Annotated in this window: 50 protein-coding genes and 2 pseudogenes (1 of these 52 only partly in view); 37 read left to right on the top strand and 15 right to left on the bottom strand. The window is 56.8% G+C overall.

Going from position 1 to position 57,671, the window contains the following annotated elements:
- Both AK2_RS08270 and AK2_RS08275 read right to left on the bottom strand, forming a co-directional pair.
- Positions 1 to 636, bottom strand: partial view of a hypothetical protein gene (locus AK2_RS08270; RefSeq protein ID WP_174521150.1) — the 5' portion only. 303 nt of this gene lie to the left of the window's left edge; only the first 636 of its 939 coding nucleotides appear in the window; its start codon is at positions 634 to 636; the stop codon falls past the left edge of the window.
- 31 nt (positions 637 to 667) lie between these two features.
- Positions 668 to 1,336, bottom strand: coding sequence for a FadR/GntR family transcriptional regulator (locus AK2_RS08275; RefSeq protein WP_067933260.1), 669 nt, complete (start codon positions 1,334 to 1,336; stop codon positions 668 to 670).
- A 316-nt stretch (positions 1,337 to 1,652) separates the two neighbouring features.
- On the opposite strand from AK2_RS08275, the gene AK2_RS08280 reads away from it, so the two are divergent.
- From AK2_RS08280 to AK2_RS08315, 10 genes and pseudogenes are all read left to right on the top strand, one after another.
- Positions 1,653 to 2,060 carry an MFS transporter gene (locus tag AK2_RS08280; protein ID WP_067933262.1) on the top strand — a complete coding sequence of 136 codons (408 nt, stop codon included), beginning with the start codon at positions 1,653 to 1,655 and terminating at the stop codon, positions 2,058 to 2,060.
- A 135-nt stretch (positions 2,061 to 2,195) separates the two neighbouring features.
- Entirely contained in the window at positions 2,196 to 4,427 is a 2,232-nt protein-coding gene (locus tag AK2_RS08285; RefSeq protein ID WP_245632829.1) for a dihydroxy-acid dehydratase domain-containing protein, read from the top strand.
- A gap of 167 nt (positions 4,428 to 4,594) precedes the next feature.
- The gene (locus AK2_RS08290; protein WP_067933264.1) at positions 4,595 to 5,917 is read left to right on the top strand and encodes an MFS transporter; all 1,323 of its coding nucleotides are present in this window, start codon (positions 4,595 to 4,597) and stop codon (positions 5,915 to 5,917) included.
- 176 nt (positions 5,918 to 6,093) lie between these two features.
- Positions 6,094 to 6,186: pseudogene (locus tag AK2_RS17770) on the top strand (hypothetical protein); the annotation flags it as partial.
- Positions 6,187 to 6,302: 116 nt separating this feature from the next.
- Positions 6,303 to 6,374: pseudogene (locus AK2_RS17775) on the top strand (hypothetical protein); the annotation flags it as partial.
- A 36-nt stretch (positions 6,375 to 6,410) separates the two neighbouring features.
- Positions 6,411 to 7,058, top strand: a complete 648-nt coding sequence (locus AK2_RS17780; protein ID WP_369406129.1) for a zinc-binding dehydrogenase — start codon at positions 6,411 to 6,413, stop codon at positions 7,056 to 7,058.
- Positions 7,059 to 7,141: 83 nt separating this feature from the next.
- Positions 7,142 to 7,924: an SDR family NAD(P)-dependent oxidoreductase gene (locus AK2_RS08300; RefSeq protein ID WP_067933266.1), complete on the top strand. Its 783-nt coding sequence runs from the start codon at positions 7,142 to 7,144 to the stop codon at positions 7,922 to 7,924.
- 20 nt (positions 7,925 to 7,944) lie between these two features.
- Positions 7,945 to 9,102 carry a UxaA family hydrolase gene (locus tag AK2_RS08305; RefSeq protein ID WP_067933269.1) on the top strand — a complete coding sequence of 386 codons (1,158 nt, stop codon included), beginning with the start codon at positions 7,945 to 7,947 and terminating at the stop codon, positions 9,100 to 9,102.
- 24 nt (positions 9,103 to 9,126) lie between these two features.
- Positions 9,127 to 9,450, top strand: a complete 324-nt coding sequence (locus AK2_RS08310; protein WP_245632830.1) for a UxaA family hydrolase — start codon at positions 9,127 to 9,129, stop codon at positions 9,448 to 9,450.
- Entirely contained in the window at positions 9,447 to 10,385 is a 939-nt protein-coding gene (locus AK2_RS08315) for a UxaA family hydrolase (RefSeq protein ID WP_083520991.1), read from the top strand. The genes AK2_RS08310 and AK2_RS08315 overlap by 4 nt, the downstream gene beginning before the upstream one ends.
- Before the next feature lie 97 nt (positions 10,386 to 10,482).
- Here AK2_RS08315 and AK2_RS08320 read toward each other — a convergent pair whose 3' ends face one another.
- Complete coding sequence (locus AK2_RS08320; RefSeq protein WP_067933273.1) at positions 10,483 to 12,411, bottom strand: XylR N-terminal domain-containing protein; 1,929 nt, start codon at positions 12,409 to 12,411, stop codon at positions 10,483 to 10,485.
- Positions 12,412 to 12,669: 258 nt separating this feature from the next.
- Between AK2_RS08320 and AK2_RS08325 the strand changes: the two genes are divergently transcribed.
- Both AK2_RS08325 and AK2_RS08330 read left to right on the top strand, forming a co-directional pair.
- On the top strand, positions 12,670 to 13,179 hold the full coding sequence (locus AK2_RS08325; protein ID WP_067933275.1) for a 2,4'-dihydroxyacetophenone dioxygenase family protein: 510 nt from the start codon (positions 12,670 to 12,672) through the stop codon (positions 13,177 to 13,179).
- 278 nt (positions 13,180 to 13,457) lie between these two features.
- Complete coding sequence (locus tag AK2_RS08330) at positions 13,458 to 14,519, top strand: 2,3-butanediol dehydrogenase (protein WP_067933277.1); 1,062 nt, start codon at positions 13,458 to 13,460, stop codon at positions 14,517 to 14,519.
- Between the two features lie 130 nt (positions 14,520 to 14,649).
- On the opposite strand, the gene AK2_RS08335 is transcribed toward AK2_RS08330, so the two are convergent.
- On the bottom strand, positions 14,650 to 15,606 hold the full coding sequence (locus AK2_RS08335; RefSeq protein ID WP_067933285.1) for an aldo/keto reductase family protein: 957 nt from the start codon (positions 15,604 to 15,606) through the stop codon (positions 14,650 to 14,652).
- Positions 15,607 to 15,771: 165 nt separating this feature from the next.
- Here AK2_RS08335 and AK2_RS08340 point away from each other — a divergent pair, with 165 nt between their 5' ends.
- Positions 15,772 to 16,104, top strand: coding sequence for a winged helix-turn-helix transcriptional regulator (locus tag AK2_RS08340; protein ID WP_067933287.1), 333 nt, complete (start codon positions 15,772 to 15,774; stop codon positions 16,102 to 16,104).
- A gap of 29 nt (positions 16,105 to 16,133) precedes the next feature.
- On the opposite strand, the gene AK2_RS08345 is transcribed toward AK2_RS08340, so the two are convergent.
- Both AK2_RS08345 and AK2_RS08350 read right to left on the bottom strand, forming a co-directional pair.
- A complete protein-coding gene (locus AK2_RS08345; RefSeq protein WP_067933289.1) occupies positions 16,134 to 17,054 on the bottom strand; it encodes a ketopantoate reductase family protein in 921 nt (306 codons plus the stop codon).
- Between the two features lie 35 nt (positions 17,055 to 17,089).
- Positions 17,090 to 17,857, bottom strand: a complete 768-nt coding sequence (locus tag AK2_RS08350) for a DeoR/GlpR family DNA-binding transcription regulator (protein WP_067933292.1) — start codon at positions 17,855 to 17,857, stop codon at positions 17,090 to 17,092.
- 264 nt (positions 17,858 to 18,121) lie between these two features.
- Here AK2_RS08350 and AK2_RS08355 point away from each other — a divergent pair, with 264 nt between their 5' ends.
- From AK2_RS08355 to AK2_RS08390, 8 genes are all read left to right on the top strand, one after another.
- The gene (locus AK2_RS08355) at positions 18,122 to 19,201 is read left to right on the top strand and encodes an MDR/zinc-dependent alcohol dehydrogenase-like family protein (protein WP_067933293.1); all 1,080 of its coding nucleotides are present in this window, start codon (positions 18,122 to 18,124) and stop codon (positions 19,199 to 19,201) included.
- Between the two features lie 65 nt (positions 19,202 to 19,266).
- A complete protein-coding gene (locus AK2_RS08360; protein WP_067933383.1) occupies positions 19,267 to 20,028 on the top strand; it encodes an SDR family NAD(P)-dependent oxidoreductase in 762 nt (253 codons plus the stop codon).
- A 49-nt stretch (positions 20,029 to 20,077) separates the two neighbouring features.
- Positions 20,078 to 20,575, top strand: a complete 498-nt coding sequence (gene rpiB, locus AK2_RS08365) for a ribose 5-phosphate isomerase B (RefSeq protein WP_067933294.1) — start codon at positions 20,078 to 20,080, stop codon at positions 20,573 to 20,575.
- The gene (locus AK2_RS08370; RefSeq protein WP_245632831.1) at positions 20,535 to 21,530 is read left to right on the top strand and encodes a dihydroxyacetone kinase subunit DhaK; all 996 of its coding nucleotides are present in this window, start codon (positions 20,535 to 20,537) and stop codon (positions 21,528 to 21,530) included. Before rpiB ends, AK2_RS08370 begins: the two co-directional genes overlap by 41 nt.
- Positions 21,531 to 21,550: 20 nt before the next feature.
- Complete coding sequence (gene dhaL / locus AK2_RS08375; protein ID WP_067933295.1) at positions 21,551 to 22,255, top strand: dihydroxyacetone kinase subunit DhaL; 705 nt, start codon at positions 21,551 to 21,553, stop codon at positions 22,253 to 22,255.
- Entirely contained in the window at positions 22,252 to 23,331 is a 1,080-nt protein-coding gene (gene tal, locus AK2_RS08380) for a transaldolase (protein WP_067933296.1), read from the top strand. The genes dhaL and tal overlap by 4 nt, the downstream gene beginning before the upstream one ends.
- 241 nt (positions 23,332 to 23,572) lie before the next feature.
- Positions 23,573 to 24,859, top strand: coding sequence for an MFS transporter (locus AK2_RS08385; RefSeq protein WP_067933297.1), 1,287 nt, complete (start codon positions 23,573 to 23,575; stop codon positions 24,857 to 24,859).
- Between the two features lie 253 nt (positions 24,860 to 25,112).
- Positions 25,113 to 26,669 carry a S53 family peptidase gene (locus tag AK2_RS08390; protein WP_067933299.1) on the top strand — a complete coding sequence of 519 codons (1,557 nt, stop codon included), beginning with the start codon at positions 25,113 to 25,115 and terminating at the stop codon, positions 26,667 to 26,669.
- Positions 26,670 to 26,821: 152 nt separating this feature from the next.
- Here AK2_RS08390 and rarD read toward each other — a convergent pair whose 3' ends face one another.
- Positions 26,822 to 27,763, bottom strand: a complete 942-nt coding sequence (gene rarD, locus AK2_RS08395; RefSeq protein WP_067933300.1) for an EamA family transporter RarD — start codon at positions 27,761 to 27,763, stop codon at positions 26,822 to 26,824.
- Between the two features lie 131 nt (positions 27,764 to 27,894).
- Positions 27,895 to 28,725, bottom strand: coding sequence for an AraC family transcriptional regulator (locus AK2_RS08400; RefSeq protein WP_067933301.1), 831 nt, complete (start codon positions 28,723 to 28,725; stop codon positions 27,895 to 27,897).
- A gap of 138 nt (positions 28,726 to 28,863) precedes the next feature.
- Here AK2_RS08400 and AK2_RS08405 point away from each other — a divergent pair, with 138 nt between their 5' ends.
- The 3 genes from AK2_RS08405 to AK2_RS08415 all read left to right on the top strand — a co-directional run bounded on the left by AK2_RS08405 (position 28,864) and on the right by AK2_RS08415 (position 31,269).
- Entirely contained in the window at positions 28,864 to 29,658 is a 795-nt protein-coding gene (locus tag AK2_RS08405; RefSeq protein WP_067933303.1) for a sugar phosphate isomerase/epimerase family protein, read from the top strand.
- An 18-nt stretch (positions 29,659 to 29,676) separates the two neighbouring features.
- Positions 29,677 to 30,645, top strand: a complete 969-nt coding sequence (locus AK2_RS08410) for a Gfo/Idh/MocA family protein (RefSeq protein ID WP_067933305.1) — start codon at positions 29,677 to 29,679, stop codon at positions 30,643 to 30,645.
- Positions 30,646 to 30,828: 183 nt separating this feature from the next.
- Complete coding sequence (locus AK2_RS08415; protein WP_369406127.1) at positions 30,829 to 31,269, top strand: GlcG/HbpS family heme-binding protein; 441 nt, start codon at positions 30,829 to 30,831, stop codon at positions 31,267 to 31,269.
- Between the two features lie 246 nt (positions 31,270 to 31,515).
- On the opposite strand, the gene AK2_RS16450 is transcribed toward AK2_RS08415, so the two are convergent.
- Both AK2_RS16450 and AK2_RS08425 read right to left on the bottom strand, forming a co-directional pair.
- Positions 31,516 to 32,367: an SGNH/GDSL hydrolase family protein gene (locus AK2_RS16450; protein WP_083520994.1), complete on the bottom strand. Its 852-nt coding sequence runs from the start codon at positions 32,365 to 32,367 to the stop codon at positions 31,516 to 31,518.
- 113 nt (positions 32,368 to 32,480) lie between these two features.
- The gene (locus AK2_RS08425; protein ID WP_067933309.1) at positions 32,481 to 33,665 is read right to left on the bottom strand and encodes an acyltransferase; all 1,185 of its coding nucleotides are present in this window, start codon (positions 33,663 to 33,665) and stop codon (positions 32,481 to 32,483) included.
- A 476-nt stretch (positions 33,666 to 34,141) separates the two neighbouring features.
- On the opposite strand from AK2_RS08425, the gene AK2_RS08430 reads away from it, so the two are divergent.
- The 3 genes from AK2_RS08430 (at position 34,142) to AK2_RS17285 (ending at position 38,787) form a co-directional block, all read left to right on the top strand.
- Positions 34,142 to 35,089, top strand: coding sequence for a D-2-hydroxyacid dehydrogenase (locus tag AK2_RS08430; protein ID WP_067933310.1), 948 nt, complete (start codon positions 34,142 to 34,144; stop codon positions 35,087 to 35,089).
- A 50-nt stretch (positions 35,090 to 35,139) separates the two neighbouring features.
- Positions 35,140 to 36,075: a fumarylacetoacetate hydrolase family protein gene (locus AK2_RS08435; protein WP_067933311.1), complete on the top strand. Its 936-nt coding sequence runs from the start codon at positions 35,140 to 35,142 to the stop codon at positions 36,073 to 36,075.
- A 462-nt stretch (positions 36,076 to 36,537) separates the two neighbouring features.
- Complete coding sequence (locus AK2_RS17285) at positions 36,538 to 38,787, top strand: peptidoglycan-binding protein (RefSeq protein WP_067933316.1); 2,250 nt, start codon at positions 36,538 to 36,540, stop codon at positions 38,785 to 38,787.
- 109 nt (positions 38,788 to 38,896) lie between these two features.
- Here the strand turns inward: AK2_RS17285 and AK2_RS08445 are convergent, their stop codons facing one another.
- Entirely contained in the window at positions 38,897 to 39,646 is a 750-nt protein-coding gene (locus AK2_RS08445) for a YoaK family protein (RefSeq protein WP_067933318.1), read from the bottom strand.
- Positions 39,647 to 39,810: 164 nt separating this feature from the next.
- Entirely contained in the window at positions 39,811 to 41,469 is a 1,659-nt protein-coding gene (locus AK2_RS08450) for a sigma-54 interaction domain-containing protein (protein WP_067933320.1), read from the bottom strand.
- A 335-nt stretch (positions 41,470 to 41,804) separates the two neighbouring features.
- Here AK2_RS08450 and gabT point away from each other — a divergent pair, with 335 nt between their 5' ends.
- The 3 genes from gabT to AK2_RS08465 are packed head-to-tail and all read left to right on the top strand — an operon-like array spanning position 41,805 to position 45,381.
- Complete coding sequence (gene gabT / locus AK2_RS08455; protein ID WP_067933322.1) at positions 41,805 to 43,142, top strand: 4-aminobutyrate--2-oxoglutarate transaminase; 1,338 nt, start codon at positions 41,805 to 41,807, stop codon at positions 43,140 to 43,142.
- 16 nt (positions 43,143 to 43,158) lie between these two features.
- Positions 43,159 to 44,505 carry an APC family permease gene (locus AK2_RS08460; protein WP_067933323.1) on the top strand — a complete coding sequence of 449 codons (1,347 nt, stop codon included), beginning with the start codon at positions 43,159 to 43,161 and terminating at the stop codon, positions 44,503 to 44,505.
- A gap of 27 nt (positions 44,506 to 44,532) precedes the next feature.
- A complete protein-coding gene (locus AK2_RS08465) occupies positions 44,533 to 45,381 on the top strand; it encodes a carbon-nitrogen hydrolase family protein (RefSeq protein WP_067933325.1) in 849 nt (282 codons plus the stop codon).
- Between the two features lie 102 nt (positions 45,382 to 45,483).
- Here the strand turns inward: AK2_RS08465 and AK2_RS08470 are convergent, their stop codons facing one another.
- The 3 genes from AK2_RS08470 to ppdK all read right to left on the bottom strand — a co-directional run bounded on the left by AK2_RS08470 (position 45,484) and on the right by ppdK (position 50,221).
- Positions 45,484 to 46,737, bottom strand: a complete 1,254-nt coding sequence (locus AK2_RS08470) for an MFS transporter (protein WP_067933326.1) — start codon at positions 46,735 to 46,737, stop codon at positions 45,484 to 45,486.
- A gap of 100 nt (positions 46,738 to 46,837) precedes the next feature.
- Positions 46,838 to 47,392 (bottom strand): shikimate kinase, encoded by a 555-nt coding sequence (locus AK2_RS08475; protein ID WP_067933328.1) that lies wholly within the window; start codon positions 47,390 to 47,392, stop codon positions 46,838 to 46,840.
- A 171-nt stretch (positions 47,393 to 47,563) separates the two neighbouring features.
- Entirely contained in the window at positions 47,564 to 50,221 is a 2,658-nt protein-coding gene (gene ppdK / locus AK2_RS08480) for a pyruvate, phosphate dikinase (RefSeq protein ID WP_067933330.1), read from the bottom strand.
- A gap of 529 nt (positions 50,222 to 50,750) precedes the next feature.
- Between ppdK and AK2_RS08485 the strand changes: the two genes are divergently transcribed.
- From AK2_RS08485 to AK2_RS08515, 7 genes are all read left to right on the top strand, one after another.
- A complete protein-coding gene (locus tag AK2_RS08485; RefSeq protein WP_067933333.1) occupies positions 50,751 to 51,149 on the top strand; it encodes a RidA family protein in 399 nt (132 codons plus the stop codon).
- 38 nt (positions 51,150 to 51,187) lie between these two features.
- On the top strand, positions 51,188 to 52,150 hold the full coding sequence (locus AK2_RS08490) for a DODA-type extradiol aromatic ring-opening family dioxygenase (protein WP_067933338.1): 963 nt from the start codon (positions 51,188 to 51,190) through the stop codon (positions 52,148 to 52,150).
- A 49-nt stretch (positions 52,151 to 52,199) separates the two neighbouring features.
- Entirely contained in the window at positions 52,200 to 53,030 is an 831-nt protein-coding gene (locus AK2_RS08495; RefSeq protein WP_067933340.1) for an alpha/beta fold hydrolase, read from the top strand.
- A gap of 59 nt (positions 53,031 to 53,089) precedes the next feature.
- Positions 53,090 to 53,809 carry a PIG-L deacetylase family protein gene (locus tag AK2_RS17290; RefSeq protein WP_067933342.1) on the top strand — a complete coding sequence of 240 codons (720 nt, stop codon included), beginning with the start codon at positions 53,090 to 53,092 and terminating at the stop codon, positions 53,807 to 53,809.
- The gene (locus AK2_RS08505) at positions 53,806 to 54,483 is read left to right on the top strand and encodes a 4-carboxy-4-hydroxy-2-oxoadipate aldolase/oxaloacetate decarboxylase (RefSeq protein ID WP_067933344.1); all 678 of its coding nucleotides are present in this window, start codon (positions 53,806 to 53,808) and stop codon (positions 54,481 to 54,483) included. The genes AK2_RS17290 and AK2_RS08505 overlap by 4 nt, the downstream gene beginning before the upstream one ends.
- Before the next feature lie 417 nt (positions 54,484 to 54,900).
- The gene (locus AK2_RS08510) at positions 54,901 to 56,160 is read left to right on the top strand and encodes an MFS transporter (protein ID WP_067933346.1); all 1,260 of its coding nucleotides are present in this window, start codon (positions 54,901 to 54,903) and stop codon (positions 56,158 to 56,160) included.
- A gap of 139 nt (positions 56,161 to 56,299) precedes the next feature.
- Positions 56,300 to 57,637, top strand: a complete 1,338-nt coding sequence (locus tag AK2_RS08515; protein WP_067933348.1) for an aromatic ring-hydroxylating oxygenase subunit alpha — start codon at positions 56,300 to 56,302, stop codon at positions 57,635 to 57,637.
- Positions 57,638 to 57,671: the final 34 nt, after the last annotated feature.

Genomic DNA, 57,671 nt, shown 5'->3' on the forward strand with positions numbered 1-57,671 from the left:
CACCTGGCGCACCGCCGCCAGCCGGGGCAGGGTCTGATCGGACGCGATGTTGAACGTGCTGGCTCCAAGTTGTTGCAGGATGCGAATAGAGACGGGATTGGACGCCCCTTGCAGGACCGACACCTTGACCACCAGATCGGCGGGGAGCTTGCCGAGGGCTTTAAACTCGTTGACCAGCCAGACGAGCCCCTCATCGGCCACCAACACGCTGCGGATGCCCAAGCTGCAGGCGCGGTGGATGTCTTCCAAGGCGTACACAAGTTGGTCCATGCCCGCGTGGCGCCAGCCGATGTTCTTGCCAGCCTGTGTCAAAGGCTGGGCGGCGACGTCAAAGGGCGCCCGCGGCCCAACAAACAGGCAGACCTCGATTTGGTTTTCATAGCCGAGTTCCGCCATCTCCAGGATTTCCTCATCCTTGAGCAGCAGGATACCTGATCCCTGCGAGATTCGGTGCACCCGGATTCCGTGCCGGTGCACCTCCTCAATGACGGCACGCATCGCTTTCGGCCCTTCGACGCTCGGGATCTCCACGCGGTATTGCGATCCGTCCGGAAACCGCTTCTGCGATGTGGGCAACTCGTACGCGTCGCCCGTGGGGAGATTGAGCGCTTTCAAGCCCTCTTTTGCCCATTCCATGTGCAACACTCCCTTTCCACGTGGTATCGGTCTATCTCATTTCGCTCAATATGTAGGCCATCATGTCGTCGACGTGCGAGGCCATCAGCGATTTCGCTTGTTCCGCGTTCCTTTGGTTGAGAGCGGCGGCAATCATCAGGTGATAGTGTGCGGCTTTCTCAATCATCCCAGGTATCATGTTCGTGAAGCTGCGGCCTTGATGAAATTGGCCTTCAATGCACCGGAACATGCCCAAGAGAATCTCGTTGTGTGCGGCCTGAGCAATCAAGCGATGAAACTGGACATCCGATTCGAGAAAGTCCTGGCGACGTTCAACCAGCTCGGACATGAGTTCCGCTGCCTGGCGGATGCTCTCCATCTCATTCATGAACCCGCGCTGCGCCGCGAGAAACGCCAGTTCGGGCTCAAGCAGTCGTCTGGCTTCGAATAAATCTTTCAGGGATGCGGCGTTCAACCCAGGGTTCAAAGCCTGTGTGGCGGCCAAATCGGTACGGACGAACATGCCGCGTCCTTGTTCAATCGTGATGATGTCGCGGTGTTCCAAGATGCGCAGAACCTCGCGCAGGGTGGATATGCCGACATTCAGTTCTTCCGATAACTTTTGTATCGTCGGCAGGCGGTCTCCGGGGCGCCAGATGCCCCGGCGGATGTATTCTTCGATGGTCGTCAGCGTCGCTTCGAAGACGCCTTGCTTTGTCATCAGCTGTCGTCACTCCTGCCCTGCTCGTGGGGATACTCTTACGGGACAAATCATATGATGAATATGAGCATCTCGTCAACAGAGTTGTTGTTATTAGCTGAATACATCGGGTCTTAGCGTAAATTTAGCTGAGAATCACGCTCATTGATCATATCTATTTTCTCTTGTACAATGGCGAATGTGTCCAGAGTGTTAGTAAAACTGTGTCAAAAAGGGGGTGCACATTCGGGCATACGCACGAAAGGGCATCGGTGGTGCCACGATATTCTGCTCGTACCCGTGAAAACGCTTTACGTCGTGGCGGGAGGGTTGCAGCATGAAAGAACCGAACTCGACAGTGGTGGGCATAGCCGCCGTGAGCGGGAGGCGGGCGCGGACACGCCGGCGGTACGTCATCCTGACGGTGCTGTTTATCAGTACGGCGCTCAACTACCTGGATAGGAGCAACATCTCGGTGGCCGCTCCGTTCATCAAGTCGGACCTGCACCTCAACTCGGTCACACTGGGGCTCATCTTTTCCGCCTTTGGTTGGACCTACGCCCTGTTGCAGATTCCCGGCGGTTGGGTGCTCGATCGCCTGGGCCCGCGCTTTACGTACGGTCTCGCGATGTTTTTCTGGTCGATTTTCACGCTCTTGCAAGCGTTTACGCGCGGATTTGGTCTCTTGTTTGGGCTTCGTCTAGGCTTGGGCATGACCGAGGCGCCTATCGACCCATCATTTTAATGGAGCGCTGTTGTTTGTGGGCGCGGTTGTCATCATCGGTGCTTTGTCCTACTTGTTTTTGGTGGGGAGTGTGAAACGGATTGTGGTCGATGTCGACTAAGGTGTTGATAATCTCTCGGAATCGGGGTGAATCAAGTGACACGGTTGACCATAGACAACCCAGTGAATCCCTACACATGGAACGTTCAGGGCAAGGCCAACGAGCCGATCACGGTGGCCGGGTTGCTGGACAAGGCGCGCATGATTCTGGGCGCTGAGGTGGCGGACATTCCGGTTACCTGGACACTGGACGAGATCTACACGCGGCTGGAGGAAAATGCGCCGCGCATCGCCATCATCGGCGGATCTTGGGACCACCCAGCGCACGTGATGGACCTCTGGACCGTTGCCCGATCCGCACTCTCCCTGTGGACTCATGGTGCGGTTCCGTTCTACGCCGCCATTCCGGTCCTGTGCGATGGCACTGCCCAGAACACGATGGGCATGAGCTACTCCCTGCAGGGCCGTCAGGCCATCGCCGCGATGGTCGTCAATCACCTGGAGGCGCAGTCGTACCACGGGGCGTTCGTGATTCAAAGCTGTGACAAACAGCCCTTTGGCGTGCTGTGCGGATTGGCCCACCTGGACGTGATTCGCCGTCGTCGCGGCGAGGCGCCTGTGATGGCGACGTTTGCCCCGGTGCACGTGCTGAAGGGCGGAACGATTCCGGAGAAGCTGCGGGCGGAACTGGAGGCTGTGGCAGAGCGCGCGGAAACGATGGGCCTGTCCAACATCGCTTACGACTTGCGGGACGCCATGGCGTACATCCTGCAATGTTCTTCCAACACCGCCTTTCAAGGGGTGCTCACCCGGGCGGTGAAAGAGGGGGTCATCACGCACGCGCAGCACAAGCTCTACGAGCAGGTGTTGGCGGTCAACACCTGTGACCCAGCGGGCGGCATCTGCGCCTTTCACGGGACGGGAAACAGCTCCCGCGACGCGATGGCCGGACTAGGGCTGGTGCACCCAGCGGTGGAGCTGTTGACCGTGCCCCCGACCCGGGAGCAAGTAGACGAATGCGTCTCGGCGCTGCTTGCGATCATCAACAAACCGCAGTTCAGCGTGTCCCAGCTCATCCGGGCCAACATCCGCAACGCCATCAAGATTCACAGTGCGGCGGGCGGATCGACCAACTTGATGATGCACATCGTCGCCGCGATGGTCTATGCGGGACAACCGTACAGCCTGTACGACGTGGAGCGGGTGTGTCAGGAGCACCCCATCCCCGACTTGTTCGACTACAGCCTGACGCAGGGGCGGGACATCTACGCCCTGGCGCTACAGTGCGGGGCCGGGTATTCGCGCGGTATGGAGACGCTCATCCACGAGTTGGTGGAACACGGAGTTCCGATGGACCTCGACGCGCCCACCATCACGGGCGCCACCTGGCGCGAACGCCTGCAGGACAAAAGAGGGTTGGCCGCATCCAACGTCCCGGACAATCCCATCATTCTTTCGACGCCGAGGCGGCCGTTCAGCGGCGTGGACGTGCTCCGAAGCAACTTCTTCACGAGCGCGGTCGTCAAGATCAGCGGCATGCCCACCGCGCAACTGGATGAGTTCGACGACAAGCTGGCGGTGGTCGTCTATTTTCAGGATGAGGAGGAGGCCAACCAGCACCTGCTGGACACGCGGCTGGCGGAGCGCTGGCGCGCCGACCGCATGGTCGATCCGGCCGTCCTTCGCCAGCTGTATCGGCACAACGGTGGCTCGGAGCTGCCGACGGACGACTACGACGCCCTGTTTCGCGAGATGATTGAGCGTCGTCTGCTCAAGGTGGCGGTGGTCATCGCCGGGCAGGGGCCGGAAGCGTACGGGATGCCGGAGATGTTCACGCCGATGCAGCACATCAACGCCAACCGCGCGCTGCAGAAACTGTCGGTTCTGCTCAGTGACGGCCGTTACTCGGGGGTCACCTACGGGGCGGCGATTGGTCACGTGACGCCAGAGGCGCTGTCGGACGGAGGCATTCTCTATTTGCAGACAGGGGACGTCGTGCAACTGGCGTTCCGGAAAAAGCGCATCGATTTGCTCGACGACACGGCGCTGCGGCATGGCCGAGTGCGGCCGGCGGCGGATGGCTGGCAAGCCAACCGGACGCAGTTGGCCGAGGCGCGCAAGCGGCGCATGCTGGCGAGGCGCCGGCGCATTGCGGCAGCCAACCGGCTGACGCACTGCACGGACGCGGCGCATGGCGTGGTGCCGCTGGAGGTGTGGGAGGAGGCTGTGGAGAACCAAGCAGAGAGCGGGGGTGAAGCGGGTGAAAATCGCCAGCATCGAATTGTTTCCGGTACCGCCTCGCTGACTGTTTCTCAAACTGACCCGTGAGGACGGGATACCGGGGTGGGGGTGAGCCCATTGTCGAATGGCGCGCGCGGACGGTGGAGGCGGCCGGGCGTGAAAATTTGGCATCGCCGTCCGCAAGCGGCGAATGCGCCTGTAAGCACATGATTTCTTTCTTAGGCTCGTTGCTCAGCCGGTTGGGGGAGGTAGTCATGAGATCAGCACTGACACCGCATGGACCAAGAACGAAGACCCGTTGGTTTATTGCCTTTCTCATGTGGGCGGCTATCGCGATCAACTATATTGACCGGAGCAACTTGTCCGCCGCTGCACCCGTGATTCAGCAACAGCTCCACATTAATTCAGTCGACATGGGGATTGTCATGTCCTCCTTCTTCTGGACCTATGCTTTCTTTCAAATTCCATCAGGATGGTTTGCGGATAGGATGGGCCACCGAATCAGTTTAGCCTTCGCGGTTGGATGGTGGTCCATAATGACAGCCTTAATGGCGGCTGTGCGGGGATTTGGTTCCCTTGTCGGCATCCGGCTGTTGTTGGGTCTAGGCGAAGCGGGGGCATACCCCAGCAACGCAGGCGTGACCGCCAAGTGGTTTCCCGATCACGAACGGGCGAGAGTCTCTGGCCTCTTTGACAGCGGTTCCAAAGTAGGAACGGCAGTGGCCATGCCTATAATTGTCCTATTGATGTCCCGATTCGGCTGGCAAGTCCCGTTTGTCGTCTCTGGGCTGATAGGACTGCTGTGGGTGGCCGTATGGCTCTGGTACTACCGGGATCCCGAAAAACACCGGTACGCCAATCAAGCGGAACGGATGTACATTCGCGCGGGCCAGCTGAAACAAGAAGGGATGAACGACAGGGCTCCGCTCAAGTGGTACGAACTGTTTCGCTACCGGAATATATGGGCGATGTGTGTTGGTTTCTTCACTCTCAACTACGCCATTTACTTTTTCATTACCTGGTTCCCCGATTACTTGGTTCACGACCGCGGCATGAAAATGATGACGATGGGCTTTGTGGCGATGATTCCGCCGCTCGCAGGGCTGGTGGCCGAACTCGTCGCTGGTTGGACGATGGATACGCTGTACAAAAAGGGATTTTCCCTGACGGTCGTCCGAAAAATTCACCTGGTTGGCGGCATGGTTATTGCTACGGCCATTGCTTTGGCGGGACTGGTGCATTCCGCAGCGTGGGCCGTGGTCTTGTTAGCCGTCTCGTATGCTGGCCTGGAATTTGCGGCCTGCGCTATTTGGTCCTTGCCCGGTGATGTGGCACCGGTCAACATGACGTCAACGGTCGGCGGGATTCAAAACTGTGCTTCCAACATTGCAGGAATATTGGGGCCGATAGTGACCGGGGCGATAGTCGCGAGTGCGAAGTCGTTTGTACCCGCGCTCACACTCTCCGGTGCCATGACGCTTTTGGGTGCGCTCACCTACCTGTTTTGGCTCGGGAAAGTGGAACCGATTCGTCCCCATCTCCATATGGAGGCTTTGGAATCCAGCACACAAGCGTGAAACCGGTTACATAAAGGCGCATTGAGATGGGGGAATGTGTCCTTGTCATACATGATGACTCTCACGACATGGTTGTAAGAAGTTGGTTGACGCTGGCCTGCCGGAGAGCTATCTCTTCCGAAACGGATGTGAATTGCATGAAACGCATCGTCTGTTCAGAACCGGGCGTACTGCGAATGGAAGAAACCGACTTTCCCAAGCCGCGTGCAGGAGAAGCCCTGGTCCGCATTCGACGCGTCGGGGTTTGTGGAACGGACATCCATGCCTACAGAGGTCGTCAACCGTTCTTCACTTATCCACGTGTGTTTGGTCATGAGTTGTCCGGGGGAAGGTCAACGGAGACGGTGATTGGGAGCCAGGGGAACCAGTCACTATTCTCCCCTATTTGTACTGCGGCCACTGTGCGGCCTGCCGGGCGGGCAAACCAAATTGCTGCACGCAGCTGAACACGTTTGGGGTGCATGTAGACGGCGGCATGCAGGAGTACATTACGGTGCCCGCCCAGTACCTGGTGAAAGGTGGATCGCTCAGCCTGGATCAACTGGCTGTGGTCGAGTGCCTGGCCATCGGAGCGCACGCGGTACGGCGGGCCCGGGTTCGTTCGGGTGAGCACGTGTTGGTCCTCGGGGCAGGCCCGATTGGGCTTGGGGTCATGACGTTCGCGAAACTCGCTGGAGCCACGGTTACCGTGGTCGACGTCAACCCATCCCGGTTGGCGTTCAGCCAGCGGTGGGCGGCCGTGGATCACTCTGTGAGCCTCGGCCCCGATACAAAGGCCCGCATTTTGGAGCTGACCAACGGGGAAAACCCGACAGCTGTGTTCGACGCCACGGGCAACATGCAATCCATGGCGTCAGCACTGGGCTACGTCGCCCATGGTGGCCGGCTGGTCTACGTGGGGCTCGTCCGGGACAACATCCCCCTGGCCGATCCGGAGTTCCACAAACGAGAGGCGACGCTTCTGGCCTCCCGCAATTCGACACGGGAGGACTTTCGTCAGGTTATGGAAGCTATCGCCGGCGGCCAGATTGAGGTATCCTCCTTCATCACCCACCGGGCCGGATTGGACGAAGTCGTGGACCGGTTTGATGTTTGGACCAAGCCCGAGACCGGCGTCATCAAGGCGATGGTGGAAGTGTGAACGTGAGGCAGTAGGGGCAGCAAATCCGTGGTGACGCGGCATCGGTGCCGCAGACTGAACGTGAGGGCGAAAGGGTGACTGAGATGGCTGGAGAACGATTGCTGGACAAGGTTTGTCTCATCACTGGCGGGGGCAAAGGGATTGGCGCGGCGTCGGCACGAAAATTTGCCGAAGAAGGGGCCATCGTCGAGATTGGGGATGTGGACGAGCAAAGCGGGCGGGAAACCGCGGCGGCCATTGTCGAACAGGGTGGACGTGCCGATTTCACCCGGGTCGATGTGACCGACGAGGACTCGGTGCAGAGCTGGGTGGACGACGTGCTCGGCCGGCACGGGCGCATTGATGTCCTGTTCAACAACGCCGGGGTGAGCGCGGTCGGAGAGTTGCACAACGTATCGCGGGAACTCTGGGATCGGGTGCTGGCCGTCAACGTGACTGGGCCGTACCTAGTTTCGAAAGCGGTGCTGCCTGTCATGATGCGGCAACGGTCCGGGGCCATCATCAACATGTCCTCGTGCATCGCCGAAATCGGACTGGCGCAACGCGCAGCCTACGCGGCGACGAAAGGAGCGATGCTGGCGATGACCAAGTCGATGCAGGTCGACTATGCGCCATACGGTATTCGTGTGAACGCCATCTTGCCGGGTACCATCTACACCCCGTTTGTCGAAGACTATCTCAAGCGTTCCTATACCGATCCGGCCGCCGCTATCGAAAGCCTGAAGCGTCGCCAGCTGGGCGGGGAACTGGGTACACCGGAGGACGTGGCCTACGCCGCCGTCTATCTTGCCTCCGACGAATCGAGGTACGTGCTCGGCAGCGGATTGGTCGTGGACGGCGGTGTAACCGGCGGGAAATCGGCATAACGACCGGGGAGGTGACAGGCATGCAGGTTCTCGGGTACCGACGCCGGGACGGGCGCGTTGGCGTGCGCAACCACGTGCTGGTGCTGCCGGTGTCCTATGAGGTGAACGCGATCGCGGAGCACATCACACGGGCTGTCCCGGAAGCTGTCACGTTTCGCAATCAACACGGTCTGAACCAGTCCGGCGCCGATCTCGTGCAGACGCGGCGCGTCTACGAAGGGTTTGCCACGCACCCGAATGTGTATGCGGTGCTTCTCCTGGCCTGGGGGAATGAACCGCATGATCTCAAAGGGCTTGTCGAACAGGCGCGAAGGGCCGGAAAACAGGCGGAACTGATAGCCTTGGAAACGGTCGGCGGGGTGCGCGGCGCGGTCCGTGAGGGAGTGCGCATCGTCCGCAGATGGACGGAGGAGCGAGCCGCTGTGGAACGGGTTGAGGTCCCACTCTCTTCCATTATCTTGGGGACCGAATGTGGAGGCTCGGACGCCTGTTCCGGCATCTCGGGGAACCCGGCGCTGGGAGTGGTCAGCGACTTGCTCGTGGAACAGGGCGGTACGTCGATTTTGGCCGAGACCACCGAGTTGATTGGCGCTGAGCATTTGCTGGCGGATCGCGCTGCGACGCCGGAAGTCGGTCAGCGCATCCTGCACATCGTCCGCCGGGTGGAGGAGAACGCCATGAAGATGGGGGTGGACATCCGCGGCGCGCAACCGTCGCCGGGCAACATGGACGGAGGCATTACCACGATTGAGGAGAAAAGCCTCGGCTGCATCTACAAAGGCGGGACAACGCCGATTCGCGAAGTCGTCGAATACGCAGAGCGGCCGACGGAGAAAGGGTTGGTCATCATGGACACCCCGGGCCACGATATCGAGCAGATCACCGGCATGGTTGCGGGGGGCGCCCAGATCGTCATTTTCACCACCGGGCGCGGGACCCCGACCGGATCGCCCATCGCGCCGTGCATCAAGGTGGCAACCAACTCGTTTACGTTCCGCAACATGCGCGACAACATCGATTTCAATGCCGGGGACATCATTGACGGAGAGGCCACGGTGGAGGAGACGGGCAGGCGTCTGTTCGCCCTCATGCTGGATGTGCTGAATGGGAAGCAAACCAAGGCGGAGCGGTTGGGGCATCGGGAATTTGGCATCTACCGTGTCGGGCAAAGCCTGTAGGGGAAAGTTTGGAGGTGAACCGGGGTGAGGACAGGGAAGCGGTGGATTGTTCAGAACCGGTTGGACGATGTGGCGACCGCCCTGGTACCTATGCCGGCCGGAGAGCACATTGTGGACGTGGACCTGGGCGTACAGTTGCGGCTCTTGCAGGACATCCCATTTGGGCATAAGTTCTCCGTGCGTGAAATCGCCGCGGGGGAGAAGGTGCACAAGTATGGTCAGGTGATTGGCCGGGCGACCAAGCCGATTCGTGCTGGCGAGCACGTGCATGTGCACAACCTGGAGAGTTTGCGCGGCCGCGGAGATTTGCAGCGCCTCGCGGACGAGGTGCGGGAGGGAAAAGCATGAGAGGAGTCAGGGTGATGCAACGGGACGACGGCAGCATAGCCGTCCGCAATCATTTGTTCATCCTCCCGGCCGTGGTCTGCGCCAATCAGGTGGCGATTGACGTGGCTCGGCGCAATCCACAGTGCAAATATATTGAGCACCAGCACGGGTGTGCACAGATCGGCGCGGACCTTGTGCAGACGCAGCGCATCTTTTCGAACCTGGCGATAAACCCGAACGTGTTTGCCAGTCTGTTTGTCGGACTTGGCTGTGAAGGCATCCGCACGACCGATTTGTTTCAAGCCGCGAAATCGCGGACGATCCGCCCGATAGAGTTGGTAATGATACAGGGCAGCGGCGGCACCCTGTCGGCTCAAGCCAAGGTGGAGGCGTGGGTGCAAGAGCAGGAGGCGGCCATGACCGTCTCGGTGGCCGCGGTAGAGGTCGAGTGGAGCCAACTGACGGTGGGCTTGCTCTATGATGGTTCCAACCAGGAACCGGCGCCCGAACCGGTCCAGTTGTTCGTGCAGTCTTTGTTGGGCCGTGGCCTGCGCATGGTCGTACCCGATGATGGACCGATTGCGGGCGGTTCGAGTGACGTTTTTGCTCACATTGATCACGGGGAGTTGGCCACCGTGCCCATCAGCGTGATGAAGAGCGGATCGCACCTGTTGGAGACGGCCACGGGCCTGGCCGCGGCTGGGGTGCACTTCATCATCCACTTCGCGCGCCAGCCGCACGCCTTCGGCAATCCGCTCGTCCCCCTGATCCGGTTTGCGATGGAGGACGTGGTGCACGAAAAGTTTCAGGACGACTTTGACGGCCTGCTGGGGCACGGGCAGGACGTGGATCGTGCCCTGGAGCGGATGCAGGAGATTGTCGAGGGCAGGCCGTCTGTCGCTGAGGAGCTGGGGTTGGACGACTTTGCGCTGTATCGGATTGGTCCGACGGTGTGAAAGAAAAAGAAAGCAGGCTTGATGTCGGGGTCTGCCCAAATCCGGGGGTGTCTCTTAGCCGACACCCGGGGCACCGGGGGTTGGGCAGACCTTCGGGTCACCATTGTATGTCTCCAAGGAATAGCAGAGCCTGCAAGGCCTGGTATGTGTTGTAGAAGTCGTGCGCCTCGCTGAGTTGAACATGACAGATTTCTTCAATCCTTCGCAGGCGGTATTTGATGGAACCGGCGGACAGGTTCATCTCCCGGGCCGTTGCCAGCACATTCCCCTTGTGTGCGAAAAAGCAGCCCAGGGTCTTGAGGAGTTCAGCCCGGTGGCGTGCGTCATATTGCACCAACTTGCCCAACACGGAGAATGCAAAGTGTCGCAATTCTTCCGTGTCTCCATCCTGGGTGAGCCTGGCCAGGAGGCTCAGATCTTCAAAGGAGACAACGGCGGGCTGCGGTGTCCGTGCGCGGGCCATGGCCAGTGCCCTGCACGCTTCATGGTAGCCGCGTCTGTAATCGGTGACGTGGTGTTGTGGGGAGCTGATGCCGATGCACACCTGGCGCCCAGGACACTGTTCGCTCAGATCCCGAGCCAGGATTTGGCCGAATGTGACGGCGGTCATGGACATCTGTTCAAGTCGGTCAGAAGGCACAAGCAGAATGAGGTTGTCCCGATAAGCGGAGATCAGCGGGGATGCGACGTATTGCTCCACCGCAGGCAGTGCCATTTCAATCATCTGCTGCTGTTGTTCAGAGGATAGCTGTCCGTTGCGTAACCAATCTATCGGCCCATCCTTGGCTTCGTCGACCGGATCGCGGATGTCCATGAGATATATCCGGTGCGGACGGTCGGGGGCATAACCCCATGCTCTTAACCGGTGTGTCCAACTTTCTGGGTTGCCTGAGTGGATAAGGAGTTCATCCATCAATTGCGTCTTCATACGTTGCTCTGTCCTAGCAGCGGCACGTTCATTCATAATCGAGATGGTGCAGATGGTGGCCGCTTGCTTCAAACACAATCGTTCCGTCTCGTCGAAGTCCCCTGTTTCCTTGATCAGCGAGAGATATCCGGCGACTTCGTCGAGTATCACGATGGGGGCCATCAGCCGTTCGTGGGCCCAGCCCACCTCCCGTGGAACGGTCAGACGGATGGTCTGCTTATCGCGGCGAAGACGCATCCATTGTGCGCGGCGGCTCGCATTGCTTTGAAAAAAATCAGACAGTCTGTGTTCTCGATAGGTGCCGTACGACTCCATGAGGCGGAAAGAGGTGTCTTCATAGGCGACGCTGACACTCAGGTGCCGCCCAAGAACCGACATGACACTTTGTATCTGCTGTTGTTGAAGCAATGCCTGAGAAAGTTCCTGATAAATGGCTAGGGCCTGGTGCAGAATTTCTTTCTGGCGTTCCATGCACACGTAGGCTTTGTCCAAATCTATGGCCAGATGCTCTTCACTGTAGTAGGTTAACTCCCTTTCGATATCGTCTCCCCAATCTTCGACAGGCTTGGCAATCCAGTGGCAGTGTGGGTCCCCTTTACCGACGCACTCGATTTCCTTGAATATGACGCGTCTTCCGAGGTGTTCGCTGACGTACCCGCCGGCAAAACTGACAAGCGTGAAACACACAGGCTCATGATGAACCCCGAAATGTTTGATGTGCTGCTCGGCCTCGTACGAGTGATGCCAAAATCCTTCGGAGTAATACGCTTTGGTCTGTGGATTGAAGTGAAGTGTCGATACCTCAACGCGCACGTTTCCCGTCATTTCATGAATCTGTGGACCCGCGTACAACCAGTCTGCATCCTTGCCCATCGGTAGAAAGGATTTAAACGTTCGCGCTGAGTTGGTTCCATGATTCCAACCATGGCGAAGCAAAAACGCCTTGGCTCGGTCCATGCCCAAAGCGGCTATCAGGTCTCTGCGCAGTGCCCCGAGCGAGTCGGCTTCCATGAGAATCACGCGCTTGTCGTTCAGATAAATCTTGCGCGAGTCGGCATCGAACAGCATCAGTTCTTTCACAGGGATGTTCTTCAACATCACGGATACCCTCTATCCATTTTGGTGAAAGAATTCTCCTTTGTTTCATGACTATGATCAACAACTCTTCAAGAACAGGCAATTGTATTTTGATAATTTTAATTATACCCATCAGATGTAATCATGCATATACTTCGGGGTATAGAGGTCTTTGAAGTACCTTGGCATACTTTGATTTACACCTCGTTACAGTCCTCTATGATTCCGCTTTCAAAGACAGGGCATACGGCCTTACATATTCACAAAGGGGGAAGCGAGATGCAACTGGAACTGGAGAACTACGTGCTGGTCGAGAAAAGGCTGGACAAACGGCGTGATCAATTTGCACTCTCGGAGGGTTACATCCATGCTTCGGAGGAAGCGTCGCCCTGGGTTCCTTTCGTCGAGAATGTTTGGATACGACATCTGACCTTCGATGTTCGCAATAATTCGGCAACCAATGTCCTCTGGGTAGCCGCTGGCGGAAAGCTTGGCCGCCATCGGCATCGCGGTCCGGTCAACGGATATACATTGGAGGGAAGTTGGCGCTATCTCGAATATGACTGGGTGGCACATCCTGGGGATTATGTACGTGAGAGTCCTGGACGTTGTCATACGCTGGTCTCCGAAAGTGGCATGAAGACCATCTTTCAACTAAACGGCGCCTTGGAATTCCTGGATGAGAACGACAGGATCATCGAGACGGTCGATGTGTTTTGGTTTATCGATCATTATTTAAGTTACTGCGAAGAACACAATCTCCCAATCAATGAAAGGCTGTTTTTGTAGCCCAGCTTCTGACCCAAAGCATTCTCGTGCTCGCCTCCCCGAGAGGAAAGGGCTCTTGCACCCTATTTTCGCGCGGGGAGGCTCGTTTCTTTGCGACCCATTTCGGATTGGTGGCTCCGCTCGTCATGTCGGCGGTATTCGCCTTAATTGCGGCAGGCGCCGGGCTGTTGCCGCCCGAAACACTCCAGCCCAGCTGATGCGTATCGAACGAGAGCCCAATCCGCAGTCGGGGCAGAGATAACGTGGATGGATTATGTTCTGCCGGGAGGTGAAGCCACGTGAAAGCGGCAATGTGGTTTGGTTTACGCGATGTTCGTATCATGGATACAGATGAGCCTGTGGTCGAAACCGGGAGGGTGAAGATCAAAATTGAGTGGTGTGGCATTTGCGGGAGTGACCTGCACGAGTTTGTGACAGGTCCAATCACCATTCCCGTTCACACTCCACATCCTCTGACAGGTGAAGTGGCGCCTGTCATCCTGGGACATGAGTTTTCCGGCACGGTGGTAGAAGTTGGGGACGGGGTGCAGGATATTCAGGTTGGTAATAGAGTAACTGTCGAGCCGATTCTGTCGTGTGGCAGATGTCCGCAATGCAAAATGGGGCGGTACAACCTATGTTGCAAACGAGGTTTTATTGGAATTACCGGCGGGGGAGGCGGGTTTGCCGAGTACATCACTGTCCGCTCGGATTTGGTCTACAAATTGCCCGCGGGCGTCTCCTTTGAAGAAGGGGCCATCGTCGAACCGACGGCCGTGGCTCTGCACGCCGTTCAGTGCAGTGATCTTCGCCTAGGCTGTTCATGTGCTGTATTTGGTGTGGGACCGATTGGTCTGTTGATCATTCAAGTCGCCCGCGCGGCAGGGGCTCATCCCATCATTGCGATTGACCTGTCGGAAGAGCGTTTAGCGAAGGCTCTCGAAGTCGGGGCTACGCAGGTGGTCAATCCTATGAACCAAAGTGCTGTCGAGGTCATACGTGATGCGACGTCAGGCCAAGGAGTGGACGTGAGTTTCGAGGCGGCCGGTTCGGAAGCCTCATTTCGAGGCGCTCTTGAGTGTTTAAAACCTCACGGGGAGATGGTCATCGTCAGTCTGTGGGAAAAGCACGTGGCTTTTGACCCCAATTCGCTTGTTCTGGATGAGCGGAGGATTGTCTCGTCCGCGGCTTATTGCCGGAATTATCCCGAGGTTCTGGCGCTCATGGAGAGTGGCCATATCAACGCTAAAGCCCTGATTACCAAAAAGATTGCGTTGGAGGATATTGTTGACGAAGGGTTCAATACCTTGCTCGCCGATAAATCGCACGCGAAAATTTTGGTATCGCCAACGGCGAGGTAAAGAAAATATATCCTGAAAGTCGCCGAGTCGGCACTTATAGGTGACGAGACCTACAGGGGACCGAGCCATCGCAGCCGCGGCGTACGGTGCGCCATCAAAGGCGCACCATACGGTGGCGAAACGGGAAAGGTTAGTTGGCCAAAACCGCATCAATTTTTTTTAGGATATCGTCGCTCAGTTTGAGACCGGAGGCCTTGACGTTCTCTGTCACCTGTTCCGGCCGTGAAGCCCCAATCAAAGCTGAGCTCACACCCGGCACACGCAACACCCAAGCGAGGGCTAACTGGGCCAAGGAGCAGCCGGCCTCATTGGCAATGCCGATTAATTGTTCCACCTTGTCCAGGTAGGCGTCAGTGAGGTACTTTTGCATGGAACGGTTGACAGCTTCCGTATTGGCCCGGGAGTCGCTGGGCAATGCACTGCCTTTGCGGTATTTGCCTGTCAACACGCCCTGGGCGAGCGGGGACCAAACGACCTGCCCAATTCCGGCACTGTCACAGACAGGAATCACCGCGTGCTCAATCTTCCGATTGAACATGCTGTACTCCGGTTGGCTGACGACAAACTTGTGCAGCCCCAACTCCTTCTGCAGCTGGACGGCTTCCGCGATGCGCTCCACCGGCCACTCACTGAAGCCGATGTAGAGAACCTTCCCCTGCCGGACCAGATCATCGAGGGCGCGCAGCGTTTCCTCCAGATCTGTCTCCGGATCGAACCGGTGGCAATAAAAGATATCCACATAATCGGTTTCCAGCGCCTTGAGGCTCTGCTCCACCTGGGAGAAAATGTGCTTGCGGCTCAGCCCCCTGTCGTTGACGCCGGAACCTACCGGCCAAAAGGCCTTGGTCGTCAAAATGTAGCTGTCGCGGGCGTAGGGTTTGAGCGCCTGCGCCAACACCTTTTCTGCCGCATGCGGGGTGGCGCCGTACATATTGGCGCAGTCGAAGTGGTTTATTCCCTGCTCATACGCCTCTTTCACACAGGCGATGGCCTTTTCCTGCTCCGTCACGGTGCCGTATGTCAGCCAGCTGCCGAGCGCAATTTCCGAGACCTTGACACCGCTTTTGCCAAGACGGCGGTATTCCATGTTGCAGTCCTCCTGTCCTGTAGGGAATGATGGGGTGATGCAACCAATGAAATTATAACGGTTGTGGTTTCAAAGATGAAGAAATCACCTCCAATTGATATTGTTATCATCCATATATAAACTATAATCATTGATAGTAACTAACTTTGATTTGGAGGATACAGGATGCAGAGTACGAATCCCAGCCCCAGCAACACGGACTCGATCCCCTGTTCCATTGAGAAGGCACTGACGATCATTGGCGGGAAGTGGTCGTTTCTTGTGCTCAAGGAGTTGTATACGGGCACGAAGCGGTTCAGTGAGTTGCAACGGGCGCTGCCCGGTGTGAGTCCCAAGGCTCTGACCGATACCCTGCGTCATCTTGAATCCCAAGGCATTCTGGAACGGCGGGTCTATCCGACCGTGCCTGTAAAGGTGGAATATACTCTAACCGAGAAGGGAAATGACTTCCATGGCGTGCTGTGGGAAATGAAGCGATGGGGAGCTAAGTGGGGATGACCTGCCATCCCCGTGCAGAGACGTCCGAGTTATGCATGCCCATTCTGCAGTACGCGAATCATCTTGAGCAGCATATCGTTTATCGGCGTTGGAACATTGTGCGCGCGTCCCAGCTTGCAAACTGCCCCGGCCAGATACTCGACCTCCGTGGTGCGCCCGGCCTCAATATCTTGCAGCATGGAGGTCTTTCCGTCCGGGGAGAGGGCGTTCAGCACCGGATGAAACCGCTCAATGTCCTCTTCTGTCAGGTTTACACCCACCTTCTTCGACAGCGCCACCACCTCTCGCATCGCGGCGTGCATCACGTCGCGGGCGTCTTTCTGTTGTTGGAACACCCCATACGGCGCCCGCAAAACCGCGGAGGTCTGATTGATCCCGACGTTAATCATGAACTTCCACCACATCGTGCGCTGCATGTCTTCCGGAATCTCGTACGGAATTCCCGCACGTTCGAACAGCGACCGCACGGCTTCGACTTTAGGCGAGATCACCTTGTTTGTCTTCTCTCCAAAACACACCCTGCCGAACGTGCTGTAGGTCACCGACGTGTCTGTCCGCAACGCGTCAATTTCGACACACATGCCGTATAAAACCCGGTGCATCCCAAAAGCCTCACCGAGCATCTCTTCGCTGGAAATGCCGTTCATCAGAGACAGAATGATGGTGTTGGGGCCAATGTGGCCGCGGAGGCTCTCCATGGCGTCCTCGAGGCCGTCGTACTTGACCGCGACCAATACCAAATCGGGCGGATCGACGGGCGTGTCAGGGGTGACATAGTTGAAGTCGTAGCGTGTTCCGTTGACAAAGACACCTTGACGACGATAGCGCTCAATGCGGGAGGCGTCCGCCAGTACTTGCAGGCATTGATTGTCCATGGCATGCAGTTTGGCCGCATACGCAGAGCCAATGGCGCCAAGCCCGATGAGGGATACATGTTCAATGGTGCGCATGTGGGACCACCTCCTTTACATGGTTGAAAGCGACGCTATCGTTTTTCGGCAAGTGCGACCTCCAACGTAGGGATGCTTTCCTGGTATTGGAGCGCCAGATCCGCTTCACTGATAAGAACCTTTGTATGATATAGGCTTCCAAACGAGGCCACCGAATGCTTGCCGATTTTGGACGAATCCAGCAGACAGAATCTATCTTCGCTTCGCTCAAACATAACCCTTTTTAATTCTACCTCTTGAAGGTCAAAATCCATAAGCTCACCTTCAGGCGATGCAGCTCTCGCGGAAAAGAAGAACTTGCTGGCATAAACCTTGTCCAACAATTCTGCACCAAGGGTGCCTTCAAGACTGTTTTGGTTTCTCAGGACACCGCCTATAAGAATGGTTCGGATGTTCTGATTGTCTACCAGCGCCTGTGCTGTATAAATGCCGTTTGTCACGACTGTTAAAACCAATTCAGATTTACGCAGTAGTTTGGCGAGTTCAAGGCACGTGGAACTTGCATCCAGCAAGATGCTGTCATGGTTCTGGATGAACTGCAGGGCTTTCTCGGCAATGGCTTGCTTCTCCTCAATATGCTGCGTGGCCCGGTTTGCAAAGCTTAGGTCGCTGTCCTCATTGGCAATGGCTCCACCACGTGTTCTGAGCAACAAATTTTTTTCTTCTAATCGACGTAGATCCGATCGGATTGTTGCCTCAGAAACCTGAAAGTGTTTCGCGAGTTCGGAAACAGACACACGAGAGTTCGCTCGCAGGGCTCTGAGTATCAGTGAGCGTCGTTCTTCTGTATATAATTCCTTCATGGTCGATTGGTCTCCTACGCAAGTTTTCATATACGCTCTATTGTACCCGATTACACTGCGGTTTGAACCCCAGTTCGAGGTCATACCCATAACACTTTTTCTTTCGTTAGCTATTGACAAAAGAAATGTTTTGAATAAAAATGAAAACAAACGAAAGATAAATGGGTGGATTCGTTGCGGATTTATACGTTTTCAATTGTCGTGATCCAGAAAAAACGAATCCAACCGAAAACATGTGAGAAGGATGAGTTGGGAGGGGAACCAATGCATACGCAACCTCCAGAAAAGATGAAGGCCGTGGTCTGTTATGCACCAGGAGACTATCGGTTGGAAACAGTCAATGTTCCAAGAGCTGGAGACGGTGAAATCGTCATCAGGGTCGAAGCCTGCGGAATTTGTGCTGGCGATGTGAAAGCATGGCAGGGAGCCCCGAGTTTCTGGGGAGGTGATGGTCAGCCGCAGTATATTAAGGCCCCCATGATACCGGGGCACGAATTTGTTGGCGTCATTGTAGAAATGGGTACGGGTGTCAAGGGGGATTTTCAGCTTGGTGACCGGGTCATTTCAGAACAGATTGTGCCATGCTGGAAGTGCCGATTTTGTCAACGTGGAGAGTATTGGATGTGTGAGAAACACGATGTATACGGTTTCCAAAACAATGTGAACGGTGCTATGGCTGAGTATATGAAATTCCCCATCGAGAGCATCAACCACAAAGTGCCGCATGACCTCCCTCTGGAACAGGCAATTCTCATTGAGCCCTATGCCTGTTCAATGCATGCCGTCAATCGGGCGAATATCCAGTTGGGCGATTTCGTGGTGATCTCTGGAGCTGGCACCCTCGGCCTCGGCATGGTTGGAGCGGCAAAAATGCGGGGACCAGGAAAGCTCGTGGTTTTGGATTTGCGGCCCGAGCGGCTGGAGCTCGCCAAGCGGTTTGGTGCGGATGTCGTCATGAATCCAAGAGAAGAAGATGTGGTCAGCCGAATTAAAGAAATGACGGATGGCTACGGGTGCGATGTCTACATCGAAGCCAGTGGAGCCACAGGCAGTGTCGTGCAGGGATTGCAGGCCATTCGGAAGCTTGGCAGGTTTGTTGAGTTCAGTGTGTTCAAAGACGCTGTAAGTGTCGATTGGAGCATCATCAGCGACCGCAAAGAATTGGATGTTCTGGGTTCGCACCTCGGACCATACTGTTATCCACTCGTGATTGATGGTATTGCATCGGGCAAATTGCCAACGGCGGGTGTCGTTACTCATCAACTTCCCCTTGAACGCTTCCAGGAAGGATTCGAACTCATGAAAAGCGGAATAAATTCCTTAAAAGTCATTTTGATTCCTTAAATATAGACCACCTTCTTTGCATATGGGAGGTCATCGAAGTGTCTACCTGCTTTAATTACAAAGAGATGTTCAGTCTGGATGGAAAAACAGCTCTCATCACTGGGGGCGCCAGAGGTCTCGGCAAGGAAATTGCCACCGCCCTGGCGCAAATGGGAAGCCGCATCGTCCTCGCAGACGTCGATGCAAAGCTGGTAGAAGAAGCGGCCAGCGAAATCGCGTCGATGGGCGTGAAAGCTCTCGGTCTTAGAATGGATGTCACGAATGAGTCTGAAGTCCAGCACGCGATTCGCCAGTGTGAGGAGATGTTCGGGGCTCTGGATGTTGTTGTAAACAATGCTGGCATCGTGGACCGTGTAGGTATCGAAGATATGTCTCTGGAGCGCTGGAATCGGTTAATGAGCATTAATCTGACAGGAGTTTTTCTGGTTTCTAAACATTCGGCCCGTTCGATGATCACGCACGGTGTAAGCGGATCAATTATTAACATGGCTTCGATGTCCGGGATGATTGTCAACGTGCCGATGGAACAGGCAGCCTACAATACTTCGAAAGCAGCCGTCATCATGCTGACAAAATCCTGTGCAATGGAGTGGGCGGAATACGGAATTCGTGTGAATGCGATAGCTCCGGGATACATGAAGACGGATATGACCGGACCCGATTTTGAGCCAGGGGGCGTGTATCACCATCTATTGGAACAGATTCCGATGAGACGGCTTGGACTACCTCGCGAACTGGGTGGGCTGGCGGTTTGGTTGGCTTCCGAGGCTTCGTCCTATGTGACCGGTGCGACAATCCCGATCGACGGCGGCTATACGCTGCCTTGAGACAACGTACCTACAAAAATAGATTTACCTTTGTTAGGAGGAAGAGGCTGTGGCTATTGCGATTGGATCGGATGATGCGGGGTTTCACTTAAAGGAAATCTTGAAAAGCCACCTGACTTCCTTGGGATACGAGTTTGTCGACTTTGGCTGCCACTCGGAAGCCCCGGTTGACTATCCTGACGTGGCGTACCGCGTGGCGAAGGCAGTACAGGCTCAACAATTTGAACGAGCCGTGTTGATCTGTGGCACAGGTATTGGTGTTGCCATAACGGCGAACAAAGTACGTGGCGTTCGTGCCGCCATCTGTCATGACACGTATTCAGCAGAGCGCTCACGCAAAAGCAACAATGCCCAGATTCTCACGATGGGTTCGCGCGTCGTAGGGCCAGAATTGGCGAAGGTGATTTTGGAGGCCTGGCTGAACAGTGAGTTTCAAGGTGGAAACTCTACTAGAAAGCTGGATAAGATTTCCGAATATGAAGATGTCGAGTGGGAGGACAACGGGATTGACCAAAAAGCTCATCAATCATCCGGATCGAGTTGTTGAGGATATGCTTGCGGGCTTTCTCCTCGCGCACAGCGATGTGGCACGGCAAAGTGAGTTAGATCCAAGAGCCATCGTGAGGCGAAATCTGCATCCGGACAAGGTGGGAATTGTTATTGGGGGAGGTTCTGGTCACGAGCCAGCTTTCATCGGTTACCTGGGTGACGGGGGTGTAGATGGCGTTGCGGTGGGCAATATCTTCGCATCACCGTCCCCTTACCCAGTTTTGGCGGCTATTAAGGAGACGGATCAAGGTCAAGGCGTCTTGCTAATATATGGAAATTATTCTGGCGATTGCATGAATTTCTCGATGGCTGTTGAATTGGCGGAAATGGAAGGACATCAGCTTCGGGAAATTGTCGTCCATGATGATGTAGCGTCCGCTCCTCGGGGGCACGAAGAAGAACGGCGTGGTATCGCTGGCGAGATCTTGATTTACAAGGTTGCCGGGGTCAAAGCCAAACAGGGCGCGACATTGGATGAGGTTTACCAAACGACAGAAAAAGCGAATCAGTGGATACGTTCGGTGGGTGTTGGTCTACATCCCGGATCGCTTCCACAGACGGGAAAGCCAAACTTTGAACTTGCTGACGATGAGATGGAGTTAGGTATGGGGGTTCATGGAGAGCCGGGTATTCAGAGGACAAAAATGGTATCCGCTCGTGAAGTAGCCCGGCAACTCGTGACGATGATTTGTGACGATTTCGATTACAGTGGGGCTGAGGTAGCGGTCATGCTCAATGGCCTGGGCGCCACGTCTTTACTTGAACTCTACATCGTGTATGCAGATGTCGTGAAGGAACTGCAGAAACGGCGAGTCAGGGTTTACAAATCTTTTCTCGGCGAGTACATCACTTCCCAAGAGATGGCTGGTTGCTCATTGACCGTGTTAAAACTCGATGACGAGCTCAAGCATCTGATTGATGTCCATAGCGACATGGCTTGTGCACACTTCTAGACAATGTGGAGGGCAGCCGGATGGCGAATGTGACAAGTCTCTCGAGTCTATTTCGACGTGTGTCAGAGGAAGTCCAGCGCAACCGCGAGGCGTTATGCCAGCTTGACGGTGCGGTCGGTGACGGCGATCACGGTGTCAGTATGGATATTGGTTGGGCCGCGGTGAGAGATGTGCCCGTCGACGAGACCATGGATTGCGGCACGTATCTCATCAATTGTTCCAAGAGGTTCATCCAGGCAGTCGGCGCATCCATTGGACCGTTGTATGGGACTGCGTTTCTGCGCGCAGGAAAGTATGTCATGGGGAAACACGAGTTGTCTAGCGACGACTGCTTGGAAATGTTTCGACTAGCCGTGGAAGGCATGCAAGAACGCGGCAAGGCGAAAATTGGCGATAAAACCTTGATGGATACGCTTCTTCCCTGTCTCGAGACACTTTCGCAGAGTGTTGCGTCGCGACCATTGCCGGAGTCTTTGACACGGGCTCTGGAGGCCGCGCGTGCTGGCATGGAGTCTACGAAAGACCTTGTTGCCAAGGTTGGACGTTCAAAATTTTTAGGCGAGCGTTCTGCGGGGGTGGTTGATCCCGGTGCAGCCTCGGCGTACTTGGTTCTCAAGGCTATGTACGATTTTATCCTAAAACATATTGAAACTCCTGGTATGTCGTCAAACAAACCGTCTAACGTGAATGAAAACTGTGTCTGTGAAGGAGTGCGGACTTCATGAAGGGATTACATCGCCTTCGGGAGCTCGGGCAAAGCGTTTGGTTGGACAACATTGAAAGAGGAATGATAGCATCTGGACAATTGAAACAGCTTGTGGACTTGGGTGTCTCCGGGGTTACGTCAAATCCAAGCATCTTTGAGCGTGCCATCACACAATCGACAGTGTATAACACAGCCCTATTGGAAGGTGTCCTAGCAGGAAAAGGACGAGACGAACTGTACGATGAGCTCGTTGTCCATGATATTCGGGACGCGGCCGATATTCTTCGCCCTGTATTCGAGCGTACTGAGGGTCAGGACGGGTTCGTCAGCGTCGAGGTGAGTCCGCTGCTGGCTTACGACGAGACGGCCACGGTGGAGGACGCGCTGCGTCTGTGGGATCTAGTCAACCGGCCGAATGTCATGATCAAAGTGCCTGCAACTGATGAAGGGATTCGAGCTACACGAACACTCATTTACCGAGGAATTCCTGTCAACGTCACTTTGATCTTTGGAATCCAGCAGTATCGAAAAGTTATGGATGCGTATGTAACCGCTCTGGCCGATCGCCGGGCAGAAGGTCTTTCAGCCCCTGTGGCTTCCGTGGCCAGCTTCTTCTTGAGCCGATTGGACGACGCAGTGGATAAAGCAGTCAGTCGGCGCAATTTGGACCACTCTTTGTTGGGCAAGGCTGCCTTGGCCAACGCGAAAGTAGCCTATGCGATGTTTCATTCCACCTTTCTTTCGGGTGATCAAGAAGGAATGCAACGGATCCTTTGGGCATCCACTGGACCTAAAAATCCTGCCTATCCCTATCTCATGTATGTCCGTCCTCTCGTTGGAGAAGGAACAGTCAATACCATGCCACCGAGCATTTTGCATCTGTCCATGGAACAAGACTACTATGAACCTTCGACAGTAACCCAGAATCTTTCACAAGCCCACTCTATTCTTGAAGAGTTGCGTGCAATTGGAATTGATACTGAGTGCATCGCTCAGGAACTTCTAACATCAGGTCTAAAAACTTTTGAACAGTCGTACTTGCGCTTGTTGCAACATATTGAGGCGAAGGCGTTGCAACTGTCATGCACCGAGTGATTCCGGATTGAGAAGATGATAGCACCAATGCTGAGAAGCAGTTGATAGTCCCCATCGATGTGGCTCCCGAGACCTGGGGAGCCGCACCGAACCGGGAGAGGATCAAAAAAGCACATAAAATATTCGTTGCGCAGGAATGAAAACGCATACGCCAGTTTTGATTCCATATTACAAGATATACCTATATTATATAAAAATTGGTTTCAAAAGTGGAACATTATTTCGGAAGGAGAGAAATTTAATGCGAACAGTTGGCGAAACCAAACAGGTGTTTGGAATGCCAGTCAGCTTGGCGTGGGGATTTCTTGCCGTCTTTTTATTCATGGTCGGTGACGGAGTAGAGCAGGCATTTCTGTCAAAATATATTGTGCAGCTAGGTTTCTCGGTTGACCAAGCTGCACTGGTGTTTAGTGTATACGGCATTGTGATTGCCGTCGCGTCATGGTTTTCTGGTGTGTTGGTCGAGCTTTGGGGACCTAGGATAACCATGCTGGTGGGGTTTCTGGTCTGGGTCTTGTTTGATGTTGGCTTTCTCGTACTTGGTCTTGAGTCGAGAAATTATCCCATGATGCTTGTGATGTACGGACTTCGCGGATTCGGATTTCCTTTATTTTCGTTCTCGTTCATCGTTTGGATATCCTACGTTTCGGATAAGGGAAGCCTCGGGGCGGCAATGGGGTGGTTCTGGTTTGCATTCGCGGGAGGACTGGGATTCATCGGTGCATACTATCCTAGCTTTACCATTCCCTTTCTGGGGTACATGGGAACTCTATGGAGCGCATTGGCATGGATAGTGGTCGGAGGACTGTTGGCCATCTTCCTCATTGGAGACCGGTCTACCACACAATCAAGAGCAAATCGAGATGGTGAGGCGGGGGGCCATGCTTTGCGCGATTTGTTGGGCGGCATCACGATTCTCGGCAAGAATCCGAAAGTTGCCGTCGGTGGTGTAGTCCGTACTATCAACACATCGGCGCAATATGGGTTCGTCGTCATTCTACCGATTTTCTTCACGAATTCTTTACACTTCACTACTTCCCAGTGGCTGCAGATCTGGGGGGATATGTCCATCACAAACATGATCTTCAACTTCATATGGGGCGCTGTCGGGGACAAACTGGGTTGGCGACGAGTTGTACAATGGTTCGGCTGCATTGGCTGCGCCGCGACCTCCCTTCTATTTTATTACGGTCCTCTGCATGCGGGGCATAATTATGGAATGGCGGTGTTGGTGTCCTGTCTCTTCGGGATTACTTTGGCGGCGTTTGTGCCGTTGTCTGCCATCATGCCTTCTCTAGAGCCAGAAAATAAAGGCTTTGCCATGTCGATACTCAACCTTGGTGCTGGCTTGAGCACGTTCGTGGGTCCGGCAGTAGTCGGTCTGTTAAACAATCGAGTTGGAGTGGCGGGGATTGCATGGGCGTTCGCTATTCTCTATATCGTGAGTGCCATTCTCTCACGCTTCCTTGAAGTGCGTACGGATCATCCGATTGCAAAAGGAGTGGGAAATGCCCAGGAGACTGTTTGATCCCCTCTTCATGAACGAGCACCCCACACACAAACCCCGAGTATTGAGCTTGGGGTTTGTGCCTTCACCCAGCTGCTATGCTCTCTTGCCGTCGATTTCATACCAGATGCACCAATGACAGTGACCCTCATGATACAAACTCGCCGTTACAGCCGGGCGGCAGACCATATGGATATTTATTCCTTTCGGCGCGGGGCGGTTCTACGTACACTAGGGACAAGGGGGGTAGCCTGAAAAGGAGGTTCGGAAAATCATGATGATTCGTAGAGTCCTGTACCCAACCGGTATGGTGGTTCCGAACGGTGGACAAGGCTTTTACCCAGAGGACATCAGGCGGCTGTACAACATTCCGGACAGCTTGGATGGTCAGGGCCAGACCATTGGGATCCTGGAGTTCTCCAACGGCTACAACCTGCGTGACGCCCAGCAGTTTTGGCGCCTGCACGGCATTTCCGCCCCCCAGGTCGCGTTTGTTTCCGCCGATGGCACACCCAACGACGGAGGACGGAGCCCCGATGATGAAGAGGCAACGCTGGACCTGCAATGGGCGGGGGCCATCGCCCCGGGTGCCCGCATCCTTGTGTATGAGGCGGATGCGGGCAACACGTATGACGATTTTGCCAAGGCCATGACGCGCACCTTGCAATACATTCTCAACGACAAGCAGCATCAGCCGTCCGTTCTGTCGATCTCATACGGTGACGGCGAGATTTCCTTCAATGCGGACGACATCCGGCAGTGGGCTGATCTTATCGCGCAATTGGATGCACAAGGGGTCACGGTGTGCATCGCGTCGGGCGATCAGGGCGCGTACGGTCTTCATGACACGAGTGGCCCCAAGACACGCCACGCGGATGCGCCGGCCAGCGTGCCCATGGCAATAGCCGTCGGAGGGACGTCCCTGCAGCCGGACGGATCGGAAAGTGCGTGGACATACAACGGACCCGACAATGGCGGGGCGAGTGGCGGCGGATTCAGTTCCGTGTTCGCGAAGCCGGATTACCAAAGTGGCATCTCCGGCAGTGGTCGCGGGATTCCCGACATTGCCTGCAATGCCGATCCGGCGACCGGCTATCAAATCGTCTTTCAGGGGCAGACGGTGGTGGTGGGCGGGACGTCTGTGTCCTGCCCGGTGTTCGCGGCGGTGTTGGCCTTGGCCAACCAAGCGCGTGAACAGCAGGGGCTGCCGCCGCTGTCCGGATTGGCCGATATCCTTTACGAGGACGCGTCAAAGATCGGGTATCGCGACATCATCGCGGGCAACAACTCGTTCAACGGGGTCGAAGGGTACGACGCTGTTGCCGGGTGGGATGCGTGCACCGGGTTTGGATCGTTTGATGCGGCCAAACTCATCTCGTATTTGGCCAGTGTGCCCGCAAGAGCGCAGGTGCAACCGCCGCAGCCGACTCCGATACCTGTGCGCGGGATGGAGGGTGCGTTATCACCGCACCATCCCCGCGAGTTCATCGTGCGCGTTCAGGCGGTCATACAGCGGGTCGAGCCCGATGTTCAACGGGACGGCGCTTACCACCATCACCTCCTGTTGGACGGCATTCAGGTTCTGAAGGTGTGGAACGGTACGCAGTGGGATGTGGACGATGCCGCGTTTGCGGCGATCCGCTATGGCGATGAACTGGGGCTGTCGGGCCCCATTCCCAATTTGGAACCGGGTCAGACCATTGAGCTGCAAGGCCGGTACATTCCACGGAATGAAGCGTACCCGAGCGCCGGCAATCCGGGTGACGCGGTCATCGACGAGACGCACCACCCGTTTGGCTTTGTCGTGTATCAGGGACAGTTGTATCGCTGACTTGATCCGTTCGTCTCCGTATGGGGAACTAAAGGTCGCCGTGCAGGGATGCCAGCGCGAGTGGAGGATTTTTCCTGCGCTTGCATGGCATCCCTAGCTGCGTACGGTGATCTCCAATGCCGCGAAGACTATGCCGAGCTGTTCAACCGGTCTCAGTGGTGCAGGGTGATCCCCCGATACAACTTTTGTTCCATCCAGGCAAACGGCCGCGTGCGGGCAACCGTGAACAATGCCAGCGAGACCCAGATGAGAATGAACGCCATCAGGTCCTGCTGGTTGAACGGTTCATGGTACAGGAGTGTCCCGAGGATGAGCATGATGGTCGGAGCGATGTACTGCAAGAACCCCACAAGCGACAGAGGGATGCGATTGGCCCCACCCGCGAACAGGAGCAACGGCACCGCCGTTACGGCGCCTGATACCAACAGAAGCCACGTAAGACGCGCGTCGTGGAGCGGTAACGCATGCCCGCCGACGGTGTAAAAACAGGCCAGGAAGATTACGGCCACGGGGGTCATGATGGACGTTTCAATGGCCAGACCGGTCATGGCTCCAAGGTGCACTGTCTTCTTGAACAGGCCGTAGACCCCGAAGGATACGGCGAGCACCAGCGAGACCCACGGAAAGGTTCCCGTGTGCAAGGTCAACAGCAGAACGCCCAAAAAGGCCACCAGCACAGAGACAATTTGCCACATGGACAGCTTCTCTTTGAGAAATATCACGCCCAGCAATACACTGACGAGTGGGTTGATATAATACCCCAGACTGGACTCAATCACATGTCCGTGGTTGACTGCCCAGATGAATGTGTACCAATTCACCGTAATCAGCACAGATGCGCCGACGATGAGCAGCGCCTTCCGCGGCATGGCTATCAATTGCCGCACGTCGGCGGTTAGATTTGTGAGGCTGCGCGTCACCAACAACAGTAGCATCATGAAGACGAAAGACCAGAGAATGCGGTGGGCCAGGATCTCCTCCGGCGTGGCACCCGACAACCATTTCCAATAGATGGGTAGGATTCCCCAAAGCAGGTAGGCGCTTAGCGCCGATGCGGCTCCGATGACCTGATCATTCGGCTTCGTAGTCGTCACGCCTCTCCCTCCTCTGTGTACGGCCGCACCACACGCGACCTGGCGCTCTGTGGAAGATCACACAGACCCCATTATTGTAGAGAGCCGCGCCGGCAGCTTCAAGGGGGCGGATGGGAACGCCTATCCCCCTCTCAGCCCAGGTAGTGTCGCCGGTACTGTTCCGGCGTGAGTCCTTCGTAGCGGCGAAAGGTGGAAATAAAGTGGCTCGCGTCATAGAAGCCGACGCGTCCAGCAATCTGTTGAATGGAGGCGTCTGTGGTGGACAACAGCAACTCTTTCGATTTTACAATTCGCAGCTGCAGCACGTATTGGTACGCACTCACGCCAAACACGTGCTTGAACAGTGTGTTGATGCGCTGCGGACTCATACCCAGCAATTGGGACATCCAAGAGAGTCCAATGTCGGGGTTCGCGTATTCTGTCTCCAACGCAATCAAAACCGGCATCAGTTTCTGATGCCACTTGGAGAACGGGGACTGTCCGCTAGTCCACGCGTACTTGCGCAGGTGAATCAAGAACGCGTAGACCTCCACGCTGCCTGTTAGGCCGGCAAAATCGTAGCCGGGTTGGCAGTTTGTGTCAAAGTGTTCGTGGATGGATGCCAGCGGCGAGTCGGGCTCCCAGCTCAACAGTATGCCGGTTGGCACTCCGATAGTCGAGACTATGGCGTGGGACAACGCGCCGTCGAAGGTGAGAAACCAGGTGCTCCAGTTGGGGGTCACCGCTTGATAACTGTGCGGTGTGCCGGGACCAAGGAGAATCCCTCTGTTTGCGGGCATGCGAACAGTCTTGCCGCAAAGTGTAAATTCTCCAACTCCCTCAATCGTGTGCAGCCAGTGGTAACAGAAGAAGCCGTGTTCGCGAACGACCGATTCTTGATGAGGTCGAATTCCTACCGATTGAATGTGCAGCGGGAGACGTTGCTCCCATTCAGAGGTTACCAGGTGATTTCGATCACCCATTTGTAAACCTCTCCGCCCTTTCATTTTTTCCTATGTCGGACAGTTTATTTTATATTCTAAGTGAATCCGCTTTCATATACAATAGCCGTGACCCACCAGGCAGGTTCTGTGGGTCTTTGCCCATAAGGAGGTGCGCCGATGAGGCTCGCTGCGCAGGAAAACTTAGTTCCCGGCAGCACGTTTCAAGAGAAGGTGGACAATCTGCAATCTTTAGGTTATGACGGCGTGGAACTGCGGGGAGACGGTCTCGCTGGGCGCGTGGGCGAGATCCGCCGGGCGTTGGAGAATTCCGGGGTGTCTGCAACGTGTGTCTGCGGTGGCTACAAATTTGGCCTTTTGTTTCCTGACAAAGCGGAGCGCGCCCAGGCGCGCGACCAGATTCGTACCTTGCTCTCGCTGGCCGCCGAAGTGCGGGCGCAAGGGTTAATTCTTGTACCGATATTCGGACCGCCGCGCCTCCCGGACCTCAGTCCCTGGAGAACCTCCGAACAACTTGAAGAGGAACTCCTGGTAGAACAGTTGGGCGAACTCGCCGAATACGCGGGCACCCAGGGCACCCAGTTGATTCTCGAGCCGCTCAATCGCTATGAGACCCACTTCGTGCGCCGTATAGAGCAGGCTGTTCAACTATGCCAACGCGTGGCTTCACCTCACATGACGGTCTTGGCGGATGTCTTCCACATGAACATCGAAGAAGCTTCCATTCTAGATGCTCTGCGCGGCGCAAAGCCGTGGCTTGGATACGTCCACCTGGCGGATTCCAACCGCCTTTTGCCCGGGATGGGGCACACCGATTTTGCGGCGGTGTTTGCTGCATTGTCCGAGATTGCCTACGGCGGTTGGATGTCGCTTGAATGTGGTGTTCCTGCGGGCGATGGAGAGGCGCTGGGGCAGAGTCTCCGTTTCATGCAATCCCTGCTGCCCAACGAATGAGAGAAAGGAGAGGTTGCCATGACTCTGCGTATCGGTTTTATCGGCGTCGGCGGTATCGCCGAGGTGCATCTGCGCAACATTGCTGCGACGGACGGTGCGCAGGTGGCGGCTATGTATGACGTGAATCCCGGGCGTCTGCAGGAAATGGCCCGCAGGTACGAATGTGCCGCGTACTCCGACATGCAGGAGATGCTGGAGCAGGCGGCCCTCGACGCCGTGTACGTCTGTGTGCCTCCGTTTGCGCATGGGGAGATTGAGTTTTCGGTGTTGGAGCGCGGCTTGCCCATGTTTGTCGAGAAGCCGATCTCGATAGGCGAAGAGCCGGCCCGCAGGATTCTGGAAACTATCGAATCGAGCCGGTCGATTGTGGCCGTCGGGTACCACTGGCGCTATTCCCAGGCTGCACAGCGCGCCAAGGAGCGTCTGGCTGGGCGTATTCCGGCGATGGTGCAGGGGTACTGGCTGGGCGGCATGCCTATGGTTTCATGGTGGCGGCGAATGGACCAGTCGGGCGGACAATTCGTGGAGCAGACCACCCACATTGTCGATCTCGCCCGCTACCTGATGGGAAATGTGCGCGAGGTCTACTCCGTCTTCGCGCAGCGGGGCATGCAGGACATCGTGGAAGGGGTGACGGTTCCGGACGTGGGCTGCATTACCCTCCGCTTTGAAAACGGAGCTGTTGGCACGATATCGAATACCTGTCTGTTGAATCAGGGCTATACGGTGGGCCTCGATATCCTCACCCGGGATGCGATTCTGGAGATTCGCGGGGACGGTCTGACCGAGCGCACGACTGCGCAAACGGTCATCTACCGCAATCAGGAGAATCCCTATCTCAGCGAGGATATCGCATTCCTGGACGCTGTTCGCAGTGGTGACCCCAGTCGACTCTTGTCCACATACAAAGACGCTTTTCTGACGCAGCGGGCGACCGCCGCGTGCAACCGGTCGGCCGCAAGCGGCAGGCCGGTGTTGTTGGATTAAAGCTGCGTCGCGTGCTTGTGAAGGGACTGCCTGTTGATGACAGAGACGCAGGCCACGTATGGCCTTGCTGAATGCAAAAGGGGGAGTTTCCGCAATCATGCGAATCTATAGCGGTGAAAGCGCGTGCTTCGTGTTACGATTGTAGGGAGTCAAAACTGACGAGAACGAGGAGCGGATGGAGCGGTGAAAGCGTACGAGATGAAACCGGTCATCACCCGGGCGGTGGTCATGAAGATGCTGCAGGCAGCGTGTGACGAGGCGGAAGCGATGGGTATCGCGGTCAATGTCGCGGTCATGGACGACGGCGGCAACTTGCGCGGGTTCATCCGCATGGACGGGGCGCCGCTGTTAAGCAGCGAGATTGCCCAGAACAAGGCCTACACCGCCAGCGCTTTTGGTATTCCCACCCAGCAGTGGTACGCGCGCATTGAGAAAAACCCGGCACTCCTGCACGGCATCGTACACACACCGCGGTTGACCATCTTTGCGGGCGGATTGCCCCTGTATGTAGAGGAATATCTAGTGGGTGGAATTGGGGTGTCCGGTGGTACGGGGGAACAGGACGAAGCATGCGCGAAACGCGCGGTCGTTGAGTTTGAACGCCATTTTGCCAATCGGGCTTGAACTCTTCCATTGGTTTCAGCTGGCGGTTCAGCGGCGGTTGCCCACTTCGCAGTCTCCGGATCGCTGCCGTCAACTGGCCTTCATCGGCAATTGTCAAAGTAGGGTTTCGGCGCCGCGGACATCATTTCCCGGGCCTGTGGCGCCTTTGTTTTCCGCATCGGCGGAAGATGTATGGGCGTACATGGGGGTACCAAGAGAGCATGGACGGTCAGATTCGTTCCACCTAAAGGACCCGTGGATCGCCATTCAGGAACGAAACCGAATGGGGCCCAATCCAAATTTCAGAACCAGGTCATTTTCCAGAAGTGTACCGGCGAGTTCATGACCAGCCTGATTGGGGTGCCAGCTGTTTCCATAATACATATGATAGGTTTGATGGTGGGCCTGCATGTAGGCTTCCATTTGATGATACACATCCAGAATCACTACGTTCTTATTGTTGAATGAGTCCGCGACACTGAATAATTTCTTGATAAATACCTCTTGTTTCTCGTGCTCCACTGTGGCAGAAGCCTGCACGACGGGTGGCGTTACGATGAGCACAACGGCATGGACTGCCAAGGCATCCGCGATTTCGTCGCGGATGGCGTCTCCAAATTGGGTGACCGTCGTTTTGTGCTTGCTCGCAATTGAATTCAAAAGTCCCCAGGCTAAAACCACAATCTGAGGACGGTCTTTCTTCAACCACAGTTGAAACTTGCCGCTTTCCTGCATCATGACGGGCGTTTCTCCAACGATTGTATGGTCGACATATTTGTAATTTGTGTCGGTACTCATGCTTCGTGCGGAGAAGGCCCGCCTAACGTATGAGTCAGAATGCGGATCTAACCAACCATGCGCCATGGAGCCACCAAATACATCGACTGTTTCTGTGCTGAGTGTGGTGTTGAGCTTTATTTCCGTCTGCTTCGCTGGGTTAGAATGCTGAACCGCATATTGAGACGGAGCCGCATGCATACGATTGGACCAGTGTATCGCGTAGTCTCGAAATTTCCAACCAGCAACGAACATGACGATGCACAGCGTGATCACCGTGATAGTTTGGATTGCATGACGAACTGGACGCTTGCTCTGCCGAATCCTCTTGTGCGGGCTCATGAATGATTCCTTTCTTGCTGTTCACTGCTGCCTCAAGGTTTGTGATCTCCACGTAGCCCTCATCTACGTAATCCTGGAGTCGAAACAAGTAGGATGGACGCAGTATGCAGATGTCAGGCAGTTGCTGACGTGGATTGAACCATTCGGATGTTCACTTTGCGTCCAACGCAGTACGCGAGACCTGGAACCTTTCCTATTCCATAGGCTACCAGCATAGAAGAAAAGTAAACAAACAGGACCGAGACAGGTATCAAGCTAAAATGCACCCAGCTTGGCACTTGAAGATGCTGGACGGTCGTTTCCATGACGTACAACGGAAACGGTTGAATCAAAAAGATGCCGAAGGACGTATCCGAGGCAGTTTTGATGAAACGACTGAACGGCCGCCAGGCCGGCAATTCACGCCGCTTAGCCCATTGAAACCCGGCATACCCCATGCACGCTATCACGATGAGACTAAATGGAACCATGATGGGCTGCAGTACGGTTTCGGATAAACTGCTTCCCTCCATGAGAACCAATTGATCAACGAAGTAGTGCGCAACCACGATGACAACCGCCACCCCGAGCGTCGTCCACAACATGCGTGCATGCGTATCCATGAACGACATTATCCGGTCGTAATGGCAGGCTACGACGCCACCAGCGATAAACCAGAATTGGTAAGTCAATAAAAATGCCTGTCGATGTATATCCAAGTGAGACAAGATCCCCGGCAAACTGGACGGATCCAGATGTGACAATACAAATTTCGTTAAGTACATCAAACCTAATTCCAATATAAAGCTTGCAATGAAGATGTGTGTATGCCAGCGTTCCAGTTTCCGAAGCCCATACAGCAGAACTGGAAACACGACATACAGCTGCATCGTTACAAGCACATAGTACAGGTAGAACTGATTTCCAACCTCGAGCGAATGCGCCAAGACTCGGATCATTGAACCGAGAGACCAATCATATGTCCCCTGGGTGATACCGCCGAATACGATGTAGATAATGTTCCAGAAGAGGTAGGGGATTGCAATCAAGGAGAATCGTTTACGCCAGAACTTCAATGTGCTAAAGTCACGCCGATAGTAAGTGATAAACAGCACCAGACCTGTGATGAACATGAAGGCCTCGCGAGTGAAATGTAAAGGCGTGATGACGGCCCCCAGTATCAATAGAGGCGTTGCCGCTTGTTGGGGCTCCATTTCAATGAACCGCGCCAATGTATGTACGGAGATCACACTCAACATGATGAACGCACGCATCAGGTCAACTTCATACAGATGCCTCTTTTGTTCCGTGCGCGCCATGATAACCTCCCTGGTGCCAAATTGTGTAGATTGGCTTCTTCGATTTTCCCTGCATCGGGACCGAAATGTTCTCGTAAAGTGTAAACCTTCATGGGGGTCATTCGGAAGGGGTTTTTTGTAATTCCTTTGATCCCCGCACGGTCCGCAACATGCAATTCCGTTTGGCCAAAGCCTCTCATGACATTCTAACTCTACAAGACATCGGTCCATAACGTACGAGGACAATCATTCGACATGGCTGGCCCGATTCCTGTCATTTTGTATCGGAGATTCGCGGCAAATGGTCGTCCACACCGCGTTTGGTTGACATCTGGATTGTCGCATCTCGCTAATCCAACTCGTTAGCCTTTTGCGACTGTCTCTTTCGAATGGCGCTATGGTTTATATTTATAATAGTGGTTAATAGTCGAAGTGCGGACAAGGCGGTCACCGGCTCGAATCGACGCCATTGTACCCAACCCTAGGAGGGATGTGGTGTGTTGTATTTTGCTCATCGGATGCGGGAGGAGGACAACGCCGCCTTGGTCGCCGGGGTCCATGACCGCGTCGTATTCGGCCCCTTGCGGGGGGATGGGGGTTACGTACTAGCCCTGCGAGAGGCGGAGATGCTCGTCTGCCCAGGCGGGGCCATCACGGCGGAACTTATCAACCACTGCGCCCAAGTGCGTTGGATTCACTCCGTTTCGGCGGGGGTGGAGCGGGCTCCGTTTGCCCTTTTGCGCGAGCGCGGCATTCAATTATCGAATTCACGCGGGATCCATGGCAAGCCGATTGCGGAGCAGGCGCTGGGCATGATGATTGCTTTCTCGCGCGGACTGCACGCGAATTGGCGAAACCAGCGTGAGCGGAAATGGGAGCGTGTCTATCCGCTCAGCGAGCTGACGGACAAAACCTTGTGTATCGTCGGCTCTGGCACCATCGGACGCGAGGTGGCGCGCAAGGCGAAGGCGTTTGACCTGCGCGTCATTGGGGTGAAACGCACCCCCGAATCCCTGCCTGATCACGATAGCGTCGTGGGATTCGAGCAATTGGATGCGGCACTGGAGGCAAGCGACTATGTGTTGGTGCTCACGCCCTTGACGGAGGCGACGCGTCACCTGTTTGACAGGGCGCGTTTCGGGCGGATGAAGCCATCGGCGGTGTTTCTCAACTTCGCCCGCGGCGACGTGGTGGACGAGGAGGCGCTTGTCGAAGCCCTGCAGTCCGGCCAGATTGCCGGCGCGGCACTGGATGTGTTTCACGAGGAGCCGCTCCCTCCCGAGAGTCCGCTCTGGGCGATGGACCAGGTCCTCATCTCTCCTCACAACGGAGGCTGGACGCCACATCACGACCGGCGGTTGGTGCCAATCATCCTGGACAACTACCGTGCCTATCGCGAGGGGCGGCCGCTGCCGACCGGGGTGGACCTGGAACGAGGGTATTGATATGTTGCCGCCGTACTACGCACGGCAATGCAGGATAGGGGGCCATCCACATGATCCGTACACTTCGCTATCTCGATCCGTCCGATGGCCGCGTTCACCTGGGCCTGCTGGAGGGGGACGACGTCTACAGCATCACTCGGCAGATTCCCGGGTGGACCTGCCCGGTTGATATGTGGCGTGCGCTCACGGTGTTGGGGGTGAGGCTGGAGTCTGCCGCCAACCGCCTGCAGCACGGCCCTGCGCTGTCGTTTGCCGATTTGGAGCGGTGCGGTCGTCTGCTGCCACCAGTGGCTTGCCCAGAGGTGTGGGCGAGTGGGGTCACCTACGAACGGAGCCGGGACGCCCGCAATGCGGAAACTCAGCTTCAGGACAGTGTCTATGACCGCGTGTATGTCGCTGAACGGCCGGAGTTGTTTTTCAAAGCCACCTATCGGCGCCTAGTCGCACCCACGCAGCCCCTGTCGCTGCGTTCGGACTCACACTGGATGGTGCCGGAGCCCGAGTTGTCGGTGGTGGTGGGCGAGCGCGGCGAGGTTATCGGGTGGACCATTGGCAACGACTTGAGTTCGCGTGACATTGAAGGGGAAAACCCGCTCTACCTGCCGCAGGCCAAGGTGTTCGCCAACAGCTGCGCGCTCGGGCCCGTCCTGCTGTGGAACACAGGCAGGGAGCGGCCCCACGATTGGCGGGTGCGTATGACCATTCACCGCGAGGGGGCCCGTGTGTTCTCGGGGGAGATCGCGGTCAACCAGCTGCACCGGGGCGTCGACGAGTTGATTGCTTATCTGTTGCGTGACAATCCGATTCTCGACGGAACCGTGTTGATGACCGGCACCGGCATCGTTCCGCCGGACGAATTCACCCTGGCGCCCGGTGATGTTGTGGAGATCTCGGTGGACGAAATTGGCACACTGCGCAACCCGGTGCACGGGCCGGCGCGGCCCGCCCACACGGAACCGGGCAGGACCGCACGGCGGATTCGTTGACCTGTCGGGTAGGCGGCCGCGCTGACGCAGCTGTACAACGGCAGCCGCCGAGTGGCTGCCTGCCGTGTTGTCCGGCAGTTTAGCTGCCAGGCGGTGTATGCCTGTCAGGAGGCGGTTTTGGGTTTGGGGTATGGGTAGGATTCCCTGGTTAAATCGCCTCATGTTCTACCAGCCTTCTTGTGCATTCACTTCACTCTCCCTGTAATCACCCGACACAAGGTTATGAATCTGCTTTCTATGCACGCGCAATCCGGCTGCTTGCGCGCTCGGCTTTGGTCGCGACGCCGAAGCGAAAGTAGAAAAATGCCGAAAGTCAAGTGGATGTTGTAGGAAATCGAGGCTTCTTGTCGAAGTCATCTTGTATCCGAGAGGGCAGCTGTTTTCATTGGCACCTGTCGGAACTACTATGATTTCCAGACAGTCACATAGGGTTGTCTGAGTTGCAAGGAGGCGAGCGCACTGTTGAAGAAACGGACCTATGCCGCCGTGTTGGCTCTGGCCGGAATGGGTGCGGTTACAACCACCGGGGTTGTCGGAGAGGCCCCTATGGTGGCGTTTGCGGCGAGTTACCCGACCGTCAGCATAGGCTCCCATGGTTCCACCGTCGTGTACCTGCAAAACCGGCTCAACGCGCTGGGTTACAGCTGTGGCAAGGCGGATGGCATTTTTGGCCCGAAGACGTTGGCTGCCGTGAAGAAATTCCAAAAGGCAAACCACCTGACTGTCGATGGCATAGTAGGACCCAAGACCTGGGCTGCCCTGACGGGGGCAAAATCCTCAAGCGGGACCTCCGGGAAGTCTTCCTCTTCCCAGTCAGCGAGCAAATCGTCCACCGTCACCATCTCCTCAACCCCCACTCTGCGCGAGGGCTCTACTGGGTCCGCTGTCAAAACGCTGCAAACCGCGCTGAATCAATTGGGGTATTCATGCGGCACGGTGGACGGTGTGTTTGGTTCGAAGACGTTGTCGGCTGTTAAAAAGTTCCAGAAAGCCAAGGGGCTCAGTGTGGACGGAATTGTAGGGCCAAAGACCTGGGCCGCTCTGAAATCCGCGTTGGGAAGCATCGCTTCGCGCGGCGGGACGCCGCCAACCAGCGTAACGACAGGTTCTTCGTCCGGATCGTCAGGTTCCGGTTCATCGGGCTCCACTTCGTCTGGATCTAGTTCGTCTGGTTCTGGCTCGTCCGGATCGAAGTCGTCCGGCTCTAGCTCGTCCGGTTCTAGCTCATCCGGGTCCAGTTCGTCGAGCCAAGGACCGGCCTACCCAGGGACCGTCCTAAAGGTCGGATCCCAGGGAACGGCGGTCAAGGAAGTCCAGCAGAGGCTGAACCAACTCGGGTACTCCTGTGGTACGGTCGATGGGGATTTTGGTCCTAAGACGGAGAGCGCCGTCAAGGCGTTTCAGAAAGCGAACAAATTGACGGTTGACGGACAAGTTGGACCGGCGACGTGGTCGGCGCTGTTCAACGTGAAAGTCACGACGTCCAATCCGTACACCAATGTGGATTTGCGCTATTCGGCCCCCAAGTCTGTGACGGCAAGCCAAATTAATCAATGGATTGCCTCGTACCACCCCGGCAACATGGAGGGACTGGGTACATACTTCATCGAGGCGCAAAACAAGTACGGCACCGATGCGACGTACCTGTTGGCGCACGCGGCGCTAGAAACCGGTTGGGGGGCCAGTTCGCTGGCGATGAACAAAAACAACTGGTTTGGCTACGGGGCGTACGACAGGGACGCCTATGGCTTCGGCGGCACGTTCCCGTCCAGCGAATACGCCATCCTGTTTGAGGCGTGGGAGGTGCGCCAGAATTACCTGACGCCAGGAGCGTCCAACTATCATGATTCGCCCACGCTGGTCGGGATGAACGCCAACTATGCCACCAGTTCGACCTGGGCTGACAGCATTGGCGCCATCATGGGTGAATATGTGTCGGAGACGGGCGGATCGGCCAGCGATTATGTGCAGTATCAGCCATCCAACAATCCACCGGCGCCCGCGTCGAGCACGGAACCGGTGTACAGAGTGAGCACCGATTCGGTGGCACAAGTTGCGCCCAACTCGCCGTACAGCTCTCTGCCTGTCTTTTCATCGCTGAGTGACGACGCGGCCGGCTCGTTCTTGTACGGTACCTTATCCCAGACGAGTTCCTCGGTTTCTTATCCGTCGGTGAAAAAACTGCAGCAAAGACTCAATGATCTTGGTTATTCCTGCGGCCAGGTTGACGGAGAGTTTGGGCCCAAGACCACCAGCGCCCTAAAACAGTTTCAGGCGTCACATGGTCTCCCGCAAACCGGCGTGTGCGACGATGCCACCTGGGCGAAGCTGTTCCCGGCCACCGGTACGGCCTTGCAAAAGGGGAAAACATACCATATCGATGAGATGGCCCAGTTTATGACCGACGGTATGGAGGACGGAATCAAACAATTCGTGACCCTCTGGTACCACGTCGTGGGCTACGGCTGGGTGCCCTCGACCGAAGTGCAGCTGAACAATGTCTATCAGGTCATTCCGGCGCAGGGATACACCTTGAATCTGACCGGATCGGCCGGTTCCGTGACGCTGCATCGAGGGGATTTCGCCGTGAAAAACTCGTCCGGGCAGCTGGAAGTCTACAATCAGAGCAGCGGCAAGCTGATTGTCGGCAAGCCGAGCGCTTCGTACACTTTGCAGCAATTCAAGATGCCAGTGGTACACAGCGGCGGTTGAGTGCAGGCCGTCATTGCCGAAACGCCAAGCGTCCGTCCCCGCTCAGGCGGGGACGGGTTCCCGTTGATGGGGCTGTGGTGTCCGCTGCCAAAAAGGGAGGGCCACAGGTTCACAAGGTGACGCGCGTGTTGCGCCTCGATCTCACGCGCATCCACGAGCGGCAGGACGCAATCACGACGGCGAAGACAGTGACAATCGGCAGGCAAACGGCTTGCAAGCCAAAATGGCGCACGCACAGCCCACAGACCAGCGCGCCGATCCCGTAAAGGACGATGACTGTCATCCATGTCCGTATCGATTGGAGACTGGCGCGCGCAGCACTGCGCTGTTCCGGATTCGTGTTGCCCCGTTGGATCCAACTCCGCCACTGCCACACCACCGTTTCCACCAGGCCGAGCAGGGTGCTGGTGATGACCACGGTGGTCACGCCGGGAATGCCGATGCGGCGGGCACCTGTGCCCTGCAGCCCCATGGCCATCGACAAGGCGACAATTAAGTACAAGTCCAGGTTGGCAATCTGGTTCCGTCCATATGTGGCGAGGACGAGAAACGCCAGCAACGCCGCCCATTCACACGCAAGGACGGCGGAGAGCGGGGCGTCCACGCGGCGGGCGGATGCGGTCCGGTTGCGCAAAATCCACGCGCCCAGGGCCGCTCCCACGATAAACCCTCCAAGCGCTGCGACGTAGCGCATTGCCGCCAGTCCCGGCGCGTGCGCCACAGCCAGGCCGAGCAATACTGTGTTGCCAGTCATAGCGGCGGTGAACACCTGGCCCAACGAGAGGAAGCTGATGGCGTCGACACAGCCGGAGGTCAGGGTCAGCAAGGCCGCGAGCGTACGGATCCCAAGGGAGTTCACAGTGTATCCCCTCCTTTCCCCAGCGCATTGGGGCTTGTGGCTGCTGGCGCATCTGGAGACATGATAACAGACGCCAGGTACGGCGACACGGGGAACACAAGGCCAAGCGCCGGTTGGCCGGGCCCCGTGTTGTATTCACTTTGCCACCGGGTCTCAGGTCGGGCTCACCTGGCCATGCCGTACCGCTGGAGTTTGCGCACGACGCTGGATTGGCTGATGCCGAGCGCCTTGGCCATGGCGTAGGTGGAAGCATGGGACGATGACACCTGTTCCAAAATGTGCCGTTCGTATTCTTCCAGCAGTTCCTTGAGGGTCTGGCCCGGCGGGAGTCGCGCAGGCTGCCTCACGCTTGCACCCGGAGGGGGCGCCATCTCCCGCTGGGCGCCGGCCTCCCATGTCGGCTCCTCCATGGCCTGGCGCACCGCGTGTGGCGTGATGACAGATGAGTCCGACAACAGGACGACTCGCTGGGCGACGTTCTCCAGCTGGCGGATATTGCCCGGCCAGGGCAAGGATTCAATCCAGCGCAACGCCTCCTGGGTCACCGTCATGGGCGATATGCCAAAGCGGCGGGCGTATCTGTCCACGGCTTCCCGGAACAACAGCGATGCGTCCTCGCGACGTTCGCGCAGCGGTGGTATCGCAATCGGCAGCACGTTCAACCGGTAATACAGATCAGCGCGAAACGTTCCCTGGTCGACCATGTTTCTGAGGTTGCGGTTGGTCGCCGCGACAATCCGCGTGTTGACCCGGGCTTGGCGCACACCACCGACACGGGTGAAGCTCTGTTCCTGTACAAACTCCAACAACTTGGACTGTACAGCGGGCGGTAATTCCGCAATCTCGTCCAGAAACAGTGTGCCCCCGTCCGCCATCTCGACCAACCCGGGTTTGCCGCGCCGGCCGGCGCCCGTGAAGGCGCCCGGCTCGTAGCCAAACAACTCACTTTCCAACAGGTTCTCGGGAATCGACGCGCAGTTGACACGCACAAACGGTTGGCCGCTGCGTCGGCTGTGGGCGTGAATGTATTCAGCCAACCGATTTTTCCCGACGCCCGTTTCGCCCAATATCAGCACCGTCACGTCGGTGGCGGCCGCACGGGCGGCGGTTTTTAACACGGATTGCATGCGCGGGCTCTCGGCCACCAGCGTGGTTGCGGATACCGGCGCAGCGCCCTGCGCATCTTGCTGCTGGGCCGTGTTCGGTATCCATGGGGTCAAATCCAATTCGGTCACGTCCTTGGCGCTCGTCACCACCTGCGTGATGTTCCCGTCTGCGTCGAAGACCGGATTGGCCGAGGCCATCAACCGTCTCCCGGATCGGGTGGTCTGAAGCACCGACACCCGCTTTTTTTCCCGCAACACCATCGAGGTGACAGACGGGTAGAAGACGCCAGCTTGCTCGAGCTCGTAGACAGATTGGCCAATCAGTTGTTCTCGGGGCATGCCGTACATCTGCGCGGCCGCCTCATTGACGCGAACCGTGCGTCCATCGGCATCGGTGACGAATACCTCGTCCAGACAAGCATCAAGAATCTGTTCCAATTCCCGGTTTTCCCCGGCCAGGCGCTGAACTTCACGCCAGAGTTCGTCGCTGGCTTTTGGGATGCACTCCATCAGCATGCCAGCCTGCGTGGTCGCCGTCAGTGGATGCAGCCGGTACGTGTAGCCGTCGGGAAGTTTTTCCGTGATTTCCTGCCAAGGCCGCCCTGTCGGCGCGGACGCAAACAGGGCATTGGCGGCCGGATTGGCCCATTCCACGTGTTCCTGCGTCACCCACAGCAGCGGTGTATCGAGCACCGACAACAGGGCTGCCGACTCCATCCGCATCGCCTCCTCATTCTATAGGATTTTTCCTTACATAAAGAGAGAATCCGCTGATGCGCATCTTCCCACGCAATGCATACTTGCATCACAATATGAACCATTTCTGCAGCAAAAGCAAGCTGGTTGCCTGCGTGTGGTCGCCAGCGACGGCGCTCCGTCCCCGGCGACAGCAGGCGGCTTGGGCGAGATCTTGGCATCGCTTGTGGCTCTTCTCCCCTGGTTCCAGGCCGACCTCCTCACTGTGTGAGATTCTCTGCAACGTTGGCACGATTTTTGCATTCACCAAGAGGTACGAAAGATAGGATACTTAGGCTACTTAGGAGGAATGCATCGTGAGTGTATCCGGATCAACCCCTGTCAAGACCGACGCCCCTGCCGAGGCCTCGTACCGTCGCTACATCCCCAACGGCGTGAGCGTGCAGAACCCGGTTTGCATCGTCCGCGGTGAGGGCGCCCGCATGTGGGATGACGCTGGCAATGAGTACTTGGATTTCGCCGGAGGCATTGGCTGCCTGAACATTGGCAGCGCGCACCCGGAGGTCGTGCGGGTGGTGCAGGAGCAGGCTGCCAAACTGTTTCACACGTGCGTGCATGTGACCCTCAACCAACCTTACCTGGATCTGGCCAAGAAGCTGTGCGAAATCACTCCGATTGCCGGGCCGAAGAAAGCGCTGTTGCTCAACAGCGGCGCCGAGGCCGTGGAGAATGCGGTCAAGGTGGCCCGCAGCTACACCGGCCGGTCGGCCGTCATTGCGTTTGAACAGGCGTTCCACGGACGCACCAACCTCACCTTGGCGCTGACGAGCAAGGTGCACCCGTACAAAGCTGGCTTTGGTCCGTTTGTTCCGGAAGTCTATCGCTTGCCCTATCCCAATCCGTACCGCCGTCCGGAGGGGCAGAGCGAGCAGGAGTTTGTCGACGAGAGTGTGGCTATGGTCAAACGCGCTTTTGACATGTACGTCGACGCCAACAATGTCGCGGCGGTCATTCTCGAGCCTGTGCAGGGCGAGGGCGGGTTTATCGTTCCGCCGGCCGCTTTCCTGTACGAGCTGCGCCGCTTGTGCCGTGAGCATGGCATCGTCTTCATCGTCGACGAGGTGCAGACCGGATTTGCCCGCACGGGCCGGCTGTTTGCCACGGAGCACTATCCCGGGCTCAATCCGGACGTCATCACGATGGCCAAGTCGATGGGCGCGGGACTGCCCATCTCCGCCGTCGTAGGTCGCGCGGAGATCCTCGATTCGACAGAGGTCGGCGGCCTCGGCGGGACGTATGGCGGCAATCCAGTGGCAGCTGCGGCTGCGCTCAAGGTGATTGAAATCATGGAGCGCGACGACTTGCCCGCACGGGCTCGCAGGATTGGCGAAATCAGCATGGCCCGCCTGCGGGAGCTGCAGAGGGAAGTTCCGTACATCGGCGAGGTGCGCGGACAAGGCGCCATGGTCGCTGTCGAGTTTGTCCGTGGAGCCGACAAGGCCCCTTATCCAGAACTGGTGGCGGAGATCTCGCGCCGCTGTTTGGAGGAGCGGTTGCTGACCATCAAGGCGGGGGTTTACAACAACGTCATTCGCATGTTGAGTCCGCTTGTCATCCAGGACGACGAGCTTGTGGACGGACTTGACCGCCTAAAGCGAGCCATTCTCGGCGCGGTCCAGGCGCTGCATGGCTAAAGGAGGAGATGCCTAGATGGAGCACGGGTTGCGGCGCACGCTGACCCTCTATCCACTGGTGTTATTCGGATTGGCCTACATGGCCCCTATGATTGTTTTCGGCACCTTCGGCGTCATGGACCAGACCACGCACGGGTTGGCGGTCACGGCCTATATCATCGCCTCGATTGCCATGCTGTTTACCGCATACAGCTACGGGCGAATGGCGAGGGCGTATCCGGTTTCTGGATCTGCGTACACGTACGTGCGGAGGACCATGGGTTCACACCTGGGTTTTATCATCGGCTGGGTAACCCTGCTGGATTACTTCTTCCTGCCGATGGTCATCTGGTTAATTGGTGGTGTCTATTTGAACGCCGTGCTGCCCGGCGTTCCGACGTGGGTTTGGATTGTGTTGTTCATACTCGTCACGACCCTCATCAATGTGGTCGGCATCCGCGTCAGCACCAACGTCAACCTGCTTTTGATGATGTTCCAGTTTTTGGTGATTGCGATTTTTCTGGCCCTCAGCATCCGGGATGTTGCGCACGGCATGGGAGCGGGGCGCCTTCTGTCGGCGCAGCCTTTCGTGAATCCAGACGTCCCGTTTGGCTTCGTCATGGCGGGCGCCAGCATTGCCTGCTATTCATTTCTCGGTTTCGATGCCGTCACCACCATGACTGAGGAGACGATCCGTCCGGAGCGCACGGTGCCGCGCGCCATCATGCTGATTGTCCTGATAGGCGGAGTGATTTTCATCGCCGCGACGTACTTTACGCAGCTGGTGTACCCGGATTACACCCACTTCGCGAACGCCGACGCGGGGGCGGTCGAGATTGCCCGGCAGATTGGCGGCAACCTGTTCACGGCCGTGTTCACGGCGGGGCTCATCATCGCGCAGCTTTCCTCCGGCATTTCCGCCCAGGCCAGCGCCGCCCGCTTGCTGTACGCGATGGGCCGCGACAAGGTGTTGCCGCGCCGCTTCTTCGGCCGCATTCATCCGCGCTTTCGCACGCCGGATCTGAACATTTTATTGGTTGGGATTTTTGGTTTGCTAGCGCTGTTTTTCAGCGTCGAAACGTCGACCTCGTTCATCAATTTTGGCGCTTTCACGGCGTTCGCATTCGTCAACTTGGCGGTGATAGTTCACTACTATGTCCAGCAGCGTTTGCGCGGCGGATGGGGCGTTGTCCTGTACGGGTTGCTACCGCTGGTTGGCTTTGGCTTCGACGCCTGGTTGTGGCTGAATCTGGATCGCAACGCGATGATTTTGGGCGTCATTTGGCTGGGCGTGGGGCTGATTTATCTCACGGTGTTGACGCGCGGGTTCCGCATGGCGCCGCCGGAGATACGATTGGATGATTTGACCGCCATGGACGGTTGAGACGAGCAGGCACAAGGGGGGATTGGAGTGCGGGTGGCTCTGATACAGGCAACACCGGTGCCCGGCCGGCCGGCTGACAATCTGGCTGCGCTGCGCCGCTGGGTTCACGAGGCCGGGTGCGACGGACTCGGTGCGGACTGGGTGGTATTCCCGGAGTTATACGTGACCGGGTATGTACCCGAATTGTGGCCAGGCCGCCCCAGCCCGGATGACGTGCAGGACTGGCTGGACCAGGTGCGCCGGGCGGCTGGCGAGGCCGGCGTATGGGTGGTGGTGGGCCACCCGTCGTATCACGCTGACAACTTGGATTGGCCGACGGCCGACGTGGGCGGTCAACCCATCCGCTCCCAGCCGTCTCTGTACAACGCGGTCTCCATCGTTAACGGACAAGGTGTCGTCGCCACGTATGCCAAGGTGCACCTGTTCGGAGAGGAGCCGGCCACGTTTGCCGCCGGGCTCACGATGCCGGTGTGGGATACGCCCTGGGGGCGCGTTGGGCTGCTTGTATGCTACGACCTGGAATTTCCCGAGGCAGCGCGAATCCTCGGGCTGCAACGGACCAATTTCATCATCTGTCCCAGCAACAACATGCACCCCTACAGCGATTTCCATCGCGTATTCGCGACCGCGCGGGCTATGGAGAACAACCTGTTTGTGATTTACAGCAATCGCCTCGGCGAAGAGCGTGGTATCCATTTTTGCGGCGGATCAGGCGTGGTTGATCCCCTCGGCCGCTGGCTCGTTGACGCGCGGTCCGAAGAAGGGGTGTTTATAGCCGATATCGAGGTGCGCCAGTGCGGGGAGCTGGATGCAGCGCTAAATTACCGGGCGCACCGGCGGCCGCATCTGTACGGACTATTAACGTCGTCCCATTAGGAATTGACGCTCCGGCCCAAGCGCCGCATGCCGAATGTGAACGGAGTCAAAAGTGGCCCCGGGCTGTCGACGAGACTCGGTCAAGCCTGGGGCCGCTCGGTGTCAGCGCAACTCGGTCCCTTTCGATTCTCCCCACAAGAGCACCAGGATGACCATCACGGCCGAGGCGATGGCCACCGCGTACGTCATTGCGTGCCCCAGGCCGCCGACATCGGGAGCGATAGACGAGACCGCCAGCGGGACGAGGGCGCCGCCGACCGCGGCGCCGAAGTGATAGGTTGTGCCTTGGCCGGTCGACCGGATTGTCGTCCGGAAATGTTCGGCCAGGTAGGTCGGAATGGCCGCCCACACGCCTCCGATGGAAAACAGTCCAATCAGGAAAGTAAACACGTTTCGTTCCCAATCGGTCGCGATGGACTGAAAGACAAAAGAGCAGGCGATGGTGCCGAGCGAGGACAGGATAATGGTCCAGCGTCGACCAATCAGGTCTGATACATATCCACCCGCGAGGTTGCCCACAATGCCGGCGACATTCAGGATAATAATGGTATCCGCCACCACCTCAGGACTGAAATGGCCCCCTGTCTTGAGCAGAGTTGCGTAGAATACGTTGATAGGGAACGTGATGGCGAATGCCACCAGGGCGACGAGGGCGGCGTGCACGGTGCTCCAAGTCTGCCCTCCGGAAAACAGATGGGAAACCGGCACCGCGCGTACGCTGCTGTCCCTGCGTTCTGCCTGCCAACGCGACGATTCGGGCAGTTGCGCCCATATGTAGATGGCGACCAGGAGGGCCGGGATGCAGGCGATCCAAAATATCGCGTGCCACCCGAGATCACCATACCAAACCCGGTAGATGACGGCGGCGAAAATGTAACCGAATGAGAATCCGGATTGCATGATCCCCGAGGCGAATCCGCGCCATTTGGCCGGCATCATCTCCATCAACATCGGCGTGCCGTTGGCGTACATGGCGCCCATGCCAATGCCGTATAGGATGCGAACGATGTACAGGATGGTAAAGCCCAGCGAAAATCCGGTCAAGAATTCGAACACACTGAACCACACGATGGAGAGGACCAAGCTGACCTTTCGTCCCCAGGCGTCTCCCATCAGCCCCCCCAACAATCCGCCACCCAGACGGGCGAAGGTCGTGGCAGAGGAAACACCGGCGGCCAAGGTCAACGCGACGCCGTAGTCCTTCATGATGTCGGTGAGGACAAAGGTCAGAATCGAAAAGTCCATGGCGTCAAACGCCCACGCCAGACCGATGGACACAAGCGCTTTCATGCTGGCGCCGCGCGTGCGTGGTGACGAGGGGACGGGGGCTAGCGACGCGTGGCTTGAGCTGGACATGCTATCGACCTCCCTGGGGAATCCAAACATTCGGCGAGCCATTTGGTTGTATCTATGCGCAGCTATATGAGACTAAGTGGAGACCATGGAGAAAGAGGCGCTAGGATGCCTGGGTGAGCATTTGTTCGCAGATCAGTTCTAGGAGCAGGTCCACCGCCTGCTCTGCCGTGGGATAATCCAATTTCAGGCATGTGTGATAGGCTTGGTAGGCAGCACGGCGGCGCTGAAACAATCGGTGAATCTCCTCCATCTCAAGCTTCTGCAGCAACGGCCGCGAGTCGACAACAAGGTGATACCGCTCGTTGACCCAGAACCGCCAGTCTATGTCGAGGTACACGACGATGCACTTGCGCAGGCAGGCCGAACGGATGTCCTCTTGGAGAAACGCTCCACCGCCCAGGGAGAGAACGCTACGCGACGCCTCGCAATGGCGGAACACCAAATCGCGTTCACGAGCGCGAAAAGCCGCTTCTCCGTGCGTCTTGAAGATGTCGGGGATGCTCATGCCGAAATCTTGTTCAATCTTCTCGTCCACATCGACAAATGTGCGTCCCAATCGGTGCGCGACCTCGCGGCCAAGGGTCGTCTTGCCGGCCCCCATGAAGCCGGTGAAGACAATCGTCTTGTCGATGGCCGCCAGTTTGCCGCTGCTCACTTTTCACACCCGCCTCGTCTGGACGCCCTGGGCTGCGCATACCATCGGTAGTCGTCATAAAAATTGTATATGTGTACGGCCGAAGGTGTCAATGACAGGCATCAGCGCCCGGCAGCAACCGCCGCCGAGCGCCTTTGAGCATCGATGGGGATACACAGGCCGCTGCACACTTTACGCAAGTGCGGCCTGGGCGGCGGCCAGTCGGGCCACCGGCACACGGAACGGGGAGCAGCTGACATAGTCCAGGTCCGCGGCGTGGCAGAAGCGGATGGAGGACGGATCGCCCCCGTGTTCCCCGCACACACCGGTCTTCAGGTCGGCTCTGGTGCGTCGTCCGCGTTCAACTCCCATCGCGATCAACTGCCCGACGCCTTCGTCATCCAGGACGGCGAACGGATTGTGGGGGAGGATACCCTCGTCCACGTACTGGTGCAGGAATTTGCCCTCGGCATCGTCGCGGCTGAAGCCAAACGTGGTCTGCGTCAGGTCGTTGGTCCCGAAGGAGAAAAATTCCGCCTCTTCGGCGATCCGGTCTGCGGTCAGAGCGGCGCGCGGCACCTCGATCATCGTTCCGACGCTGACCGGCATCTCCACGCCCGTCTCCGCCTGTACCGCCCGCGCGGTATCCACCACCAGGCGCTTGAGGCGGCGCAGTTCCTCCACGTGGCCGACCAGCGGGATCATCACCTCCGGGCGCGGCCGCAGTCCCTCCTGTGTCAGTCGAGCCGCTGCCTGATAGATGGCGCGCACCTGCATTTCGTACACCTCCGGGAAGGTGATGCCGAGCCGACAGCCGCGATGGCCGAGCATCGGGTTGAGTTCGTGCAGGGCGCGCACCTGGGCCAGCATGCGCTCGACTTCAGCCAATTCCTTCTCCAACTCCGCCAACTCCTGCTTGTCAGCCGTCTCGCGCCGCGTGCGCAGGGCGGCCTGGCGGGCTACGAGTTGCTCCAGGTTGGGGAGGAACTCGTGCAGGGGCGGATCGAGCAGACGAATGGTGACCGGCAGCCCGTCCATCGCTCTGAGGATGCCGTAGAAATCCTCCTCCTGCATGGGCAGCAGCTCAAGCAGCGCGCGCTGCCGCTCTTCCTTGGTGGATGCGAGAATCATCGCCTGCACCACCGGCACCCGCTCTGGATGCATGAACATGTGCTCGGTGCGACACAGCCCAATCCCCTCTGCCCCCAATTCGCGGGCTCGCAGCGCATCCTCCGGGGTATCGGCGTTGGCGCGTACGCCCAATCGGCGCGTTTCGTCCGCCCAGGCCAACAATTTTTGGAAATGGGATGAGAGCTTGGGGGCGACGCGCGGCACTTCGCCCATCAGCACCCGGCCGCTGGCGCCGTCGATGCTCAACACGTCGCCTTCGGCCAGAACGCGGCCGTCCACTTCCAGCGTCCGCTGGCGCTCGTTCACACGCAGCGCGTCGCAGCCGCATACGCACGGCTTGCCCATGCCCCGGGCGACCACGGCCGCATGGCTGGTCATGCCGCCGCGGCTGGTCAGAATGCCTTGTGCGGCCAGTATCCCGTGGATGTCTTCAGGGGTGGTCTCGCTGCGCACGAGGATGACTTTTTCGCCGCGGTGCGCCCATGCCTCGGCATCATCTGCCGTGAAGACAATGCGTCCGCTCGCGACTCCGGGCGACGCAGGCAGACCCTTGGCCAGGTCGGTGACGGGTGCGGACGGATCCATCCGTGTATGCAGAAGCTGGCCGAGCGTGGCCGCAGGAATGCGGCTGAGCGCGGTCCGGCGGTCTATCCGCCCTTCCTCCGCGAGGTCGACGGCTATGCGGACCGCCGCCTCGGGCGTGCGCTTGGCCGAGCGGGTCTGCAACAGATACAGGCGCCCGCGCTCCACTGTAAACTCAATGTCCTGCACATCCTGAAAGTGCGCCTCCAACTGGTTGCAAACGTTGAGGAACTGGTCGAAGACGGCCGGCATTTGTTCAGCCAAGCGGTGAATCGGCTGTGGCGTGCGGATGCCGGCGACAACATCCTCGCCCTGGGCGTTGATCAGGTATTCGCCAAATACGCCCGGCTCGCCGGTGGATGGGTTGCGTGTAAACGCGACGCCGGTGCCAGAGTCGTCGCCCATGTTGCCGAACACCATGCTCTGCACGTTGACCGCGGTGCCCAGGGTGTCGGGGATCCCGTTTATCTTTCGATACACCTTCGCGCGCTCGTTGTCCCACGAGGCGTACACAGCGCAGATGGCCAGGCGCAGCTGTTGGCGGGGATGCAGCGGAAAGGGCTGGCCTGTTTCACGTTCGACGACGTTCAGGTAGGATTGGACCAACTCGGCCAACGCCTGCTCGTCGAGGTCTTGGTCTGTCTGCACCCGTGCCCGTCTCCGGGCAGCTTCCAGTTGCTGTTCAAACCGATGGTTGGGGACACCGAGCACCACGTCGGCAAACATCTGGATGAAGCGGCGGTACGAGTCGAAGGCAAACCGCCGGTTCTGGGTACGCCGGGCCAAGCCTTCCACTGTCTCCGGATTGAGGCCCAGGTTGAGAATGGTATCCATCATCCCCGGCATGGAGATGGGCGCACCCGACCGGACGGAAACCAGGAGTGGGTTGTCCGCCCCTCCAAACGTCTTGCCGGTGCGCTGCTCAAGCCACGCAATCGCCTCCTCGACTTCACGAAACGCGGCCTCTGGCAGGTCGTGGCGCTCTCGATAAATCGGGCACAACTCGGTGGTCAAGGTGAACCCCGGCGGCACTGGGAGTCCGGCCTGGGTCATTTCCATCAGGTTGGCACCTTTGCCGCCCAAAATCATTTTGTTGGGACGAACGGGATCGTCGAATCGATACACCCATTTGCTCATGGAAGGCCCCCCAGATCAGGATTGGACATGAAAGGCAAATTAACAGGGCTGAATCTGAAATAAGTATATCATATATAAACGAAATGTGTGATACTTAAATCTGAAACAGGACAAATGGGTGATTCAGAATCGAACTCACTGGCGTTGGTGATGCGGCTGGGGTTCGGCAAAAGGGGAGTCCGCATTCCAGCTCCGGCCTACGTCGTCATTGCTATCTTTCCATCTTCGCCAGAAAAAAACCCAATTTTGTTGGTCGGGGTCAGCTGTTGTGCACTGTTGACAGACGCCCCATATAGATTATAATCAAGATTGTTAACAATTTTGATTTGAGCCCAATGCAACGTCTTGGGAAAACTCGTTGGCGCTCTTGTAATCGCTATCATAGGATCTGAGAGTCGTTGCTTCAATCAACCAAGTTTCTACCTTGCGAGAAAGGGGGGCGTGGATGGAACGAAGACGTTGAACAGGGCTGTACGGAGTAGCCAACGAAGGAAAGGACATCTTGATTTCCGTGGGAGGCGAGGGGACGATGGGTCGTCGACAGAGTATAGAAATTCCAGGCGTGAATCATGGGAGTACACCGATTCCCCAGGGCGCTAAGCTCGACGGAATCGTCTTTTCGTCAGCGATTTCAGGAGCTGACCCCGAAACCGGGAAAATTCCGGAAGATCCTGAAAGACAGGTTCAACTCGCGTTTGCGAACGTGCGACGGTTTATGGAGATTTGCGGTGGGACCACAGAGGACATCGGGCGCGTCACCGTATATCTGGCAGAGGAACGTTATCGTGACTTGGTGAACGTGGAGTGGGTCAAGATGTTCCCAGATGCCAGCAACCGGCCAGCGCGTCATTCCATTGTGAGTCAGCTGCGGGGTGGCGCGGTAGTACAATTGGAACTTATAGCCGTCTTGAATTCAGATGAGCGGTAACTTTTGGAGGAAAAAGAATCAGGAAGGTTGATTCCTATATGGCAGAGATTGTGCTTGGGATTGGTTCGTCCCATAGTCCACAGGTCAGCAGCCCGTCGGACATATGGCCATTGCACGTTGAGCGGGACAAGATCTATCTGGGTCCGGAATTCCAAGAGCGGGAACGAGAAATCGCGTCCACCATCCAAGATCAGCTGAAGCCGGAGGTATGGCAAAGGAAGTATGAAGCCTGTCAGGCGGCCATCGCCCGTCTTAACGATGCCATTGCGGAAGCCAATCCAGACATATTGGTGGTCGTCGGCGATGATCAGGAGGAGTTATTCTGGGACGACTCAAAACCGGCATTTGCGCTGTTTTGGGGAACAGAATTGAAAGATTTGCCGCACCCCTTGGAAGAATTGCATCCATCGCTCAGACCCGTGATTTGGGCTTGGCATACGACAGATGAAATCGACTATTACCCGGTTCAGGATGACCTGGCCAAGTACATCATCTCCGAGATGATGTGGGAAGGGTTTGATGTGTCCCAAAGCAAGACGCAGCATGAAGGTCGATCCTTGGGCCACGCCTTCACGTTTGTCAAGAGGCGCCTTATGCCCAAAAAGGATATCCCTATGGTGCCCGTCTTTGTCAACTGTTTCTTCCAACCCAACCAGCCCACGCCGGCTCGGTGTTACGAATTCGGCCAGGCCTTGCGCAGAGTGATTGAATCCTGGCAATCGGATAAACGAGTGGCCATCATTGGGTCCGGCGGGTTGAGCCACTTCAAGGTCGATGAGCGATTGGATGAGCTTGTGATTCGGGGGCTCAAGAACAAGGACCCGGATATCTTAAAGTCGATTCCTCGAGACAAGTTGGAGGGCGCGTCCGGTGAAATTCTGAATTGGATTGTGGCCGCCGGTGCCTTGGAACACTTGAACATTGATTACTTGGAATACGTGTCTGGATACCGTTCGCCTGCGGGAACTGGTGTTGGCATGACCTTTGCCATATGGAGATAACCGCTTGGCATTACATCATGTGCACAGCGGAGTGTGGGAGGCAGCCTGCGTGAGTGCAGTCGATGTGGAGGAGCGAACCGTAAGACTGAGCCATGGGCACACGCATTATCTGGAGGCGGGTGACGGAGCGCCGGTCATTCTACTCCATGGGGTTGGATTTTGGCAAGGCGGCGATTATTGGCTGCCGAACATCCGCTGCCTGGGGACCAAGTACCGGGTCTATGCTCCAGACTTCGTCGGATGGGGCGACGGGGACAGGTTGGACATTGAGTATTCATTTGCATACCTGGTCGATTTTGTCCGAGAATTCCAAGATGCATTGGGGCTCTCATCCGCCCACATCGTCGGGCACTCCATGGGCGGGTGGGTCGCGGCGCTCTTGGCCTACGAAAGCCCCAATCGCGTTCGTACACTGACGTTGGTGGACAGTGGAGGCATGGCGGAGCGCACGCTCTCGACCATGACTGCGTTCAGACCGCCCGAGTTTGAGGATATTTTCAATCACGTGTTGAAAACGACGACCTTGCGGGGCTCCGATGCCAGAAATCTGGCGCAGCGTTGGTACGACAGGACTCACTTGCCAGGGGCGTTGGAGGCTTATCAAAAGATATTAAATCACATGAATCACCCCACGAATCGGGCGCGATACGGACTTCGTCGCCGCTTGCCGCACATCGGGTGCCCGGCTCTCATTGTCTGGGGAGCGGATGATGACATCAATGATCTGGAGTTGGGGAAAGATCTGCATTCACTGCTTTCCCATTCAGAATTCACCATATTGCCGGGTGGGCATTTCATCCCGAGTGAGACCCCGGACGAATTTAATCGGCGTGTCATGGAGTTCTTAGACAAGCATGCGGCTGAGGGCAGAAGCGCCTAACGGGAAAATTTTGTCGGTTGGCTGTATACAATTCGCATCATTGAGGAGAGATACGCACAATGTCGCAAGCGAAGGAGACCATCACTGTCGTCAGTGCTCACTCAGCGGATTTCGTATGGCGCGCCGGTGGGGCCATTGCACTCTACCACGATAGGGGCTATCAGGTGCGTGTCCTGTGTTTGTCTTTTGGCGAACGAGGGGAGTCGGCCCGCCTTTGGAAACTGGGAAAATCATTGGAAGAGATTAAGGCTATCCGCAGACGCGAGGCTGAACGAGCGGCGGAAATCCTTGGAGCGGACATTCGCTTCTTTGACGCGGGCGACTACCCGCTGGATGTGACGAATGAACTTCGCGATGCCATTGTTCAAGAATTTCGGGAACACCGTCCAAAATTCATACTCACCCATTCCTTGCAGGACCCCTACAATGTCGATCACGTTCGCACCACGCAACTCGTTCTGGAAAGCCGCATACTTGCCCAAGCGCACGGATACCCGTCGGAATTCGGCGTCATTGGTGCTCCGCCAGTCTTTTTGTATGAGCCTCATCAAACGGAGCAGTGCAACTTCAGGGTGGATGTCCTGCTGGACATTACTTCTGTCTTTGAGCGCAAACGGAAGGCCATGGAATGTATGGAGGCCCAGGAGCACCTGTGGGAGTACTATACGGACGTGGCGAAACGCCGGGGTGTACAGGCGGGGCGCAACTCCGGAGGCACAATCAAGTACGGGGAGGCTTACCAGCGGGTATATCCGTACGTGGGAGGCGAGTTTGTGTGAGCCACCAAATTGTGCGGAACATCGAACGCGCGGACCCCAAAGCGATGCAGGCCCTGAAGGAATTTGGCACCGCCACGCTGCATGAAGCCATGGGACGAAGCGGACTCATGAAACCTTATCTGCGTCCCATTTACGATACGGCGCGGGTTTGTGGAACCGCGGTCACCGTCTCCTGTCACCCGGGAGACAACCTGATGATACACGCGGCGATTGAGGTATGCCGGCCTGGGGATGTGCTCGTGGTCACAGTGACTTCAGATTCCACAGACGGCATGTTCGGTGAATTGCTGGCTGTGTCGGCCCGAGCCCATGGGGTTCAGGGACTTGTGATTGAAGCCGGTGTACGCGACACCGCCGAATTGACCGAGATGCAATTTCCGGTCTGGGCAAGAGCCGTTTCAGCGCAAGGGACCGTAAAATCAAGTCCCGGATCTGTGAATGTTCCCGTTGTTTGCGCCGGAGTGATTGTGCACCCAGGAGATGGCATCGTGGGTGACAGGGATGGTGTGGTTGTCGTGCCCAAGCAACAGGTTAGCGATGTGATTCGGGCGGCAGACGCCCGCAGACGTCGCGAGGACCAGACTCGGAGGCGGTTGGCTCAGGGGGAACTGGGATTGGATATCTATGGACTACGAGAAAAGCTGAACTCGTTGGGAGTCCGATACCAAGACTGATATCGAGTCGCCCGTAAAAAGTTCCGTCGCGTTCCACACAAAGGAACACGGTGGTTCCTATTTGAGGAATGCGAAGAATAGTCTATGGAGCAGAGCCAAAAGAGAAGGGGTGGTTCGGCTTATCGTGTGGGTCGAATCGTCTGTGTCGTCGTGGCGGGAGATTTGAACGATTTTGGGTCATCCATATTCCGACAAGGTCGTGCGGCCGCATGCCTTGTCGGCTTGACGGATGACCCTGCCGGGCTTGTGAAGCCGTGGTTTCCTGGCAGTCTTTGAAAGCGCTATCTAGAGCTTGGTGCTGGTCTCTCTTTCGGAATTATGGGTCATGGTCGTACTTCTAGACTAGTGAGAACAGCCCCCTGCCGACCCTTGGTTGGACAGGAGTTCCAGCAGAACAACCTTCACGGAGGGATGGCCATGCAACAAAGGTCTCGTTTGTGGACATACGAAAACGCCATCATTGTAATGATGTTCTTTGCGTTCGGATTGGTGTTCATGGATCGACAGAGCATCACGTATTTGTCTCCATTTTTGATTCCAGATTTACACCTGAACAACGCGCAAGTGGGAATGTTCGCATCTGCGCTGTCCGTTGGCTGGGGCATATCCGCTTGGGCCGTGGCCAGTTTCTCGGATTTTTCCGGAAACAGAAAGAGAATCTTGATCTTTTTCATCGTGTTGTTCGCCATCGCCTCGGTCCTTTCGGGTGTGGTCGGTTCTTTCCTGGCCATGTTTCTGGTGCGCGGATTGATGGGGCTGTCTGAAGGACCGGTGTTTCCCATAGCAGCGGTGGCCGTGAAATCGGCTTCACAACCGGGGCGTCAAGGATTCAACATCGGGTTCACCCAGAGCGCCTCAGGGCTGATTGGCATGACGATTGCACCCTTGGTTGTTGTCGCGTTAGCCAACGCCTTTGGCTGGCGGTATGCATTCTACTTATTGGGAGTTCCAGCGCTCGTGCTCGCCATCATTGTCGCAAAGTTTATGCGGGAACCCCAGCTGAGCCCCCAGGAAGGCGCCTCGGAGAGAAAACTGACCTGGGCGGACTATAAGGTGATCTTCCAAACCCGAAACACCTGGCTGTGCGTCATATGTTCCATAGGGTTCATCACCTGGCTCATCACGTTCACGACGTTTGCGCCCATATTGATGACGGAGGTAGACAAAATCACAGCGACCCAGATGAGCTGGGCCATGAGCGCCTTTGGCTTCGGGTCCTGGGTTTGGGGCTTCTGTGTTCCTTTAATTTCTGATTTTCTCGGCAGGAAGCCTTCCATGATTGCGTCAGGCCTGATAGCGACCTTGGCCCCTCTGGCATTGCTGGTGATTCATTCCGGCGTTGGCGTCTTGATTGTGGTGTTGTTCGTGTTGGCCATCGGCCAAGGTTACGCCGCTGTATGCATGTCGGTCATACCCAGTGAGTCCGTGCCGCCGGCGTTCTCGGCTTCCGCCATTTCCATCATGATGATGATTGGAGAGATCTTTGGGGGAACCACCGTGCCGACTCTGGCCGGTATAGCCGCTGACCACTACGGTTTGTCCGCGCCCATGTTCATTGCGGCACTCGGCTCTTTCGTGGTCTTCGTGGTTTCCTTCTGGCTGCGGGAAACGGCTCCAAGAAAGGTGGGCCTCATCAAACCGGAGACGACGCAGGTTGCTGGCCAGTACACATCTTGATCTCCGGGGCGTGCGGGCGCTTCGGCTGCAACTACGAAGAGGAACAGTTGGCTTGACTTGATGGGATTGTTTCGACACCTGTGGTCTATGGGTTCGTGTTGAGGATGGAGTTCGTGGCATGGAAGGAGGATTCTTTACCATGGCATATACGACTGTCGACGCAACGGCACTGAAGGACATTAAGGAGAAAATCCACACGGGCGTTTTGCCGCAGTGGGTATTCTCCAATCAGCAGATCTATGAACTGGAGCTGGAGAAGATCTACGCCAGAACATGGAATTTCATTGGACATGAATCCGAGATCCGCAATCCGGGAGACTTTGTCACACGCTGGATAGTCCACGATCCCGTTCTTCTGTTGCGGGACCAGGATGGTCAGATCCGAGCGTATCTGAATTCCTGTACACACCGCGGCGCTCAATTGTGTGTTGCGGATTGCGGCAACAAGAAAACGTTCACGTGTCCCTATCATGGCTGGACTTTCAACCAAAGAGGGGAATTGATTGGCATTATTGCCGGCAACAAAGTGTACGGGGAGGAACTGGATCGCAGCCAGTGGGCGCTGCGAAGGATACCTCGAGTGGAGACGTATCAGGGCATGATTTTTGCGTCGCTCAATCCTGACGTGGAACCGCTCGACGAGTTTTTGGGAGGAATGAAATGGTATTTCGACATTATGCTTGGACGTACCACAAATGGGCTGGAAGTCCGGGGAGTTCCACACCGCTGGCTGATTCGGACCAACTGGAAAATTAGCGCTGACAACTTTGGCGGCGATCCGTACCATGTCGCGATGAGCCACCGCTCTACTGTCGAACTCGGCATCAGCCCTCAGGATCCCATGTATGCCAGCTACGGATACCAAATCGTATTGGAAAATGGACACGGCATCAACATCTGTACGACCAAAGACGGCACCACAAGCCGCCCCTATCAGGGACTGCCCGAAGAACTGTGGCCGGAATTCGAGAAGAACCTGACTGCCGAACAACGAGACATCCTGTATCGTGCCGTTGTGTTCGTGGGAAATTGTTTCCCCAACTTGTCCTTTGTCAGCCCTATGCATGGGACAGGAGGCCCTGACGAACCGTTGACCAGCTTCGTCAATTTCCGAACCTGGCGGCCCTTGGCTCCCGATCTCATTGAAGTGTGTTCATGGTGCATGGTGGATAAGGACGCGTCGGAGGAGTTCAAAGAGGCCTCATACAGGAGCTATGTGGGTTCCTTTGGTCCGGGAGGAACCCTTGAGCAGGACGATGGGGAAATTTGGACGCGTGTGGAAGATGCCAGCAAGGGGTTCATGGTTCAAAGCAAGGACGTTCACTACAACAATGTACTCAACTACCTCATGGGCATGGGGAGAGTAGAGCCGATCGAACAATGGCGTGCACCGGGTACAGCGTATCCCACATGTTGGCTGGACGCCATTTCTCGCTCCTTCTACGAGCACTGGGTGGACCAATTGCTGAGCGAATGAATTGAAGGACAAGTGAGGGAGGGGCTCCTGAACC

This window comes from Alicyclobacillus kakegawensis NBRC 103104 (genome assembly GCF_001552655.1).
GTDB classification, from domain to species: Bacteria; Bacillota; Bacilli; order Alicyclobacillales; family Alicyclobacillaceae; genus Alicyclobacillus_G; species Alicyclobacillus_G kakegawensis.

Bases quoted from the DNA above. Each gene is read 5' to 3' on its own strand.
- AK2_RS08275 (WP_067933260.1), bottom strand. From the start codon at position 1,336: ATGACAAAGCAAGGCGTCTTCGAAGCGACGCTGACGACCATCGAAGAA.
- AK2_RS08280 (WP_067933262.1), top strand. From the start codon at position 1,653: ATGAAAGAACCGAACTCGACAGTGGTGGGCATAGCCGCCGTGAGCGGG.
- AK2_RS08290 (WP_067933264.1), top strand. From the start codon at position 4,595: ATGAGATCAGCACTGACACCGCATGGACCAAGAACGAAGACCCGTTGG.
- AK2_RS08300 (WP_067933266.1), top strand. From the start codon at position 7,142: ATGGCTGGAGAACGATTGCTGGACAAGGTTTGTCTCATCACTGGCGGG.
- AK2_RS08305 (WP_067933269.1), top strand. From the start codon at position 7,945: ATGCAGGTTCTCGGGTACCGACGCCGGGACGGGCGCGTTGGCGTGCGC.
- AK2_RS08315 (WP_083520991.1), top strand. From the start codon at position 9,447: ATGAGAGGAGTCAGGGTGATGCAACGGGACGACGGCAGCATAGCCGTC.
- AK2_RS08320 (WP_067933273.1), bottom strand. From the start codon at position 12,411: ATGTTGAAGAACATCCCTGTGAAAGAACTGATGCTGTTCGATGCCGAC.
- AK2_RS08325 (WP_067933275.1), top strand. From the start codon at position 12,670: ATGCAACTGGAACTGGAGAACTACGTGCTGGTCGAGAAAAGGCTGGAC.
- AK2_RS08335 (WP_067933285.1), bottom strand. From the start codon at position 15,606: ATGGAATACCGCCGTCTTGGCAAAAGCGGTGTCAAGGTCTCGGAAATT.
- AK2_RS08340 (WP_067933287.1), top strand. From the start codon at position 15,772: ATGCAGAGTACGAATCCCAGCCCCAGCAACACGGACTCGATCCCCTGT.
- AK2_RS08345 (WP_067933289.1), bottom strand. From the start codon at position 17,054: ATGCGCACCATTGAACATGTATCCCTCATCGGGCTTGGCGCCATTGGC.
- AK2_RS08350 (WP_067933292.1), bottom strand. From the start codon at position 17,857: ATGAAGGAATTATATACAGAAGAACGACGCTCACTGATACTCAGAGCC.
- AK2_RS08355 (WP_067933293.1), top strand. From the start codon at position 18,122: ATGCATACGCAACCTCCAGAAAAGATGAAGGCCGTGGTCTGTTATGCA.
- AK2_RS08360 (WP_067933383.1), top strand. From the start codon at position 19,267: ATGTTCAGTCTGGATGGAAAAACAGCTCTCATCACTGGGGGCGCCAGA.
- dhaL (WP_067933295.1), top strand. From the start codon at position 21,551: ATGGCGAATGTGACAAGTCTCTCGAGTCTATTTCGACGTGTGTCAGAG.
- tal (WP_067933296.1), top strand. From the start codon at position 22,252: ATGAAGGGATTACATCGCCTTCGGGAGCTCGGGCAAAGCGTTTGGTTG.
- AK2_RS08385 (WP_067933297.1), top strand. From the start codon at position 23,573: ATGCGAACAGTTGGCGAAACCAAACAGGTGTTTGGAATGCCAGTCAGC.
- AK2_RS08390 (WP_067933299.1), top strand. From the start codon at position 25,113: ATGATGATTCGTAGAGTCCTGTACCCAACCGGTATGGTGGTTCCGAAC.
- AK2_RS08400 (WP_067933301.1), bottom strand. From the start codon at position 28,725: ATGGGTGATCGAAATCACCTGGTAACCTCTGAATGGGAGCAACGTCTC.
- AK2_RS08405 (WP_067933303.1), top strand. From the start codon at position 28,864: ATGAGGCTCGCTGCGCAGGAAAACTTAGTTCCCGGCAGCACGTTTCAA.
- AK2_RS08410 (WP_067933305.1), top strand. From the start codon at position 29,677: ATGACTCTGCGTATCGGTTTTATCGGCGTCGGCGGTATCGCCGAGGTG.
- AK2_RS16450 (WP_083520994.1), bottom strand. From the start codon at position 32,367: ATGAGCCCGCACAAGAGGATTCGGCAGAGCAAGCGTCCAGTTCGTCAT.
- AK2_RS08425 (WP_067933309.1), bottom strand. From the start codon at position 33,665: ATGGCGCGCACGGAACAAAAGAGGCATCTGTATGAAGTTGACCTGATG.
- AK2_RS08435 (WP_067933311.1), top strand. From the start codon at position 35,140: ATGATCCGTACACTTCGCTATCTCGATCCGTCCGATGGCCGCGTTCAC.
- AK2_RS08450 (WP_067933320.1), bottom strand. From the start codon at position 41,469: ATGGAGTCGGCAGCCCTGTTGTCGGTGCTCGATACACCGCTGCTGTGG.
- AK2_RS08460 (WP_067933323.1), top strand. From the start codon at position 43,159: ATGGAGCACGGGTTGCGGCGCACGCTGACCCTCTATCCACTGGTGTTA.
- AK2_RS08470 (WP_067933326.1), bottom strand. From the start codon at position 46,737: ATGTCCAGCTCAAGCCACGCGTCGCTAGCCCCCGTCCCCTCGTCACCA.
- ppdK (WP_067933330.1), bottom strand. From the start codon at position 50,221: ATGAGCAAATGGGTGTATCGATTCGACGATCCCGTTCGTCCCAACAAA.
- AK2_RS08485 (WP_067933333.1), top strand. From the start codon at position 50,751: ATGGGTCGTCGACAGAGTATAGAAATTCCAGGCGTGAATCATGGGAGT.
- AK2_RS08490 (WP_067933338.1), top strand. From the start codon at position 51,188: ATGGCAGAGATTGTGCTTGGGATTGGTTCGTCCCATAGTCCACAGGTC.
- AK2_RS17290 (WP_067933342.1), top strand. From the start codon at position 53,090: ATGTCGCAAGCGAAGGAGACCATCACTGTCGTCAGTGCTCACTCAGCG.
- AK2_RS08510 (WP_067933346.1), top strand. From the start codon at position 54,901: ATGCAACAAAGGTCTCGTTTGTGGACATACGAAAACGCCATCATTGTA.
- AK2_RS08515 (WP_067933348.1), top strand. From the start codon at position 56,300: ATGGCATATACGACTGTCGACGCAACGGCACTGAAGGACATTAAGGAG.